At 68.2% G+C, this 57671-nt stretch carries 44 protein-coding genes, 6 tRNA genes, 1 other RNA gene and 1 pseudogene (1 of these 52 running past the window's edge); 31 read left to right on the top strand and 21 right to left on the bottom strand.

Annotation, left to right across the window (positions count from 1 at the left end; translation table 11 throughout):
* A protein-coding gene (locus HUA74_RS38145) for an SDR family oxidoreductase (protein WP_174458532.1) crosses the window boundary here: on the bottom strand, positions 1-782 show its 5' portion. 142 nt of this gene lie to the left of the window's left edge; 782 of the gene's 924 nt are visible here — the first part of the coding sequence; it begins with the start codon at positions 780-782; the stop codon falls past the left edge of the window.
* A 40-nt stretch (positions 783-822) separates the two neighbouring features.
* A complete protein-coding gene (locus HUA74_RS38140) occupies positions 823-1677 on the bottom strand; it encodes a lysophospholipid acyltransferase family protein (protein ID WP_141647253.1) in 855 nt (284 codons plus the stop codon).
* An 89-nt stretch (positions 1678-1766) separates the two neighbouring features.
* Here HUA74_RS38140 and HUA74_RS38135 point away from each other — a divergent pair, with 89 nt between their 5' ends.
* Together HUA74_RS38135 and HUA74_RS38130 are read left to right on the top strand one after the other, a co-directional pair.
* Entirely contained in the window at positions 1767-3080 is a 1314-nt protein-coding gene (locus tag HUA74_RS38135; RefSeq protein ID WP_174458531.1) for a DUF2252 family protein, read from the top strand.
* Between the two features lie 79 nt (positions 3081-3159).
* Positions 3160-3867 carry a triacylglycerol lipase gene (locus tag HUA74_RS38130; protein WP_254625446.1) on the top strand — a complete coding sequence of 236 codons (708 nt, stop codon included), beginning with the start codon at positions 3160-3162 and terminating at the stop codon, positions 3865-3867.
* A gap of 3 nt (positions 3868-3870) precedes the next feature.
* Here the strand turns inward: HUA74_RS38130 and HUA74_RS38125 are convergent, their stop codons facing one another.
* From HUA74_RS38125 to HUA74_RS38115, 3 genes are all read right to left on the bottom strand, one after another.
* Positions 3871-4809, bottom strand: a complete 939-nt coding sequence (locus tag HUA74_RS38125) for a polysaccharide deacetylase family protein (RefSeq protein ID WP_174458530.1) — start codon at positions 4807-4809, stop codon at positions 3871-3873.
* A 19-nt stretch (positions 4810-4828) separates the two neighbouring features.
* Positions 4829-5539: a glycosyltransferase family 2 protein gene (locus HUA74_RS38120; RefSeq protein WP_141647250.1), complete on the bottom strand. Its 711-nt coding sequence runs from the start codon at positions 5537-5539 to the stop codon at positions 4829-4831.
* Positions 5540-5630: 91 nt separating this feature from the next.
* Positions 5631-6944: an NAD(P)/FAD-dependent oxidoreductase gene (locus HUA74_RS38115; RefSeq protein ID WP_174458529.1), complete on the bottom strand. Its 1314-nt coding sequence runs from the start codon at positions 6942-6944 to the stop codon at positions 5631-5633.
* A 196-nt stretch (positions 6945-7140) separates the two neighbouring features.
* On the opposite strand from HUA74_RS38115, the gene HUA74_RS38110 reads away from it, so the two are divergent.
* From HUA74_RS38110 to ffs, 9 genes are all read left to right on the top strand, one after another.
* Complete coding sequence (locus HUA74_RS38110; RefSeq protein ID WP_174458528.1) at positions 7141-11679, top strand: tetratricopeptide repeat protein; 4539 nt, start codon at positions 7141-7143, stop codon at positions 11677-11679.
* Between the two features lie 136 nt (positions 11680-11815).
* Positions 11816-13096, top strand: a complete 1281-nt coding sequence (serS, locus tag HUA74_RS38105; protein WP_141647255.1) for a serine--tRNA ligase — start codon at positions 11816-11818, stop codon at positions 13094-13096.
* Between the two features lie 100 nt (positions 13097-13196).
* A tRNA-Ser gene (locus HUA74_RS38100) sits at positions 13197-13283 on the top strand.
* Positions 13284-13325: 42 nt separating this feature from the next.
* Positions 13326-13415 (top strand) — tRNA-Ser (locus tag HUA74_RS38095).
* Between the two features lie 30 nt (positions 13416-13445).
* Positions 13446-13519: transfer RNA gene (locus HUA74_RS38090), tRNA-Arg, on the top strand.
* 24 nt (positions 13520-13543) lie between these two features.
* On the top strand, positions 13544-14011 hold the full coding sequence (tadA, locus tag HUA74_RS38085) for a tRNA adenosine(34) deaminase TadA (protein WP_174458527.1): 468 nt from the start codon (positions 13544-13546) through the stop codon (positions 14009-14011).
* 6 nt (positions 14012-14017) lie between these two features.
* Positions 14018-14104, top strand: a tRNA-Ser gene (locus HUA74_RS38080).
* Between the two features lie 13 nt (positions 14105-14117).
* Positions 14118-14204, top strand: a tRNA-Ser gene (locus HUA74_RS38075).
* 33 nt (positions 14205-14237) lie between these two features.
* Positions 14238-14330: signal recognition particle sRNA small type (gene ffs / locus HUA74_RS38070), an RNA gene on the top strand.
* 110 nt (positions 14331-14440) lie between these two features.
* On the opposite strand, the gene HUA74_RS38065 is transcribed toward ffs, so the two are convergent.
* On the bottom strand, positions 14441-15895 hold the full coding sequence (locus HUA74_RS38065; protein WP_174458526.1) for a glycosyltransferase family 39 protein: 1455 nt from the start codon (positions 15893-15895) through the stop codon (positions 14441-14443).
* Positions 15896-16002: 107 nt separating this feature from the next.
* Here HUA74_RS38065 and HUA74_RS38060 point away from each other — a divergent pair, with 107 nt between their 5' ends.
* The 5 genes from HUA74_RS38060 to recR all read left to right on the top strand — a co-directional run bounded on the left by HUA74_RS38060 (position 16003) and on the right by recR (position 21391).
* Positions 16003-17541 carry an NAD(P)/FAD-dependent oxidoreductase gene (locus tag HUA74_RS38060; protein ID WP_174458525.1) on the top strand — a complete coding sequence of 513 codons (1539 nt, stop codon included), beginning with the start codon at positions 16003-16005 and terminating at the stop codon, positions 17539-17541.
* 55 nt (positions 17542-17596) lie between these two features.
* Positions 17597-18811 carry a DNA polymerase III subunit gamma/tau gene (dnaX, locus tag HUA74_RS38055; protein WP_141647245.1) on the top strand — a complete coding sequence of 405 codons (1215 nt, stop codon included), beginning with the start codon at positions 17597-17599 and terminating at the stop codon, positions 18809-18811.
* A 436-nt stretch (positions 18812-19247) separates the two neighbouring features.
* Positions 19248-20381 carry a DNA polymerase III subunit gamma/tau gene (locus HUA74_RS38050; RefSeq protein ID WP_371817376.1) on the top strand — a complete coding sequence of 378 codons (1134 nt, stop codon included), beginning with the start codon at positions 19248-19250 and terminating at the stop codon, positions 20379-20381.
* 92 nt (positions 20382-20473) lie between these two features.
* On the top strand, positions 20474-20791 hold the full coding sequence (locus HUA74_RS38045; RefSeq protein ID WP_141649168.1) for a YbaB/EbfC family nucleoid-associated protein: 318 nt from the start codon (positions 20474-20476) through the stop codon (positions 20789-20791).
* Positions 20792-20797: 6 nt separating this feature from the next.
* Positions 20798-21391 (top strand): recombination mediator RecR, encoded by a 594-nt coding sequence (recR, locus tag HUA74_RS38040; protein WP_141649169.1) that lies wholly within the window; start codon positions 20798-20800, stop codon positions 21389-21391.
* Between the two features lie 36 nt (positions 21392-21427).
* Here the strand turns inward: recR and HUA74_RS38035 are convergent, their stop codons facing one another.
* The 3 genes from HUA74_RS38035 to HUA74_RS38025 form a co-directional block, all read right to left on the bottom strand.
* The gene (locus HUA74_RS38035) at positions 21428-23305 is read right to left on the bottom strand and encodes a protein kinase (RefSeq protein WP_174458524.1); all 1878 of its coding nucleotides are present in this window, start codon (positions 23303-23305) and stop codon (positions 21428-21430) included.
* A 2-nt stretch (positions 23306-23307) separates the two neighbouring features.
* Positions 23308-25287 carry a FecR domain-containing protein gene (locus HUA74_RS38030; RefSeq protein ID WP_174458523.1) on the bottom strand — a complete coding sequence of 660 codons (1980 nt, stop codon included), beginning with the start codon at positions 25285-25287 and terminating at the stop codon, positions 23308-23310.
* Between the two features lie 267 nt (positions 25288-25554).
* Positions 25555-27063: a collagen binding domain-containing protein gene (locus tag HUA74_RS38025; RefSeq protein WP_371817377.1), complete on the bottom strand. Its 1509-nt coding sequence runs from the start codon at positions 27061-27063 to the stop codon at positions 25555-25557.
* A 332-nt stretch (positions 27064-27395) separates the two neighbouring features.
* Between HUA74_RS38025 and mglB the strand changes: the two genes are divergently transcribed.
* The 12 genes from mglB to HUA74_RS37965 all read left to right on the top strand — a co-directional run bounded on the left by mglB (position 27396) and on the right by HUA74_RS37965 (position 41582).
* Entirely contained in the window at positions 27396-27875 is a 480-nt protein-coding gene (mglB, locus tag HUA74_RS38020; protein ID WP_002637270.1) for a gliding-motility regulator GTPase-activating protein MglB, read from the top strand.
* Positions 27876-27886: 11 nt separating this feature from the next.
* Positions 27887-28474, top strand: coding sequence for a gliding-motility regulator Ras-like GTPase MglA (gene mglA / locus HUA74_RS38015; protein ID WP_141648177.1), 588 nt, complete (start codon positions 27887-27889; stop codon positions 28472-28474).
* Positions 28475-28589: 115 nt separating this feature from the next.
* Positions 28590-29333: a dihydrolipoamide acetyltransferase gene (locus HUA74_RS38010; protein WP_174458521.1), complete on the top strand. Its 744-nt coding sequence runs from the start codon at positions 28590-28592 to the stop codon at positions 29331-29333.
* A gap of 16 nt (positions 29334-29349) precedes the next feature.
* Positions 29350-31758 carry a tetratricopeptide repeat protein gene (locus tag HUA74_RS38005; RefSeq protein WP_371817375.1) on the top strand — a complete coding sequence of 803 codons (2409 nt, stop codon included), beginning with the start codon at positions 29350-29352 and terminating at the stop codon, positions 31756-31758.
* Positions 31758-35135: a tetratricopeptide repeat protein gene (locus HUA74_RS38000; RefSeq protein ID WP_174458519.1), complete on the top strand. Its 3378-nt coding sequence runs from the start codon at positions 31758-31760 to the stop codon at positions 35133-35135. Before HUA74_RS38005 ends, HUA74_RS38000 begins: the two co-directional genes overlap by 1 nt.
* Positions 35132-36718, top strand: a complete 1587-nt coding sequence (locus HUA74_RS37995; RefSeq protein WP_371817374.1) for a tetratricopeptide repeat protein — start codon at positions 35132-35134, stop codon at positions 36716-36718. The genes HUA74_RS38000 and HUA74_RS37995 overlap by 4 nt, the downstream gene beginning before the upstream one ends.
* A gap of 7 nt (positions 36719-36725) precedes the next feature.
* Entirely contained in the window at positions 36726-37022 is a 297-nt protein-coding gene (locus HUA74_RS37990) for a hypothetical protein (RefSeq protein WP_174458518.1), read from the top strand.
* Between the two features lie 3 nt (positions 37023-37025).
* Positions 37026-38369: an AgmX/PglI C-terminal domain-containing protein gene (locus HUA74_RS37985; RefSeq protein WP_174458517.1), complete on the top strand. Its 1344-nt coding sequence runs from the start codon at positions 37026-37028 to the stop codon at positions 38367-38369.
* A 41-nt stretch (positions 38370-38410) separates the two neighbouring features.
* A complete protein-coding gene (locus tag HUA74_RS37980) occupies positions 38411-38857 on the top strand; it encodes a cyclic nucleotide-binding domain-containing protein (RefSeq protein WP_174458516.1) in 447 nt (148 codons plus the stop codon).
* A gap of 87 nt (positions 38858-38944) precedes the next feature.
* On the top strand, positions 38945-39505 hold the full coding sequence (locus HUA74_RS37975) for a hypothetical protein (RefSeq protein ID WP_174458515.1): 561 nt from the start codon (positions 38945-38947) through the stop codon (positions 39503-39505).
* A gap of 150 nt (positions 39506-39655) precedes the next feature.
* On the top strand, positions 39656-40918 hold the full coding sequence (locus HUA74_RS37970) for a hypothetical protein (protein ID WP_174458514.1): 1263 nt from the start codon (positions 39656-39658) through the stop codon (positions 40916-40918).
* A 49-nt stretch (positions 40919-40967) separates the two neighbouring features.
* Positions 40968-41582: a polysaccharide biosynthesis/export family protein gene (locus HUA74_RS37965; RefSeq protein WP_174458513.1), complete on the top strand. Its 615-nt coding sequence runs from the start codon at positions 40968-40970 to the stop codon at positions 41580-41582.
* On the opposite strand, the gene HUA74_RS37960 is transcribed toward HUA74_RS37965, so the two are convergent.
* The 6 genes from HUA74_RS37960 to HUA74_RS37935 all read right to left on the bottom strand — a co-directional run bounded on the left by HUA74_RS37960 (position 41579) and on the right by HUA74_RS37935 (position 47790).
* A complete protein-coding gene (locus HUA74_RS37960; RefSeq protein ID WP_174458512.1) occupies positions 41579-42406 on the bottom strand; it encodes an inositol monophosphatase family protein in 828 nt (275 codons plus the stop codon). The two genes, HUA74_RS37965 and HUA74_RS37960, sit on opposite strands and share 4 nt — an antisense overlap.
* Before the next feature lie 17 nt (positions 42407-42423).
* Entirely contained in the window at positions 42424-42984 is a 561-nt protein-coding gene (locus HUA74_RS37955) for a TlpA disulfide reductase family protein (RefSeq protein WP_174458511.1), read from the bottom strand.
* 1 nt (position 42985) lies between these two features.
* Positions 42986-44458, bottom strand: a complete 1473-nt coding sequence (gene mpl, locus HUA74_RS37950) for a UDP-N-acetylmuramate:L-alanyl-gamma-D-glutamyl-meso-diaminopimelate ligase (RefSeq protein WP_174458510.1) — start codon at positions 44456-44458, stop codon at positions 42986-42988.
* A complete protein-coding gene (locus tag HUA74_RS37945) occupies positions 44451-45641 on the bottom strand; it encodes a serine hydrolase (RefSeq protein WP_174458509.1) in 1191 nt (396 codons plus the stop codon). The genes mpl and HUA74_RS37945 overlap by 8 nt, the downstream gene beginning before the upstream one ends.
* Complete coding sequence (locus HUA74_RS37940) at positions 45638-46537, bottom strand: LD-carboxypeptidase (RefSeq protein WP_174458508.1); 900 nt, start codon at positions 46535-46537, stop codon at positions 45638-45640. The genes HUA74_RS37945 and HUA74_RS37940 overlap by 4 nt, the downstream gene beginning before the upstream one ends.
* Before the next feature lie 110 nt (positions 46538-46647).
* Positions 46648-47790, bottom strand: a complete 1143-nt coding sequence (locus HUA74_RS37935) for an RsmB/NOP family class I SAM-dependent RNA methyltransferase (protein WP_371817373.1) — start codon at positions 47788-47790, stop codon at positions 46648-46650.
* A 193-nt stretch (positions 47791-47983) separates the two neighbouring features.
* Between HUA74_RS37935 and HUA74_RS37930 the strand changes: the two genes are divergently transcribed.
* Positions 47984-48056, top strand: a tRNA-Asn gene (locus tag HUA74_RS37930).
* A gap of 892 nt (positions 48057-48948) precedes the next feature.
* Here HUA74_RS37930 and HUA74_RS37925 read toward each other — a convergent pair.
* Positions 48949-49605, bottom strand: coding sequence for a hypothetical protein (locus tag HUA74_RS37925; protein ID WP_174458507.1), 657 nt, complete (start codon positions 49603-49605; stop codon positions 48949-48951).
* Between the two features lie 87 nt (positions 49606-49692).
* On the bottom strand, positions 49693-50139 hold the full coding sequence (locus tag HUA74_RS37920) for a hypothetical protein (RefSeq protein ID WP_174458506.1): 447 nt from the start codon (positions 50137-50139) through the stop codon (positions 49693-49695).
* A 91-nt stretch (positions 50140-50230) separates the two neighbouring features.
* Between HUA74_RS37920 and HUA74_RS37915 the strand changes: the two genes are divergently transcribed.
* Positions 50231-51010 (top strand): helix-turn-helix transcriptional regulator, encoded by a 780-nt coding sequence (locus tag HUA74_RS37915; protein WP_174458505.1) that lies wholly within the window; start codon positions 50231-50233, stop codon positions 51008-51010.
* Positions 51011-51346: 336 nt separating this feature from the next.
* Here the strand turns inward: HUA74_RS37915 and HUA74_RS46960 are convergent.
* Together HUA74_RS46960 and HUA74_RS37910 are read right to left on the bottom strand one after the other, a co-directional pair.
* Positions 51347-51528: pseudogene (locus tag HUA74_RS46960) on the bottom strand (hypothetical protein); the annotation flags it as partial.
* A gap of 78 nt (positions 51529-51606) precedes the next feature.
* A complete protein-coding gene (locus HUA74_RS37910) occupies positions 51607-52899 on the bottom strand; it encodes an NACHT domain-containing NTPase (RefSeq protein ID WP_174458504.1) in 1293 nt (430 codons plus the stop codon).
* A gap of 100 nt (positions 52900-52999) precedes the next feature.
* Between HUA74_RS37910 and HUA74_RS37905 the strand changes: the two genes are divergently transcribed.
* Complete coding sequence (locus HUA74_RS37905; protein ID WP_174458503.1) at positions 53000-54337, top strand: IS701 family transposase; 1338 nt, start codon at positions 53000-53002, stop codon at positions 54335-54337.
* A 7-nt stretch (positions 54338-54344) separates the two neighbouring features.
* Here HUA74_RS37905 and HUA74_RS37900 read toward each other — a convergent pair whose 3' ends face one another.
* Positions 54345-54833, bottom strand: coding sequence for an NACHT domain-containing NTPase (locus HUA74_RS37900; RefSeq protein WP_174458502.1), 489 nt, complete (start codon positions 54831-54833; stop codon positions 54345-54347).
* 1122 nt (positions 54834-55955) lie between these two features.
* Complete coding sequence (locus HUA74_RS37895) at positions 55956-57440, bottom strand: hypothetical protein (RefSeq protein ID WP_174458501.1); 1485 nt, start codon at positions 57438-57440, stop codon at positions 55956-55958.
* Between the last annotated feature and the right edge of the window lie 231 nt (positions 57441-57671).

Here is a 57671-nt window from a genome sequence, read left to right as displayed (position 1 = left end):
TACTTGAAGAGCATGCCCAGTAGGGGCCGGGCCAGGGGGTGCGGGACGGGGATGGGGGAGTTGCCCAGCTCGCGCATCACTGCGGACAGGGGCACCTCGCCGGGGCCGACGATGTTGTAGACGCCCTTGGGCTCCGGGCGGAGGGCCGCCACCATGGCGCGCGCGACGTCCTCCACGTGGATGAGCTGCACCATGGGGTCGAAGCCGGCCAGCATCCACGGGTGGCGCAGGCGCAGGTAGTTGGAGGGCGCGTTCTTGATGGTGGGCCCGACGATGTGGACGGGCCGCAGAATCACCGTCTCGATGTGCGGGTGCTTCCAGAAGAAGCCATGCGCGAGCATGTCCACTTCAATCAAGTCCCGCACGCCGGAGAAGCGGCTGGCCGCCATGAGCGGCGCGTCCTCGGTGAGGAAGTTGGAGTTGTCCGGGCTGGGTCCGTAGACGTTCGCCGAGGACAACACGACGACCTTCTTCACGCCGTACTTCGCGCAGTACTCCAACAGGCGCGTGGTGCCCACGACGTTGAAGGAGTGGTGCTCCTCCTCGCTCATCCGCGGGTCATGCATGATGCCCATGTGGATGACGGCGCGGACCTCGTTCTTGCGGAAGACGTCCTCCGCCTTCTTCTTGCGCAGGTCCAGCTCGTACATCTCCACGTCTTTCGGCCGGCCCACGAAGGGACGCCGGTCGATGCCGATGATGCGCTCGTGCTTGTGGAGGAGCTTGGCGAGGGTGCGGCCGAGGTTGCCGCTGATACCCGTGACGACGACGGCCGGTCTCATGGTGCGAGCCTCATAACACCGTCAGCTGGGGTGCGGGCGCTCACCAGAACACCCCGCGACGCTCCTTGAGTCCCTGGTGAAGCATGGACTGGATGGCCGCCTTCACGGTGCGGACCTTCTTGTCCAGCTCGCTGTCCTCGTCGTCCGGGCGTCCCGTGAAGTGCATCGGGTCGCCGTAGTACAGGCGGTACTTGGTGGGCAGCGGGAAGGGCAGGCCCGTGGGGGTGACGGGGAAGGACGGGAAGCCGAGCAGCTTCGCCACGGGCTTGAGGTCCATGAGCGCGGGGGCCTGCTCCTCGGCGCCGACGACGGCCACGGGGACAATGGGCGTGCGCGTCTCCAGCGCCAGGCGCATGAAGCCCAGGCCGAACTCCTGGAGCTGGTAGCGCTGGGGCCACAGCTTGTTGATGCCGCGCAGCCCTTCCGGGAACACGAGGATGGCCTCGTCGGACTCCAGGAGCCGCCGGCAGTTCTCCGGCGTGCCGACAATCTGGCCCATGCGCGCCATGAAGGTGGAGACGTACGGCAGGGACGGCACCCACTTCTCCACCATGCTGCGCATGGCGCGGGGCGGACTGGCCTCCAGCATCAGGGAGACGCCAATCATGGCGCCGTCCAGGGGGAGCTGGCCGGAGTGGTTGGACACCAGCAGCACGCGGCCGGCGGGGACCTTTTCGATGCCGTAGGTCTCCACGCGGAAGTAGTTGCGGTAGAGCCACAGGAAGGGCGCCACCGCCGACAGGCTGAAGTCGAGGTTGTAGCCGAACGGGTCGACCCCGTACTCGTTCTCAGGCCGAACCAGGGCCTGCATCCGCTCTTTCTGCTCGTCGTTGGCCAGGCGGTCGGTCCATTCGCGCAGGCCCTTCTTCACTCGGTCGCCGAGTCGCTCCAGCATATCCCTGGTTCTTTACACCACCGGCCCCCGTACCGGGAGTGGGGAAACCTTGCCGTGCCCATCCGGGATAACGTGAGGAGCCCACGCCCATGCGAATTCCTCCCCGCCCCGCGGCTTCCACCCCGAAGGCCGCAGCTCCCGTCTCGGCGCCCGCCAGCAGCGACAGGGCCTCCGCGTCCACCCTCCGACGCGCGCCCGGGCAGGCGGTGACGTTCAGCCAGGACTTCCATGCGCGGCTGGACCTGCCTCCGGCGCGCCTCGAGGAGAAGCTGGCGTTGATGCGCGAGCGCCCGTCGTCCTTCTTCCGGATGATGCCCGCGCTCTTCCACGCGGACCTGCGAGGCTCCTACTCCGCCGAGTCCCGGCTGGTGGACCGCCCCGCGCCCCGAATCCCGGTGGTGGGTGACGCGCACGTGGGAAACCTCGGCACCTTCCGCGGGCCAGAGGGCAAGCCGATGTGGGGACTCAACGACTTCGACCAGGCCGGGCGCGGCTCGCCGGAGGTGGATCTGACGCGCATGGCGACCAGCGCCGTGCTCACCGCGCGCGAGTCGGGGCTGTCCTCCAAGGAACAAGAGGTCGTCCTCCGGGCCTTCGCGGACGCATACTTCTCGACACTCGAGTCGCTCGCCGGAGGCGCGGAGAACCCCGGGGCATTCCTCACCAAGAAGGAGGCCACCGGCCCGGTGGATGACCTCCTCGGGGACGCGAACGACACCTCGCGAGAGGCCCTGGTGAAGAAACATGCCCGGCTGGAGGGCCCTGACGCCGCGAGCTTCCGGACCTCGGACACGTTGAAGTCGGTCTCCCCCGCGAAGCAGCGGGAGGTGCGGGCCGCCCTGGCGGACTCCCTGGCCGCGCTGACGGGACGGCAGGACATCGCCCTGCCGCCGCGCGTGCTGGACGTGGCCCAGCGGCTGGACGCGGGCGGCAGCAGCTATGGGCTGGAGCGGTACTGGGTGCTGGCGCGCGCTGCGGACCCGAAGGCGCCTCCGGTGCTGCTGGAGCTGAAGGAGCTGCTCGCCCCGAGCGTGGAGTCGCCTCCGCTTCCAGCGGACGGAAGCGCGGTGGTGGACGCGCAGCGCAGGCTCTCCGGCCACGCCAACCCGCTCACCGGTGCCACTCGCATGGGAGGGCGGGCCTTCCTGGTGCGCGAGCTGGAGCCGGAGAAGGCGAAGCTGGGAGACGGGGCGCTGACGGGAAAGAAGGACCTGGTCTCGGTCTTCACCCAGGTGGGCCAGGTCCTGGCTCGGGCCCACGGCGCCACGCCCAAGCAGGCGCGCGAGCTGAGGTCCTGGGTGGGCGACGACGCGGCACAGGCCACGGGCCGGCTGTCGGCCTTCGCGCGGGCCTATGCCGACCAGGTGCGAGCGGATTGGAGTGCACTGCGTGACGGCACCTGAGCCCCGGGCCGCCACGAGTGGACGAATGCCCCCGTGGCCCCATGCCAGCCAGGGGTGACGTCGCCATGTCTCGCCCCGCATGCGCACGATGCTCGTCCTGCTGGGCCTGGCCTGGCTCTTCTCGGGGTGTGCCGTGACGGCCGCCGCGCTCGCCGCGTCGTCTTCACGGCTGGCGCCCGTGGAGCAGCGCGCGCCCGTGCTGCTCGTCCATGGCATTGGCGACGACGCCAGCGCCTTCGACCTGCTGCGCCGCCGGCTGGAGCGCGAGGGCTGGCCCCATGTCCACGCCGTCTCCATGGTCCCCAACAACGGCAGTGAGGGGATTCCCGTGCTGGCCCGGCAGGTGGCCCGTGAGGCCGAGGCCCTGCGTGCACGCACCGGCGCCCGCCGCGTGGACGTGGTGGGCTTCAGCATGGGGGCGCTCGTCACGCGCTACTGGGTGCAGTTGCTCGGAGGGCGTCTGGTGGTGAGGCGCTTCGTCTCCATCTCCGGCCCTCATGCGGGCACGGGACTGGCGTTCCTGGGACGAGGCAAGGGCGTGGCGCAGATGAGGCCCGGCAGCAGGCTCCTGCGGGCACTCCAGCAGGACCCTCGTCCCTGGGGCAGCACGGAGGTGCACAGCTTCTGGACGCCGTGGGATTTGACCATCCTCCCCGCCTCCAGCTCACGGCTTCCGGGGGCCAGCGAGCGCACCTTTCCCGTGCTGCTCCACCCGTGGATGCTCACCGACCCGCGCGTGCTGGACTCGGTGGTGGACGTGCTCGGCTCGCCCGCCGTGGCCAGGTGACGCTCACAGCGTGGCGGACAGCCGCCCGGCCGCGTCGCGCAGCGTGACGATGTCGCATTCGGACTTCAGCCAGCCGAAGATTTCACGCAGCCGCTCGAGCTTCCGCGTCGCGCTGACGCGCAGGTCCCGCTGCTGTCGGACCAGCTCGCCGGGAATCCCGTCCGTTGCGTCCAGCACGTCCACGCCGTGGAGTTCGAAGTTGAAGAACGCGTCGCGGCGGCAGGAGCGCCACGCACCTCGCAGGGTCCGCAGCGGCAGCGTGGTGGCGAAGGTGCCGATGAAGGGGAAGCGCAGCACGGGCGTCACCGCCATGGGCAGCTCCAGCACCGAGCCTGTGCCCCGTCGATAGGGCCGGGCCGGGTCCGGGCGGTACGGCACGCGGGGCGCGAGCAGCACGCGAGGCGTGTCGAGCACCGAGCGAGACGGGCGCCCCATCAGCGACAGTGCGCCCATCACCGCCGCCTTGGCCGCGTAGTACGGCGTGGCGGGAAACGCGGAGGAGCCATACCGGTAGCCCAGCTCGACGGTGGCCGCGTAGAGGTCCGCGTTCAGTGTGTAGCCCGGCGCGCGGAAGCCCTCGGGCCGTACGCCCGTGGCCGCGAGGATGGCCGCATCGGCGCGCCGCAGGTCCTCCAGGATGGCGGCGGGGCCCCGGCGCGTGAGGGCGTAGTCATGCGAGTGGCTGTGGCTGGCCACCTCGATGCCCGCTTCATGGGCCGCGCGCATACCCGAGGAGGCAATGGTGTCCGCCTCCAGGTCCTCGCCGATGGCGAAGAAGGTGCCCGGCGCGCCGAGCGTGTCGAGCAGCTCGCGGAAACGAGGCACCGCCACGGCATGGACGAGGGAGCGGGCACGCGCATCCAGCAGCGACTCCGGCAGGCCGTGGATGCGGCAGTAGTGCGGCAGGGAGTCGAGGTCGACGGAGATGGACGCCAGCCTCACGGTGCGCGCCCTCCCCTGCTCACGTGCCGCGAATGCGGATGACGTAGAACAGCTTGCCCACGTTCTTGAGCACGTTGGGCACGCGCTTGAAGAGGTGGATGGACGGCTGGCGCTTCTCGTGGAGCTGGATGGGAATCTCCATCACCCTCAGCCCCTCGCGCCAGGCGCGGATGACGAACTCGCTGGCGAACACGTCCATGTCCACCACGCACTTCTGGATGACCGGGAGGAGCGCCTCGCGGCGGAAGGCCTTGAGCCCGTGCGTGTCCGTGCCCTGGAAGCCCAGCGTCACCTTCAGGAGCTTGTTGTGCACCCGGGTGGCCGCGCGGCGGATGAGGGGGCGCTGGTCGCTGGCGCCCTTGGCCGCCTTGGAACCCACGACCATGTCCGCCTCGCCCCGCTCCAGGCGCGGCAGCGCCGCGTCGTAGAAGGTGACGTCACAGAGGTCGATTTCGTCACAGATGACGTAGGTGCCCCGGGCCATGCTGATGCCGGCCTTGAGGGCGACGCCGTAGTTGGGGCGCTCCGAATGGAACCAGCGCAGGCGCGGGTGCTTCGCGCACAGCTCGTCGAGGATGCGCGGCGTGGCGTCCCGGGAGCCGTTCTCCGCGAAGATGATTTCGTAGTCGAGTCCACGCGCATCCAACCCCTGGCGGAGCTCGTCCGCCGCCGAGGTGATGATGGACTCCTCGTTGTAGACAGGGATGACGACGGACAGGTGCGGTGCCATGGAATCAGGTCCGGACAGGCTGCGGTCCGGTCCGCCTAGCATGCCCCGCGCCACCCGTCGACAAGATGCGGCGCGGCGCGTCTCGACTTCGTCAGCCGTTCAGCGTCCGGGCACACGCCCGCCCGCCAAGGATGGCGTCCTCCATGGACGAGTACTCCCACTGTCCGTAGCGGCCCGCCGTGAGGATGCCCGCGTGCTCCAGGAAACGGAGGATTTCCGCCTTCGCGGGCCCGTAAGCGTCGTCGTAGAGGACGTAGGCGTGGGGAATCTCCCGGGCCTGGGCGAAGAGGACGTCGTCCGCGGAGTGGATCATCTGCGAGCGCAGCAGGTCCTCCACGGCGTACTTCTCCGCGGCGGCCGGGGACAGCTCGCCGTGGTGGCTGTACTCCACGTAGAACGTCGCGGTGTCCTTGGGGGCCAGCGCGTCGTACACCGCCGAGGGTGAGCCGATGCGGTACGTGTGGAACTCCGGCTCCGGCAGGTAGATCCAATGCCAGGGCTGCCGGTTGGCGCCCTTGGCGGCCACGGCGACGTAGGTGACGGTGGTGGCGCGCAGACGCTTCGCGGCGGCGACAACCTCGTCGGGAACTCCCGAGGCGCCCTGGGCCAGGAGTCGCACCAGGCCGGGCAGCGACACGGTGGACACCAGCCCCGAGTAGGACAGCGTCCGGCCGTCGGACAGCACGACCTTGCGCGCCTTCCAGTCGATGGAGGTGGGCTCGGTGCGGACACTCAGCTCGCCGCCCTTCAAGTCTCGCAGGATGGCGCGGGCCAGGCTCTCGATGCCGCCCTCGCGCGGGTAGACGAAGGACGCGTTGTAGCCCACCGCGTCGCTGCCCGCGCCGAGCGCTCCGTCCACCACTTCCTTGAGAGAGGGCCGGGGCACGAAGCGACCCACCCAGGCGGCGGACAGCTCACGGGGGTGCACCGTCCAGAGCTTCTGGTTGTAGGGCACCATGAAGTTCTTCGCGAAGCCCTCGCCCATGTAGCGGAGGATGAACTCCTCGAAGTCGCGAGGCTCCCGCTCACGCAGCGCTCGGCCCTTCTCGCCGTAGATGGCCTCCACGTACCCGACGAGGTTCTCCGCGACGACGTCCGGCGGCAGCCCGTGGGTGTTCACCTGGTACGGGAAGCGCGTGAAGACGCCGCGCGTGAAGATGCCCGCCTTGCGCTGGATACGGACCATCTGCCCCGGCAGCCAGCGCGTGTTCACCAGTTCCTGGATTTCGGCGTCCCGCAGGTGGAGCCAGTGCCCGGTGGGGTCGAAATAACACCCATCGATGACCTCGGTCTTGATGAGGCCGCCGACCCGGTCTGACTTCTCGATGAGGAGCCAGGGCTTCTGGAGGAAATGGGCGGTGGAGAGACCCGCGAGCCCCGCTCCCAGGATGACGATGGGTTCCATACCGGGTCGGTCCTACCACCTCCTCCGGGTGAGGGGGAGCCGAACGCGCGGTGCCAGGGGCGCGAAATCTCAAGCCCCCTCGGCCGCCCGCCTGGGAGTAAAGGGGGGGACCGCTTCCACTGCGGGCTGGCGCGTTCTTTCCGGGCTGGAAACGCCTCTGGTAGCCTGCGCGCGCCGGTCCCGTCGAAGGAACCCCATGAAAGTCTCCTGCCCGTCTTGCCAGACGAATTACAACATCGATGACAAGCGGATCCCCCCGGGTGGCGCGAAGCTCAAGTGCGCCCGGTGCCAGACCACCTTCCCCATCAGACCCGAGGGAGTGAGCGCAGCGGCCCCTGCCGCGCCTGCTCCGTCGGCCGCCGCCATTCCCCTGCCTGGTGCGTCCGCGCCGAGCGCCGCCGCGATTCCCCTCCCCGGGGCCGCGCCGTCGGGCGCCATCGCGATTCCCCTCCCGGGCGCCGCGCCCTCGGGGGCCATCGCCCTGGGGCACGAGGCCATTCCCCTCCCGGGCGCCGCGCCACAGTCCGATGGCTTCGGCTACGACGCGGGTGCCATTCCGCTGCCCGGCGCCTCCGCTCCGCAAGACGACTTCGGCTACGACACGGGCGCCATTCCGCTGCCCGGTGCCTCCGCTCCGCACGACGACTTCGCCTTCGACGCGGGCGCCATTCCGCTGCCCGGCGCCTCCGCGCCGCAGGATGATTTCGGCTACGACGCGGGCGCCATTCCGCTGCCCGGCGCCTCCGCGCCGCAGGATGACTTCGGCTACGACGCGGGCGCCATTCCACTGCCTGGTGCCTCCGCGCCTTTCGACTCCGGTGCCATCCCGCTGCCGGGTGTCGCGTCTTCGTCTGGCGCCATTCCCCTGCCGGGCGCGGTGGACGCGTTCAGCGAGGGCTTCGACGACGTGGAGCCGCCCGTCCGCCAGGACCGGGACGTGACGCGGGTCGTGGCCATTCCGATGCCCAACGCGGCGTTCCGCGAGCCGCCGCGGCCCGCGGCACCCCCTCCGCCCAAGGCGGGGCGCGAGTTCGACTTCTCGGACGACTCGCTGGCGCCGCCGGTGGACCTGGCCCACGGCTCCGTCGAAATGCCCGACGTGACGGGCACCGCGCGCGACTTCGACTTCTCCGACGACGCGCTTCCCGTGCCCGCGCAGCCTGAAGCGGATCCTTTCGCCTTCGACGTCGAGACCCCGAGCGGCGAAGCCACCGCCTTCGCGCTGCCTCCCACGCCCAACCCCGCACATGCCGGCTACCCGGTCGAGGCGAACCCGTTCGCGCTGCCTCCGCCTCCCGCGTACGCGGAGGCGCCCATGACGGAGGACCCGTTCGCGCTGCCGCCTCCGCCGTTGGAAGCAGACCCCTTCGCGCTGCCTCCGCCTCCCGCGTATGCGCAGGCGCCGATGACGGAGGACCCCTTCGCGCTGCCGCCTCCGCCCTCGGGGGGACCGTCGTTCGACTTCGCCGAGCTGCCCGTGCCCGCGGGGGAGGATCCGTTCTCCGCGTCGCAGCCCACCGCGGGAGCGATGGACTTCTCGGACCTGCCGTCGCCCGCCGCGCCCGGGATGGACTTCTCCGACCTGCCGTCGCCAGCCGCGCAGCCGCAGGACCTGTCGTTCGACTTCGCCTCGCCCCCCTCGCCCGGGTTCAACGCGGATTTCGGTTCCGCGCCCGCGCCGGTGCCGGACTTCAGCCTCGACTTCGCCGAGCCCCCGCCTCCCGCCGCGCCTCCCGCGTCGTTCAACCCCTCGGTGGACTTCGGCGACGTGGACTTCGGGATGCCGCCGACTCCCGCGGCGTCGCCCGGCATCCCGGACTCGCTCGAGTTCGACCCCACCGCGAGGCCCGGTGACGACCTGGAAGCGGACCTCTCCGACCCGCTGCCGCCCCCGCCCAACGCGGGTCCGGCGGACGGCCTGGAGATGCTGTCCTTCATCGACGACGCCGCGAGCCGCGAGACGGGCCAGGCCGGCGCCAAGGTGCGCCGCTTCCACGTCCGCCGTCGCTCCGGCAAGGTGTTCGGCCCGTTCGACGAGGGCGTCGTCGTCAAGATGCTCGAGGACGGGCAGCTGCTCGGCAACGAGGACGTCTCCCTGGACTCGGAGTCGTGGTCGGCCATCGGCACCATCCCCACCTTCGCCTCCGCCATCCAGAGGCTGATGGAGGGCCCGTCCAAGGTCGTGGCCGCCGCGCCCGTCGCCACCGCGTCGGACTCCGAAGCCCCTCGCGCCGACCCGGGTGGAACGCAGGCGAACATGCGTCGCCTGGAACAGCTCTACGAAGGCCGCATGGCCGCGGTCTCCGTCGTGGACCGCAGCGGCGCCGACGCGAAGATCAAGAAGCGCATCCCCCTGTTCGTCGCCGCCGGCGTGGCCGTGTTGATGCTGGGCATCGGCGTGGGCACGGAGTTCGGCACGCGCTACGGCGCCTTCGGTCGCCGGGCCATCTTCCCCGCGCGCGTCTCGGACGGCTCGCCCCAGGCGCAGCTCGTGAGCCAGGCGCGCCAGGCGCTCCTCCAGGACACCTTCGCCAGCTACAAGCAGGCGCACACCCTCTCCGCGCAGGCGCTCCAGGAGAAGGAGTATCCGGCGGTGCGCTCGCTGTGGTGCCAGTCCGTCTACTACCTGCAGCGCAAGTACGCCGCGGCCGACATGGCCGACATGGGCCGCTGCCGCGAGGCGATGGCGGACATCGCGCTGCTGGGCGAGAAGGACGTCGACGTCATCAAGGCGGCCGCGTCGCTCGCGCTCACCTCCCGACAGGCGGACGCGGCGCTGCCCCCGCTGCTGGACGCCTTCAGCCGCGAGGCGAATCAGGCGGACCTGGAGCTGGCCTTCCTCGTGGCCGAGGCCCAGGCGATGAAGCGCGACCAGAACAGCGCCATCGAGACGCTGAAGAAGGTGCTCGCCGCGGACCCCAAGTCCGCCAAGGCCCACCACGCGCTGGGCAACCTGCACCAGGCCGCGGGCCGTGCCGACGAGGCCGCCGCCTCGTACGCCGCCGCGCTCGAGGCCGACCGCAAGCACGCCGCCTCAGCCGTGGAACTCGCGGCCGTGCAGCTGCTGGTGCGCAAGGATGCCGAGAAGGGCACCCAGTCCGTGGACGAGGCTCTCGCCGAGGACGTCCAGTCCGCGCTCGGTCCCGCGGAGCTCGCTCGCGCCCGGGGACTCAAGGGCGTGGCGCTCTTCCACCAGCACAAGCCCAAGGAGGCGGAGGCGGAGCTGAAGTCCGCCCTGGAGAAGGACCCTCAGTCCGACTTCCTCAAGGCGCAGCTGGCCCACGTGATGCGCGCCCAGCGCAACTACGAAGGCGCCCTGCCGCTGTACACGGCGCTGGCCTCAGAAGAGGGCGACAACCTGGAGTACGCCGACGGCCACATCACCTCGCTGGTGATGACCGGGAAGATGCAGGCCGCGCTGGAGGCGGTGCAGAAGGCCAGCGGGAGCTTCCCCAATGAGGCCCGCATCGCCTACCTCTACGGCCGCATCGAGGACGCCCTGGACAAGCTCTCCGAGGCGGAGGGCCACTACAAGCGCGCCATCGCCGCGGACGCCACCCTGGTGGAGGCCAACCTCTACCTGGGCCGCTTCTACCTGCGGCAGCGCCGCAACGCGGAGGCCCGCACCCAGTTGGAACAGGCCGCCACCAAGGCCCCGGACCTCGCGGGCGTGCGCGCCGGTCTGGGTGAACTGGCCCTGGCGGAGAACAACGCGCTGCTCGGCCAGCAGGAGTTCGAGCGCGCCGTGCAGCTCGACCCGAACCTCGCCGACGCCCACCTGGGCCTGTCGCGCGTGGCGCTGCTCAACAACGACCTGGAGAAGGCTCAGACGGAGGCCAACCGCGCCCTGGAGCTGGACCCCCACTTGCTGAAGGACGGCCGGCTGCAGCGCGGCATCGTGCTGTGGCGCCTGGGCAAGCTCGACGAAGCCGTGGCCGAGCTGGAGAAGGCCAAGGCCGAGGACCCTCGCTCCACCACGATTCCCATCACCCTGGGCGCGGTGCTGCTGGAGCGCGGAGACCTGCCCGGCGCGGAGAGCAACCTGGGCCTCGCGCTGAGCAACGAGCCCTCCAACCACGAGGCGCTCTACTACCTGGCGCTCGTGAAGGCGAAGCGGATGGAGTTCACCCAGGCCATGGACGCCATGCGCAAGGCCGTGGAGCGCGCCCCCAAGCGCCCCGACTACCACTACGCCTACGGCGTCATCCTCCGCGACGCGAAGAACCTGCCGGACGCCATGCGCGAGTGGAACACCGCCGTGGACCTGGACCCGGCCAACGCCGACGCGCACGAGGCGCTCGGCCACGCCCACCTGGAGAACGGCGAGTTCGACGAGGCCATCTCCTCCTTCGAGGACAGCCTCAAGTCAGACCCGCGCCGGACCCGGGTGCTCGGCTCCATCGGCGACGCGTACTTCAACGCGGCCCGCTGGAACGACGCCATCAAGCGCTACCAGACGGCCCTCAAGGCGGACGCGAAGCTGACTCACGTCTACTACAAGGTCGCCCGCGCCTTCACCGAGCAGGCCCAGCACGCCAAGGCCATCGACTGGTACCGCAAGGCCTCCAGCGTCGAGCCGGAAAACCCGATGACCTACTACTACCTGGGCTTCGCCTATAAGGAGAAGAACAAGCGCCGGGAAGCCGTGCAGGCCTTCAAGGACTACCTCGTGAAGAAGCCGGACGCGACGGACAAGAAGGACATCGAGGAAGAGATCTACGACCTGCAGAACTAGCCGGCAGCCGACAGCCGGCCGTCCTTCCAGGGATGGCCGGCGTCAGGCCCCCGGCGGTCGGGGCGTCCGCCCTTGAGCACCCCGGGCGCGAGGAGTCTTGCTGACGCCCACCGAGGGTGACTACAAGGCGTCCCACATGCTGGACCTCCGGAACGTTGCGCAGAACTTCGATGCGGTCGTCGCTCGCCTGAAGACGCGGGGCGGCAACCTGGACCTCGGCCCCTTCCAGGCGCTGTTCTCCGAGCGCGGGAAGCTGTTCGCCTCCATGGAGGCGCTGGCCGCGCGCCGCAACGCCGCCAACGAGGAGATGAAGCAGAAGGCGAAGGAGGACCCCAAGGCGCTGGACGCGCTGCGCGGCGACCTTCGCGCCGTCTCCCAGGACATCAAGGACAAGCAGAACCGCCTCAAGGAGGTGGAGGAGGAAATCGACCGCATCCTCCTGCTCATCCCCAACTTGCCGCACGAGTCCGTGCCCGTGGGAGCCAGCGCGGACGAGAACGTCCAGGTGAAGAGCTGGGGTGAGAAGCCGAACCTGCCCTTCACGCCGAAGCAGCACTTCGAGCTGGGGGAGAAGCTGGGCATGCTCGACTTCGAGCGCGCCGCGAAGGTCTCCGGCAGCCGCTTCACCTTCTACAAGGGCGCCCTGGCGAGGCTTGAGCGCGCGCTCGTCACGTTCATGATCGATGTGCACACCCAGAAGGGCTACACGGAGCTGCTTCCGCCCTACCTGGTGCTGCGCGAGACGATGATGGGCACGGGCCAGCTGCCCAAGTTCGAGGACGACGCCTTCAAGACGCTGGGCGACCCCGAGCGCTTCCTCATCCCCACCGCGGAAGTGCCCGTCACCAACTACCACGCGGACGAAATCCTCGAGGGCGAGTCGATGCCCATCCGCTACTGCGCCTTCAGCCCGTGCTTCCGCGCGGAGGCGGGCGCCGCCGGCAAGGACACCCGCGGCCTCATCCGCCAGCACCAGTTCCACAAGGTGGAGATGGTGAAGTTCGCCCAGCCCGACAAGAGCCTGGAAGAGCTGGAGTCGATGACGGACGACGCGTGCGACATCCTGCGCCGCCTGGGCCTGCACCACCGGGTGATGCTGCTGTGCACCGGAGACATGGGCTTCTCCGCCCGCAAGACGTACGACATCGAGGTCTGGCTGCCGGGGCAGAACGCGTACCGGGAGATTTCGTCCTGCTCGGACTGCGGCGACTTCCAGTCCCGCCGGGCGAAGATTCGCTTCCGGGCCCAGAAGGGGGACAAGCCGCAGCTCGTCCATACCCTGAACGGCAGCGGGCTCGCGGTGGGCCGCACTTCCATCGCCATCCTGGAGAACTACCAGCGGGACGACGGCACCGTCGCCATCCCGGAAGTGCTCTGGCCCTACATGGGCGGCATCAAGGAACTGAAGCCGCTCTAGAACTGTGATCATCCGCTTGCAACGGGCGCGGAATGAGGTAGAAGGGCGGCCCCACGGTCGACGTCGGTCCGAGGGACACCGCCGGCTGAAGTTGTTGTATGGAGGCGTGGCCGAGCGGTTGAAGGCAGCGGTCTTGAAAACCGCAGAGGGTGCAAGCTCTCCGTAGGTTCGAATCCTACCGCCTCCGAATTTGTGCTTGAATTTTGCGGTTCTTTGACAGAGAAGAGTTGGAGAGATGGCCGAGAGGCTGAAGGCACAGGTTTGCTAAACCTGCATACTCGAAAGGGTATCGAGGGTTCGAATCCCTCTCTCTCCGCCACCTGTTGTTGTAGCAGTGCGTGAAGATTTTGCTCCCTTAGCTCAGCTGGATAGAGCGTCGGACTACGAATCCGAAGGCCGGAGGTTCGAATCCTCCAGGGAGCGCTCCCTTCTTTTCACGCCGTCTCCATGAGTGACGACGAAGCTTTCATGCAGCAGGCGCTCGCGCTCGCGCGGGAAGCCGCGACACTCGGAGAGGTCCCCGTCGGTGCGGTAGCGGTCCATGATGGAAACATCATTGGAACGGGTTTCAACCGTCGCGAAGTGGACCGCAATCCCCTTGCCCATGCGGAAGTCCTCGCACTGGATGCCGCTCGCAGGCATCTGGGGGTCTGGAGGATGACGGGCGTCACGCTTTATGTGACGTTGGAACCGTGCGCGATGTGCGCCGGTGCGCTGGTGCAGTCCCGGGTGACGCGCCTCGTCTTTGGCGCCATGGACCCGAAGGCAGGTGCAGTCGGCTCTCTCTACAATCTGGCCGAAGAGCCTCGTCACAACCACCGGCTCCAGGTCACGAGTGGTATCCTGGCGGAAGACAGCCGGATTCTTCTAAAGTCGTTCTTCGAGCGCTTGCGCGCGAAACGACGCGACAATTGAATACTTGGAGAGCTGGCCGAGTGGTCGAAGGCACCTGACTCGAAATCAGGCATACCGGGAACGGTATCGTAGGTTCGAATCCTACGCTCTCCGCTCCAGACTTCTTGGAGAGGTGGCCGAGCGGTTGAAGGCGCACGCCTGGAACGCGTGTATATCTGAAAGGGTATCGTGGGTTCGAATCCCACCCTCTCCGTAGTTGTTGTTTCAGCAGTCGATGTCTACATCCTTTGTGGTCGGGACAACGTGGGGGCGCGAACCCCGCCAGGTCCGGAAGGAAGCAACGGTAGCGATCTACCGCGTGTGTCCCGGCCGTTCTGAAGAGCCAGTCTCCCGTTTCGGGGGTCTGGCTCTTCGCCTTTGCGGGCAAGAACACGAGGGGACGCCAGGCGCCTTGCTCACGCCCTCCCCTACCGAGCTTCTGACTCGGCTTCAGTCGCGGACGAGCAGCGTCTCTCGGCCAATGCGCTTCGCGATTCGGAAGCCCGCCGCCTGGATTTCAGGCAGGGCCCGGTCCTCGAAGGTGACAACGCGATTGAAGCGCCGCTCGCGCATGCCCTGCTGGAAGGCGCCGTCCCGGGGCCAGTCGCAGGTGAGCCAGGGAATCTCCTGGCCCAGGTAGAAGAAGCCGCCGGAGCCCCACAGCCCCTCGTTGACGATGACCAGCCCTGTCGCGCCTCCCATCCGGGTCGCCGCGACGATGGCGCGGAACTGGTCCGCGCGGAGATCATTGGGCGGGAAGAAGAACGCGGAAGCGAGCCCCGAGGCCAGCGCCACCGTGGCCAGCCCCCAGCGCACTGCCCCGTGGGCCCGCGAGGTGATGAAGGCGGCGATAACGGGGGCCGCGGCGAGGAGTCCCAGCACCAGGGCCGGGTAGAGGAAGCGCTCCTCCTTGTGCGCGGTGGCCAGCAGCACCGCCAGGTAGATGCCCGCACACGTGAGCGGCAGGGACACGCCGGCCTTGCGCTTCAGGGCCCAGAGGCCCAGCGGCACGGCGGCCCAGCCCCAGAGGGGGACCGCCATCAACAGGGGCATCGCGTAGAAGCCCGGGGTCGCCGAGCCGAAACGGGCCGCCGCTTCTCCGGACAGGACGTTGAAGCGGACGTACTTGAAGAACGAATGGAAGGGGCTGCCCCAGGTGACGTGGTCCAGCAGGCCCAGCCCCGCGGCCACCACGAGTCCCCCCAGGCAGGTGAAGGCCAGGAGCTTCCAGCGTCGGGCGGCCATCAACCAGAGCAGCGCCGCGACGACACAGATGGCGGACGGGTAGCGCGTGACCACGGCGAACCCCAGGGCCGCGCCACCGACGAGGCCCGCCCTGCCCTCGCGCTCGCGCCGGTCCAACGCCTCCATGGCCACCACGAGGAAGGACGTGGAGAACGACTCGGCCAGCGTGCGTCCGGCGAAGACGAGCACCGGCCCATAGAGGCCCAGCAGCAGGACGGCCAGCCAGCCTCCCACGGGGCCGGCTCGACGGGCGGAGAAGCGGTATGCGGCCCACAGGCTCCACGCATGCAGCGCGAGCTGAGGGAGGGCCACCACCGCGCGATAGCCCTGGGGGTCGGTGATGCCGAGCATCCGCGCCAGCTTGAGGAAGGCCGCCAGCACCCCAGGCACAGCCCAGTTGCGGATGCCATCGCGCCACTCCCATGCCAGCACCCCGTAGCCGTGGACGCGCCAGTAGGCGGGTTCCAGGGCCTGATACACCTCGTCGGGATGGATGCGGCCCAGCTGCGTCACGGCGACGATGGCGGGCAGGAGCGCCACACCCGCGAGCGACAACCAGGTGAGGAGTGTGTGCTTCCGAGGCTCGGGACGATGAGCATCGGCCGGCGGGTTCTCGAGCGACACGGGGGCGGTGGGTGCGTCGGGCAGGGGTGCGGACACGGGCGGTGGGGACTCTCCCCGGCCCCGCGCCCGGGTGCAAGCCAGGTGACGTTTGTCCGGCAGGCCCTCGCTCGGGTAGGAACGCGGTTCCCTGAGGAGGAAGACACATGCCGGACGTCATCGTGGTGGGAGCGGGACATAACGGGCTCGTGACAGCGGCGATGCTCGCGCGCCGGGGCCTGTCAGTCACTGTCCTGGAGGACAAGGACGTCATTGGCGGAGCGTGCCGCACGGAGTACCCGTTCAAGAGCGCGCCGGGGCTTGGCGTGTCCACGGGCGCGTACCTCCTGGGCCTGATGCCGCCGGAGCTGTTGCGCGAGCTGGAGCTGGACCTGCCCCTCAAGCGGAGGGACCCGCACTACTTCCTGCCCACCACGGGCAAGCGATATCTGCTGTTCGGCTCGGACGAGCGCGAGCTGAAGCGCCAGTTCCTGGAGTTCTTTTCCCAGGAGGACTGGGAGGCCAACCAGGCGATGAACACGGAGCTGGGCGCGCTGCGCGACGACCTGGCCCCCTCGTGGCTTTTGCCCCCGCTCTCCATCGAGGAGACCGCCGAGCGCTACATCCGTCCCGCGCTGCGGCAGAACTTCATCCAGCTGTGTCGGGGCTCGGCGCGCCAGTACCTGGAGCGCTTCCGCTTCAAGTCCGACTTCGTGAAGGCGATGTACGCGGTGACGGACGCGTTCTCCGGGCTGGACGGCGGCTATGACACGCCGGGGACAGGGATGAACCTGCTCGTCCACAACATGTGCCGACTGCCCGGCAGCGGCGGCACGTGGATGATTGTCGGCGGCGGCATGGGCACCGTCACCCAGGCCATCGCCAACGTCGCGCGCAAGTACGGCGCCACCATCCGCACGGGCGCGAAGGTGACCTCGGTTCGCGTGGACGCGGGCGTGGTGAAGGGCGTGGTGCTGGAGAATGGCGAGGAATTGAGCGCCAACGTCGTCATCTCCAACGGGGACCCGTTCCGCACGCTGAAGCTGGTGGACTCGGCGGCGCTGCCAGCGGACTACCGCGCGAAGGTGAACGCGATGGCGGTGCCGGGCACCACGCTCAAGGTGAACCTGTGCCTGAAGGACCTGCCCAGGTTCACCTGTCTGCCCGAGGACAAGGGCCAGTTCGGTCCCACCATCCACCTGCTGCCGCAGGAGGACGACGTGCTCGGGGCGCTGGAGCGCTCGTACCGCGAGACGCAGGCGGGCAAGCTGTCGGAGTTCCCCTCCATCGAGTGGTACATCCACACCACCGTGGACCCCACGCTGCGCGACGCCGACGGGCACCACAACTCCGCCCTCTTCGTGGAGTGGGTGCCCTACAAGCTGGAGGGCACCACGTGGGAGAAGGAGGAGTCGCGGTACGTGCAACATCTGCTCTCCATCTGCGACCGCTTCGCCCCGGGGACCAGTGACAAGGTGCAGGAGTACTTCGCCCTCACGCCCCCGAAAATCGAGAGCCACTTCGGAATCACGGGGGGCCACATCCACCATGTGGACAACAAGCGGGGCTTCACCGACCGGCTGCCCTACGAGACGCCGGTGCAGGGGCTCTATTTCTGCAGCGCGGGCTGTCACCCCGCCGGCAGCGTCATCGGCGCGGCCGGCCACAACGCCGCGGGCGTGGTCCTCAAGGCCCTGGGACGCTGAGTCCCAGCGCCTGGAGATGGATCCTCCGCGCCATCGTGTTTAGATGAAGGCCCCCATGAGCTACCTCGTCCTCGCGCGTAAATGGCGCCCGCAGAAGTTCGATGACATGACCGGACAGGAGCACGTCGTCCGGACCATCGCGAACGCCATCAAGATGGACCGGGTCGCTCATGCGTACCTGTTCTGCGGCCCTCGTGGTGTCGGCAAGACGACGGCCGCTCGACTGCTCGCCAAGGCCCTCAACTGTGAGAAGGGCCCCACGGCGACTCCGTGCGGCGAGTGCCGGGCGTGCATCGAAATCGCCAACGGCACCAGCGTGGACGTGGCGGAGATCGACGGTGCGTCCAACAACGGCGTCGAGAACGTCCGAGAGATTCGCGAGAACGCGAAGTACCTGCCGCAGCGAGACCGGCACAAGATCTACATCATCGACGAGGTCCACATGCTGTCCGGAGCGGCGTTCAACGCGCTGCTCAAGACGCTGGAAGAGCCGCCCGGTCACGTGAAGTTCATCTTCGCGACGACGGAGGCGCACAAGCTCCCGGACACGATTCTCTCGCGCTGCCAGCGTCACAACTTCCGCCGCATCTCCGCGGCGCGGATGCTCCAGCGGCTCCAGGAGATCTGCAAGGCGGAAGGCGCGGGCATCTCCGACCGTTCGCTGTCGCTCGTCGTGCGCCAGTCCGAGGGCGGCATGCGCGACGCGCTGAGCCTCCTGGACCAGGTGCTCGCCTCGTGTGGCGCCAGTCCGACGGATGAAGAAGTCGCCGAGGCCCTGGGCGCCATCGACCGGACGATGGTGCAGGACTTCGCCGAGGCGCTGGTGCGCAAGGACGCCAAGCGCATACTCGAGCGCGTGGAGGAGGTCTTCAACCGCGGGCTCGACTTGAAGCGGCTCGCGGAGGAGCTGGCGCTCCAGTTGCGCCACCTCTTCGTCACGAAGACGCTGGGCGAGGCGCCCGCCGAACTGGCTGAGTCCGAGCAGAAGGCGCTCATCGCGCTGGCGAAGGAAGCGGAGAGCGCGCAGCTCACCCGCCTGTTCGACGTGGTGCACGGCAGCGTCTGGGATGTGTCCCGTGCGGCGCAGCCAAGGCTCGCGTTGGAGATGGCGCTCCTGAAGGCCATCCAGTTGTCGCCGGGTGGATCCATTCCGGAGCTGCTGGCGCGGGTAGACCGGCTCGCCGCCGGACTTCCCCAGGGTGAGGGTGCCAACAAGACCAATGCTGGAGCGCCAGGAGGTCGCTCCAGCTCCACGAACTTTCGCGCCTGAGCCCCGCCAGGATCCTCGTCCGGAAGTCTCCGCCCCGCCTCCCCCCACCTGGGAGGCTCGCGGTACAGCCTTTGATTCCGCTGCTTCGATAGCGCGTGCCCCTTCGGTACCGGCGCCCGCTGGAAGCGCGTCCGGGCCTCTCTCCGATGTCGATACTCGGATAGGGGGGGATGCGCCGTGGTCGACCCAGGGAGCACCTCGCGACACGGGCGCGGCTCGAGTCAGCGAGCACACCCAGGTTCCTCAAGCACCGCTCGGTGCAGGGCCCGCTCGATTCACCGAGTCGACGCAAGAGGGCCAGACGCCGCACTCGGACGGGATTCCTCCCGACGCCAACACCGCTCGCTACGCCGAGTCCGCACAAGGCCCGCAGGCCCCAAACGTCCAGGCTGCGCCGCGTGACTTCGGAGCCTCGCGCTACGACGAGTCGGACTACGTGGCCGAGCCTCCGGATGACATCGAGCTGCCTCAGCACTCTGGCGGCACATCAGACTCAGGACCCTCGGGTGCGTGGAGCCCACCTCCGACCCCCACCGTCGCGCCTCCCGTCGCCGCCACCGGCCCGGTGATCGCCGGCCTGCCGCCCTCCGCCGCGCGTCCCCTGTCCTTCCTGCGCAATGCCACGGGCGGGCAAACCAGCACGGAAGCCCCTCCTCGCCCCGGCGGCTTCGCCGTCGAGACTCCCCTGCCCTCGGGCCCCGTGCTGGACGGACTGCCCCCCTCGGCCGCGCGTCCCCTGTCCTTCCTGCGCCAGGGCACCGCCACCCCACCCTCCGTCGGGACCGCCCCCTCCGCGCCCGTGGGCTCGCCCGGACCTCACGCCGGAGCCACCCCGCTCTCTCGCACCACCGAGCCCGCGCCCAGTGTCCGCGTCATCAACGTCCGCAAGCCGGAAGCCCCACCGGGCCCGCCCGAGTCCGTGGCCGTCGACGACGAGGACTCGCGCTTCTACCCGGAGGAAGCCTCCCCGGGCGGCTGTGCCTCCGGCGAGTGCATCCCCGAACCCGAGCTTCCCGCCGCCGAGCCGGAGCCGGAGCCGCCTCCCGTGCTCGCCACCTCGCCCGCACCCGCGGGGGCACGAGGCCGCGACAACCCGAACCTCCCGCTGATTGAGCGCTGGCGGGCCGCGGTGGAGAGCGTCAAGGCCTCCTCCCTCCGGCACGGCACCGCGCTCGCCAACGGCCGACTCGTGTCAATGAAGGCCGGGGAAATCATCCTCGGCTTCCTGCCCTCCGCCGGCCTGCACCGGATGACGGTGTCCGCCGCGGCGGGGAAGACCATCATCGACAAGCTCCTCGCCGAGCACTTCGGCCGAGCGGTGAAGCTGTCCTTCCAGGACGTGTCCGCAGACGACACGCGGGCCTCGCTCAGCATCGCCGAGCGTGACGCACAGAGCCGGGCCACCCACGAGAAGAACACCGAGAGCAAGGTGCGCAACCACGCCTCGGTCCGCGCCGTGCTCCTGAGGCTGGGTGGAGAAATCGAGCACATCCAGATCTACGAGCCCGAGCGCCCCGCCGCCGCCTCGCCCGCCGACGCTCCAATCGAAGCTCCCGACGACAGCGCCTGACTTTGTCCCCGCGCAACGGTAGGGTGCGCGCCACACTCCACGCCCGAGCGGACCCATGAAGGGTGCCGCTCCCCCGAGTACCGAGGAAGCACATGCCTGGCGTCGACCTGAACTACTTCATCCGGCAGGCGAACAAGCTGACGGAGAAGATTGAAGAGCGGAAGCAGCAGCTGGCCGAGGAGACCGTCGAGGCCACGGCTGGCGATGGCCGCGTCACCGTCGTGGCCAACGGCATCCAGGAGATCCGCAGCATCAAGATCAACAAGGAAGTCATCGACCCGAACGACACGTCGATGCTCGAGGACCTCATCATCGCCGCCGTGAATGGCGCCCTGGCGAGCAGCCGTCAGCACATGCAGCGCGAGCTGGCCAAAATCTCCGGCGGCATCAAGATCCCCGGCGTTACCTGATACCGGATGACGCCCGATCCGCTGAACCGCCTCGTCGCCCAGCTCGCGAAGCTGCCGGGCATTGGCGAAAAGACCGCCCAGCGCCTCGCGTTCCACATTCTGCGTGCTCCCGGTGAGTACGCCGCGGACCTGTCGCAGGCCATCCGAGAGGTGAAGGAGAAGGTGCACCTGTGCGTGCGCTGCTTCTCCCTCACCGACACGGAGACCTGTGGCTTCTGCCGCGACCACCGCCGTGACGACCGCGTGCTGTGCGTCGTGGAGACCTTCGCCGACCTGATGGCGCTGGAGCGCACCCGGGAGTTCAAGGGTCGCTACCACGTCCTGCACGGCGTGCTGTCTCCGCTCGAAGGCGTGGGCCCCGAGCAGCTTCGCATCAAGGAACTGCTGGAGCGCCTCAACGACAGCCGGGTGGAGGAGCTCATCCTCGCCACCAACCCGGACGTCGAGGGCGAGGCCACCGCGCTGTACCTGACGCGACTGCTCAAGCCCATGGGTCTGCGTGTCACCCGCATCGCCCAGGGCCTGCCCATGGGTGGTGATTTGGAGTTCGCCGACCAGGCCACACTGGCGAAGGCACTGTCCGCCCGCCGCGACCTCTGAGGCACCCCGCGGCGCCAAACACCGGCGCCGCGCTTCCTACCGGGTCAGCCGCCAGGCGAACGGCACCAGTACGTTGACCTCCTCGTCGCGATGCGCCGGGAAGCGCAGCCGCTGCGCCTGGGACTGGAGGCAGCGGCCCACCGCCGTCTCGGCCAGCGGTCCGCGCACGCCCGCACGCACGGCACCCGACGAGACGATGGAGAACTCCACCTGCACCTGCCCTTCGCTCGTCGGCAGGTCCGCGCGGTTCTTCTCGAAGCACGCGGTGATGCGCGAGCGCCCCTTCTCCACCACGCGGGTGATGTCCCCCACGCCCAGCGTCATGCGCTTCTTGGCCGGTGGCGCCTTCAGCGGCTTCTCGGCCACCTCGTCGTCGCCCTTGCCCGGCAGCGCCGCCTGGGCTCCCACGGCCGCTGGCGGATTACCTTCAGGGGTGGTCGGGACAGCCTCCGGCCCCTGCACGGTCGTCCCCACGGGCGCGGCCACCACCTCTGGCGGAGTGGGCACGGGGACCGGCTCAGGCTTCTGGACCTTCATGCTCACGTCATTCGCGGGAGCCGTGGGCACGTGAGCCGCCACCTCGCCACCCGACGACGCGGGCGCGACGAGCTGCCGGTATCCCACGAGCCCCACGCTCGCGAGCAGCAAGCCTCCCGCGAGGCCGACGACGAGCGGACGCCAGCCTCGGGAACGCGGGGCCTCGACGGGTGGAACGGAGGTCTCGGTGGCCGGCGTCTTCGTCGCGGCGGGCACCAGTCCCGATGACGACGCGGGGGAACGGGCCCCCCAGGCGCGCGCGGTGGCGACATCGGTGCTTCCGCCCACGGAGACCGGAGCGCCCACCACGTTCGTCCCCGTCTCCATCAACCCGGTGGCCTGCGTCACGACCCCCAGGGCCGCGGAGAGCGAGGCCAGCGTGGGGATGCGGGTGCGCTCCGTGAAGCGCTCCTCGCCGAAATGGGAGCGGAGGAACGCGCTGAGCTGCGGCGTGCCGGCGGCGCTCAGGTGCTCGCCGAGGAAGGCCTCCAGGTCCTCGGCGAACGCCTCCGCCGTGGGGTGACGGTCTTCCGGAAACGGAGACATCGCCTTCAGGACGATGGCCTCCAGTTCGACGGGCAGGTCGGGCCGCAGCTCGCGCGGGCGCTTGAACTCGTTGTGCAAGAGCGCGTTGAGCACCGCGAGGTCGTTCTCTCGCGAGAAGGGCCGCACGTGCGTGAGTGCCTCGAACAGGCTGACGCCGAGCGCGAAGATGTCCGCGCGACGGTCCACCTCCCCGCCCTTCGCCTGCTCCGGCGCCATGTACATGTACTTGCCCTTCACGACGCCGGTGCGCGTGTTGGCGAGCCGCGACTCGGCCTTGGCGATGCCGAAATCCAGCACCTTCACCTGCCCCTGATACGTCAGGTACAGGTTCGACGGAGAGACGTCGCGGTGGACCACGTTCTGCGGCTGCCCCATGTCATTCGTGAACTCGTGCGCGTAGTGCAGCCCTCGCGCCGAATCGATGAGCACCCGCAGCACAATCGGGAACGGCAGATACTGCCGCCGACGACCGGCCAGCCGCAGCGTCGTGGAGAAGTCCTCGCCCGCGAGGTACTCCATGCAGATGTAGTAGCAGCCCTCGGTGAAGCCCAACTCCTGAATCTGGACGATGTTGGGGTGCGTGAGCTTCGCGGCCAGCCGCGCCTCGTCCCGGAACATCTCCACGAAGTCAGGGATGCTCGACAGGTGCGGCAGCATCCGCTTGATGACGACGTTGCGCTCGAAGCCGTCCGCGCCCAGCAGCTTGGCGAGGAAGATCTCCGCCATGCCGCCCTCGGCCAGCTTCCGAACCAGCACGTAGGGCCCATACGGGCGCAACAGCGGCGGCGGCGCGTCCTCGGAGCCAGGATGTGTCGTCTGGGTGGGTGACATCCTCAAGGCCCTCGCTGTCTCAGGGTGCGGACCGTATGAACATCCGGAGCACCGGGACGGGTCATCTTAAACACCAGCAACGGGGGCGCGCCCACTGGCTCCACCCAGGTATCGAAGCGGTGCTTGCCATCCAGGGAGACGGGACGTCCATTGATGGACAGGCGCGCATTCACGGGCGCCACGCCCGTGGTCCTCACCTTCGACGCGGCCCGCTGGCCGTTGCGCGGCTGCGACACCAGGAGCATCGGTACTGAGTTGTCGTACACCAGCTCGAGCTTGTTCATCCGTCCCCCCTTCAGTTGCTCGCCCGTCGCGGACAGCGGCGTGACGGACCAGAGGTAGCTGCCCTCTCCCAGCGCGCCCGCGTCCAGCGCCGCGCGAGCCTCCGTCACCGTGCGCTCGGCCACTGGCTTCTCCAGCGCGCCCACCCGATACACCGCCACCTTGTACCGCGCCGCCGACGCCTCCTCCGCATAGGTGAACGTCACCGACGGCGGCTTGTCTTGATAGAAGATGGTCGTTTTCTCCAGCCCCTCCGGCACCACGTTGCGCACGCGGTCCAGGTCTCCGCCGAGCCGCTCCGGGGCGAACGTCGCGCTGCCCTTCACGAGCTCCTTGCCGTCCTTGCCACGCACCCGCCAGTACAGCAGGCCGCGCGCGGGAGCCGGGACGTTGACGAAGGACTGGTACACCGTGCCGGACAGCAGGGGCCGCGTGAAGGCCTCGTCCGAGGCCACCTCCACCGTCACCTCCCCCTCCTTCTCCCAGCCAATGGCCACCTCGGGCATCCCCTGGTGGTAGACCTCCGTGCCGTCTCCCTCGCCGAGCAGCAGGGGCGCCGGTCCGAGCGCCTCGATGCGCGCCTCGCCCGTCTCGCCTGTCACCGTCGCTCGCTCTCCGGCACGCAGCGGCTGGCGCACGTCCCCGCGCACCAGCGTCACCCGCCCCGTGTGCGCATCGACCAGATAGCCCGTCGAGGTGCGCCGCACCGCCAGTCGCGACGCGCCGTCACCCTCCAGCGTGAGCCCGGGCAGCACCACACGACTCTCGCGTCCCTGCGCGAGCTGGACACCGAGCCCACCCTGGCGCAGGTCCATCCGGGCCTCGTCCCGCGTGCCCCCCTGCCCCGCGCCCTCCAGCACCATCTCCGCCGAGGGCCCCAGCGAGAGCTGCGAGGACGAGCCCTGCAGCATCAACTCCGCCGTGCCACTGCCGCGCGTGCGCACGCCATCTCCCGGCGCCAGCACGTCGCCATCCGTGCGCACCGGACGCCAACGCTTCGCGCCCTTGCCGCGCATCTCCGCGCGCCCCGAGCCCAGCCGCACCGTCACCGGAATGGGTGAGAGTTCCACGAGCCGCGAGCCGCGCAGCAGCAGTTCCGCTCGACCCGCCGACACCTCCACCGAGTCACCCTCCGACGCGCGCAGCTGCTGGCCATCCTTGGACACGAACTCGATGGCGCCCAGCTTCACTTCCACGCGGCCGGAGTCCTTCGTCACCTGCACGCTCACCTCGCTGGGCTCGGAGCCCACGCGCGTGAGGCCGAAGGGCGTCAGCAGTGTCAGCGACACCTTCTTGCCACTCGAGGGAGCGCCGGCCGGGCGCGCGGGGACTCGCGACAGCACGATGCCGCGCTCCACGGTCAGCACCACGCTCCCGGCCTCTTCGCCCACGCCGACGCGTGCGTCGGAGCCCACCTCCACCGAGCGCCCGTCCGCGAAGCGCATCGTCGCCGCGCCCGTCGCGCCCGTCTCCAGCGCGTCACCCGAGTACAGCGGGCCTTCCCGCGCGGGGACCTTCTTGCCACCGCGCTCCACCAGCACCTCGCCGGACAGGCCCTCCAGGCGAGCCAGCTCCACGGAGGGTCCCGCGTCGGGCGAGGCAGGAGCCTCAGCGACGGGGCTGGACGGAGTGGTCGCCTCTTCGTCGCAGGCCGTCGCGACGAGCAGGAGGACCAGGAGCCAGGGACGCGCGTTACTCACCGTTGAGGCCTCGGGATGAAATCGACATGGAAGAGGGCTGCTCGCCTTCCCTCAGCGAGGCAACGAGCCAGGGAGGCGGGTCATTCACCGCCGCCGCTGCCTCGGGAAGAGGTCGACGTTGAGGCGGGCCTGCGCGACTTCCTTCAGCGAGACGACCGAGCGAGGACCGCGTGCGGCGCACAATTTCGGCCTCCGCGGGAGACCGATATCGCAGAGGACCTGCCCGCCCTCCCTCCGCGAGGACAGCGAGCCTGGGAAGCGTGTCACTCACCGCCGCTGCCTCGGGAAGAGGTCGACGTTGAAGATGGCCTGCTCTCCATCCTTCAAGGTGACGAGCTTGGATTGCGACAGGTAGCCGCGCGCGGAAATGGTGATGCGGTAGGTGCCACCGCGCACCTTGAAGGTGAACGCACCCTTCGCATCCGTGCGCGCCTTCACCTTCGCCTGCGGGATGAGCAGCGTGGCCGCGATGGGCTTTCCGCCCCGAGCACTGCGCACCTGGCCCGTGAGCGTCGCGGGCTCGCCCTTGCGCTCCGAGGCGAGCGGCACGGACAGCGCCGTCTCCTGCCCCGCGATGATGATGGCCGCCTCTTCCGCCACCCGATAGCCCGGCGACTTCGCCACCACGGCCACGGGCCCTGGCGGCAGCGACTTCACCCACGCCTCGCCCCTCATGTCCGTGCGCACCTCCACGGCCCCCACCGTCAGCCGCACCCCCGGCAACGGTACCCCGTTGCCCGCGCTCACCACCGTCACCTTCAGGCCCCCCGTGGGAGGCGGCAGCTTGCGCGCGCGCACCGACAGCGCCACCCGCCCACCGTCCTCCACGGTGACTCGACCCTCCGCGGGCTCGTAGCCATCCACGCTCACCCGAGCCACGACGTCACCTGGCGGCAGCTCCACGTTCTCCAGCGAGCCCTGCGCATCCGCCTCGCGCGGCGCGCTCTCCACGCCTGCCGACACCAGCACCACCCGCGCTCCCGCCAGCGGCGCGCCCGACTCCGCGTCCAGCACCTGGAGCGACAGGCCTCCCGCCGGCACCCGCTCAGGAGGCAGCGGCTCCGATGCCCGGAACTCGGGCGCATCATTCCAGGTCAGCTCCAGCGCCGCGCCCACCCGACGCATGCGCTGCTCGGACCGAGTCCCATCCGCGAGCGTCACCGTGTCCTGCACGTGCTGGAAGTCCACGAGCAGCGTGCCGGACCAGCGCTGCGTGCCCGTCAGCGGGAACAGGAGCGCGCCACCCGCGGCAAAACCCTTCGCCTCCGCCTTCGCCCCAGCCGAGTCACGAACCGCCAACGACACCGGCACCTCGCCCCGCGCCTCCACCTCCAACCGGGTGAACAGCGGCAGCCGCAGGCTCCCGCTCACCAGCGCCGCGTGCCGCACCCCTCGCGACAGCACCGGCTCCGAGGACGCACCGAAGTGCGGCAACTGCGCATATCCATAGCCCGCGCCCACCTCCGCCCGCACCGGCCCCAACCAGGTGCGCACCTTGGGACCCACCGACGCCCGCAAAAGGCTGCCCCCGGTGATCCGCAAGGAGCCCTCCTTCAAGTCGAAGCCCTCGCGCTGCACCGCTGCCCACCCACCCAGCCAGGAACCCGCCCAGACCGAGCCCACCGCCGCCAGATCATTCGGGGTGAAGCCGTCGTAGGTGAGCCCAGGCCCTACATCCGCCTGGGCACCATTGCGGAGGGCCACGCCGTAGCGCAGGCGCAGCGAGGCTCGCTCGCGCACCTCCTCCGCCCGGACGGACGGGGAGCTGACCAGCACCAACAGCAAGGGCGCCAGACGCGCCAGGATGGGGGCAAGGGGGCGTGGGGGCGTCAAAGCCCGGCGGAGTATAGAGAAAGCCGCGAACACTCCCAAACCGGCGTCATCCGGGGACCCAGAAAGACGCTTGACGAGGACCCCCTGGGTGGCGGGGGCAGCGGACGAGCCGCGTTCTCACCGGGAGGAACGGATGGCTTCTTGCTGGAGTGGAGGGGCTTTGCTAAGCATCCTCACGGTCGGTAGCGCCTCGTCTAACCTCCGGGATTCACTCCAGAAACAATCGGGGTGTTGCCGTGAGACGGGCGAGCGAACGCTGAGGAGCGCATACGCCCATGGGCACGCAACTGGTGATGTACGAAGAGGAGTTCACCAAGATCAACGCCGTTTGCGACCGGCTCACCAAGGACGCGAACGCGAAGGTGGTGTTCCTCGTCGACAAGAACGGGCAACTCATCTCCTCGGCCGGGCAGACGCAGAACATCGACACCACGTCCCTGGCCTCGCTGACGGCCGGCAACGTGGCGGCGATGGGCGGACTCGCCAAGCTGATCGGTGAGAACGAGTTCCCCAACCAGTTCCATGAGGGGGCGAAGGACTCGCTCTACATGACCATCGTCGGCAGCCGGGTCGTGCTGGTCGTCATCTTCGACAACCGCACCAGCCTCGGCCTCGTCCGCCTGCGCATCAAGAAGGCCAGCGACGAGCTGACGAAGATCTTCGAGAGTCTGGTGAAGAAGACGGACAGCCCGGGTGCCGGGTCGCCGTTCGCCGAGATCTCCGACGACGATATCGACAACCTCTTCAGCGAGTAACCCGGGAAGCCATGTCCTTCATCAACTACTCATCCCGCGAAATCAACTGCAAGATTGTCTATTACGGGCCGGGTCTCTGCGGGAAGACGACCAACCTCCAGTACATCTACAACAAGACGGCGGCCGAGACGAAGGGCAAGCTCATCTCCCTCTCCACCGAGACGGACCGCACGCTCTTCTTCGACTTCCTGCCGCTGTCGCTCGGTGAGATCCGCGGCTTCAAGACGCGCTTCCACCTCTACACGGTGCCCGGCCAGGTGTTCTACGACGCCAGCCGCAAGCTCATCCTCAAGGGCGTGGACGGCGTCGTGTTCGTGGCCGACAGTCAGATCGAGCGCATGGAGGCGAACATGGAGTCGATTGAAAACCTCCGTGTGAACCTGGCCGAGCAGGGCTACGACCTGAACAAGATTCCGTACGTCCTCCAGTACAACAAGCGCGACCTGCCCAACGCGGTGACGCCGGAGGAGATGCGCAAGGCCATCAACCCGCGCAACATCCCCGAGTATCAGGCCGTGGCGCCCACGGGCGTGGGTGTGTTCGACACGCTCAAGGCCGTGGCGAAGCTGGTGCTCACGGAGCTGAAGAAAGGCGGCTGAGCCGGGAGCAGCCGGGCAGTCAACTCCCGTACCGCGGGTGAGAAGACGCCTCGCGGCCAAGGGTGTTACAACCTGCTGCCGACGGGCCGGGCCGTCCGCCTCCTGAGGTCGCACAGTGCGTGTCGCAGCCGCCACCCTCCGCCTCCTCGCGCTCGTGAGCGCCACCCTCTGTGGGGCGGCGCTCGCGCAGGAGCCGCGCCCCACGGCGCCCGCCGCCGCCTCGAGCACCGAGGCGCCTCCCGTGGCCCCTTCCGAAGGCGACAGCACCGCGGATGAAGCCTTCAACACGCGGGTGAAGACGCTGGAGGAGCAGGTCGTCGACCTGAAGGAGAAGATCTACCGCTCCAAGGCCCGACTCCTGTTGCTCCAGGAGACGGTGCTGGGCGGAGACGTCACCACCGGTGCTCGCGCGCTCATCGTCCACAAGAACGAGATGGGCAGCTCCTTCATCCTGGAGTCGGTGACGTACGCGCTGGATGGCGCGCCCATCTTCACGCAGGTCGACATCCAGGGCGAAGAGCTGAGCAAGCGCGAGCAGTTCGAGGTCTTCAACGGGCGCATCGTCCCGGGGCAGCACCAGCTCGCGGTGCGGCTCGTCTATCGGGGCGGCGGCTTCGGCGTGTTCAGCTATCTGGAGGGCTACAAGTTCAAGGTGCAATCCAGCTACACCTTCAACGCGGAGCCAGGAAAGGTGTCCACGGTGCGCGTGGTGGGCTACGAGCAGGGCGGCCTCACGCTGGACATGAAGGACCGGCCCGCGGTGCGCTACGACATCGAGCTGTCGCGCGACACGGCGCCCCGCATCGACGGCGAAGCGGGCGGAAGCCCTCCCGCCGCCACCTCCACTGAAGCGCGGTAGGGGTCCGCCGGTGAACGTGTCGCTTCGCGCTCTCGCCCTCGCGCTCAGCCTCGTGGGGGGCGCCTCCGCCTTTGCCGCCGAGCCTCCCCCGCCACCTCCGACTCCCCAGGAGCTGGAGCAGCGCCTGTCCTCCGTGGAGCAGCAGCTCCAGGTCGCCGAGGAGAGCCTGCGCTTCGTCGAGACACAGTACAGCCAGCGCCCGGAGCCCGATGAAGAGCAGGCCCGCTCGCGGCGCTACTCCGACGCGGAAATCCAGTACCTGCTCGGCGACTGGAGCGCGGCCTCCGTCCACTTCTACGACCTGGTGAGCGACCCGGCGTTCCGCAGCCACCCGCGCTACGCGGACGCGCTCTTCTTCCTCGCGGATGCGCTTTACCAGCAGAAGAACGACATCGGCGCGCGGCTCTACCTGCGCGAGCTGTTGTCGCAGCCCACGCCTACCGCGCGCCACCGTGACGCGCTCACGCGCTACCTGGCCATCTCCGGACGGTTGAACCTGTTCGACGACGTCGAGACCTACGTCGAGCAGGCGCGCACGTTGTTCGGCGGCCAGCTTCCTCCCGACGTGCAGTACGTCCAGGCGAAGTGGCTCTTCCGCCGCAGCGACCTGCCTGCCTCCGAGAGAATCGCCCGCGCACGCTCGGCCTTCTCGCCGCTGGCCCAGGCCCATGGCGGCCCGTATCAGCTCCAGGCCGGCTACCACATGGCGGTGCTGTCGATGCAGGCCGGCGAGCTGCCCCTGGCCATCCTACAGTTCCAGCAGCTCCTCACGCCCCTGTCGAACGAGGGAGGCTCCGCGCCCACCGCGACGCCGGGCAAGCCCGTCACCCGCTCGACGGCGGACACGGACACGCGGCGCATCCGCGAGCTGTCGCTGATGTCGTTGGGACGGCTCCTGTACGAAGCAGGCCGCTTCGACGAGGCGTTGGACCGCTACGGCCAGGTGTCGCAGGACAGCGAGTCCTTTCCGGAGTCGCTCTACGAAATCGCGTGGACGCAGGTGCGCAAGGGCAACCACCAGGAGGCGAAGAACGCCGTCGACATCCTGTTGCTCGTCGCCCCCGACTCGCGGCTCGCGCCCGACGCGAAGCTCCTCCAGGGACACCTGCTCCAGAAGCTCAAGCGGTACGACGAGGCCATCGCGTCCTACGACGAACTCATCGGAACCTTCCGCCCCGTGCGCGAGAAGGTGGACGCCCTCTTGAACGCCAACCGGGACCCCGTCGCGTACTTCGAGCGGCTCCTGGCGCGCACGGACACCGTCCCGGACGTGCGCACGCTGTTGCCGCCCCTGGCCCTGAAGTACGCCTCCACCGAGCGCGAGGTGAGCCGCGCGGTGAAGATGGTGGGCGACATCGACACCGGGAAGAAGGGCGCCGTCGACGCACGCGAGCTGGCGGCCCGCATCCTTCGCGCGCTGGACTCGCGGAAGCTTGAGACCTTCCCGGAGCTGCAAGAGGGCTTCACGCGCGCGGACGCGGTGGAGACGGCCATTACGCACGCCGAGTCGACGCTGGTGGAAGTGGAGGGACTCGCGCTGGAGCCGTCGCTCACCTCGCAGGAGCGGGACCGACTCGCGCCCCTGCGCCGCGAGCGCGATGCGCTGGCCGCCCGCTTCGCCACGCTTCCCACCACGCAGAAGGGGCTGGAGGAGCGGCTGCGCCGCATGCAGACCCGGGTGGACGCGGTGGACCGCGAGGCCTTCCGGCTGGGCACGGAGATTCAGGGACTGCATGCCATCGCCTCGGCGGTGCGCAAGTGGGTGGATGACACGCGGCTGCTTCGCCAGACGCCACCCGACGAGGAACAAGAGTTCCTGGTGCAGCTCCAGGCCGAGGTCCAGACGCTGAATGATCTCCAACTGGAGCTGGACCGGACGCGCGGTCGGCTCGCGGATGAGCGCAACAGCGCGGCGGCGTCCCTCTCCGGGGAACAGGCCATTCGTGGCCGCTACGCGGCGGCGCTGCGCTCCGAGCACGAGGTGCTCAGTGAAGCGGAGCGTCGACAGTCTCCCACTGCGGTGCTGACGCACTCGCATCAGGTGCGGGAGCGAGGCGAGGCGCTGCGCAAGCGCGTGGCGGAGGCCCAGGCCGCGCTGCGGACCCAGGTGGACCAGCGAGGACAGCGCATCCGCGCGAAGGTGCTGGCCGAGCAGCACTTGCTGGAGCGCTACGAGGCCGAGGTCGCCGCGGTGTCCGGCAACGCGAAGCAGTTGGTGGGCCGCATCGCCTACGACAGCATCCGGCGCGTGCGTCGGCAGTTCTACGACCTGGTGCTCAAGGCGGACGTGGGCGTGGTGGACGTGGCCTTCACCGAGAAGCAGGACAAGACGACGAACATCCAGAAGGTGTCCGCGCAGAAGGCCGAGGCGCTGCGCGCGCTGGACGCCGACTTCCGTGACGTGCTGTCGGAGGAGGGACGGTGATGCGGCGCGTGCTCGCGGTGCTGCTCTCCGTGGCCTCGCTGCCCGCCGCCGCCCAGGCGCCGGACACCGCCGCGCAAGCCCCCTCCCCCGCCCAGGCGGAGAGTCCCTCCGGGACACCGGCCGCGGGCTACCTGACGGGCCTGGGCCGCACGCCCGAGGAAGAGGCGCTGCTCCAGGACGTCAGCCGCGCCCTGCGCACGTATGACGAGGAGTCTCGCGAGTTCAGCCGCGAGGTGCAGCTCCTGATGGAGCGCAAGTACGAGCAGAAGCGCGACTCGCTCGCGTCCTCGTACGAGAAGGTCATCCGGGACTTCGAGGCCCAGGAGCGCAAGGAGCGGATGGAGGCCATCGTCCGCTTCGAGGAGTTCCTCCGCCGCTACCCGCAGGAGCCGCGCTACACGCCGGACGTGATGTTCCGGCTGGCGGAGCTCTATTACGAGCGCTCGCAGGACGAGCATCAGCTGGCGATGAAGGAGTACCGAGACCGGCTGGAGGCCCACGACAAGAACCCCGACTCGGCCTTCCCCGTGGAGCCGAAGAAGGACTACGGGGACTCCATCGCGCTGTACCGCCGGCTCTTGAAGGACTACCCCACCTACCGCCTCAACGACGGCGCCTGGTACCTGTTGGGCTACTGCCTGGAAGAGCAGGAACAGGTCGACGAGAGCTTCCGCACCTACCAGCAGCTCATCGCCCGCTATCCGCGAAGCCGCTTCGCCACCGAGGCGTGGGTCCGCATCGGCGAGTACTGGTTCGACAACTACAAGGACCCGCAGGCCCTGCCCCGCTCCGCGCAGGCCTTCGAGGCCGCCGCCCGCGACACGCTGCATCCGCTCTACGACAAGGCCCTCTACAAGCTGGGCTGGACGTACTACCGGATGGACCGCTTCGACGAAGCGGTGGAGTCCTTCCTCACGCTGGTGGACTTCTACGAAGCCCAGCGCGTCGCGAAGGGCGAGGCCGAGGCTGGCGGAGACCTGCGCGACGAGGCCCTCCAGTACGTGGCCATCTCGCTGGCGGACGAGACGTGGGGCGGACTGCCTCGCGCCCAGGCCCTCTTCGCGAAGCGCGGCCCCAAGCCCTACGAGGCGGACGTCTACCGCCGGCTGGGCAACGTCTACTTCGACCAGACGAACCACCCCGCCGCCATCGCGGCGTATCAGCGCGTGCTCCAGCAGGAACCCATGGCGCCGGACGCGCCGGAACTCCAGCAGCGCATCGTCCTGGCCTACGAGCGGGACCGGCTGCTCGCGGAGTCCTTCACGGAGTCGGAGCGGCTCGCCAGCCTCTATCAACCCGGCACGGCCTGGTACGCGAAGAACCAGGGAGACCCCGACGCGCTCTCGCGAGCCAACACGCTCGTCGAGAAGAGCCTCTATACGAGCGCCACCTTCCACCACCAGCAGGCGCTGGTGTTCAAGAAGGAGGGCAAGTTCGAGCAGGCCAGCACGGGCTTCGCCACCGCCGCGCGCGCCTACGGCACGTACCTGGAGCGCTTCCCGCGCAGCAAGAGCGCGGGCGAGATGCGCTTCTATTACGCGGAGTGCCTCTACTTCTCCTTCCAGTTCGCCGAGGCCGCGAAGAGCTACGAGTTGGTGCGCGACACCGGCGTGAGCGAGAAGCACCGCGACGAGGCGGCGCACAGCGCGGTGCTCGCGTGGCAGCAGCTGCTCGCGAAGGACATCCAGTCCGGCAAGACGCCGGAACTCAAGCCGCTGCGCTCCACCGAGCGGCCCGAGGGCTCGGCGGTGAAGCCCGTGCCGCTGACGCCCACCGAGCAGAAGCTGGTGTCGGCCTCCGACAAGTACGTGGCGCTCCTGCCGCGCGACGCGAAGGCCGCGGGCATCGCCTACAAGGCCGCGGAGCTGTACTACGCGCACGACGACTTCCCCGAGGCCCGCAAGCGCTTCGAGCGCATCATCCAGACGTGGCCCAAGAGCGAGGTGGCCCGCTACGCCACCAACCTCACCGTCGAGACGTTCCTCATCGACAAGGACTGGCGCAGCGTGGAGGAGGTCAGCGCGAGGCTGGCCAGCAACACGCAGGTCATCGACCCGACCAGCGACCTCCACAAGCAACTGGTGAAGTTCAAGCTCGCGGGCCGCTTCAAGCTCGCGGACCAGCTCCTGGCCGAGGGCAATCACGAGGAGGCCGCGCGCAAGTACATCCAGCTCGTCGACGAGGAGCCCCGGCACGAGTTCGCGGACAAGGCCCTCAACAACGCCGCCGTCGCGCACGAGAACACCCGGCGCTTCGACTCCGCGATGAAGCTCTACGAGCGCATCTATCGCGAGTACCCGTCCTCCCCCCTCGCGGACGCGGCGCTGTTCCGCGTGGCGGTGAACGCGGAGAAGTCCTACGACTTCGACAAGGCCGTCGTCAGCTACCAGAAGCTGGTGAAGGACTACCCCGCATCGAAGGACCGGGAGGCGGCGCTCTTCAACACCGCTCGACTGCTCGAAGGCCAGCAGCGCTACGCGGAGTCCGCGGCCACGTTCCTGCGCTACGCGGAGCTGTTCCCCGCCGCCGAGGACGCGCCGAAGAACCAGTACCGCGCGGCCATCCTGTTGGAGAAGCAGGGCGACCCTCGCGGAGAGGTCCGCGCGCTCCAGGAGTTCGTGCGCAAGTTCGCCAACAAGCCCGGCCAGGTGGAGCTCGTGGTGGACGCGCACCGACGCATGGGTGACGCGCACCAGAAGCTCGGCGACGAGAAGGAAGCCCAGCGCGCGTACACCCAGGCGGCGAGCGAGTTCGACCGACGCAAGCTCAAGCCGGACACCCATCCCCTCGCGGCGAACGCGGCGGCGTATGGACGCTTCCAGTTGGCGGAGGCGGAGCTGCAGAGGTTCGACAAGCTGAAGATTGGAGGCTGGGGCAAGGCCCTGGTGCGCAGCTTCGCGGTGAAGCGCGCGGCGGTGAAGACGGTGAAGGACGCGTACTCGCGCGTCTATCCGTACAAGCAGCTCGAGTGGTCCCTCGCGGCGGCCTACCGCTCCGGCTACGCGCTGGAGCGCTTCGCCAACACCATCATCGAAACGCCCGTGCCGCCCGACGTGAAGCGGCTGGGCGAGGACGCGGTGGTGACGTACCAGGACCTGCTCGCGCAGAACACGGCGGAGCTGGAGGACGCGGCGGTGGAGAGCTACGCCGTCGCCCTGGCGGAGGCTCGCAAGAATCGCGTCTCCAACGAGTGGACGCGGCGCACGCTGGAGTCCCTCAACCGCTTCCGGCCCAAGGAGTACCCGGTGCTCAAGGAGCCCAAGCAGGCGCTCGCGTCCGACGCCGCCTATCCGGATGGGCTCATCGGCAGCGTGAGCGGGCCCGCCCGCCCCGCGTCGGCGGACGAGAGCCGCATCACCGGGGGAGCCAAGCCGTGAGCTTCTCGCCACGCATGCCGGGGGCCTCGGCCCTCACCGCGCTGTTCCTGTCCTCGGGCCTGTGGCTGTCCGCGTGTGCCTCCAGCCCGGAGACGCGCCCCACGGCCGAGGCGCCCGTCGAGGCAACGGCCGATGCGGACTCCAAGGCCGCGCCCGTCCCCACCGTCGTCGCGCCTCCGCCCCGCAGCGCGGCGCAGGACTTCGAGCAGGCCGTGGCGATTGCGCGGGCCGGAGAGCTGACGGCGGCGGAGACGGCGCTGCGCGCGCTGGTGACGCAGAACCCGCAGCTCGACTACGCGTGGACGAACCTCGGCATCGTCCAGGAGCGGCTGGGGCGGCACGAGGACGCGGAGCGCTCGTATCGTCAGGCGCTCGCGGTGGCTCCCGAGCAGGAGTCCGCGTGGGACTGCCTGGCGCGCCTGTACGGACGCACGGGCCGCTCCGCGGCGCTGGAGACGGAGCTGCGCGGGTTGGTGGAGACGAAGCAGGACTCGCCGCCACTGCACACGGCGCTGGCCATCACCCTGCTTCAGCAGAAGAAGCTGGGGCCCGCGGCCACCGAGGCGAAGCAGGCCCTCAAGTTCGATGAGCGCCACACTCGCGCCATGCAGGTGCTCGCGCAGGTGTACTACCGCGAGGGCAAACACGAGCTGGCGCGCATGGTGCTGGAGAACGCGCGGGACATCGCGCCCGGCGACGCGGCCACTCGCAATGCGCTGGGGCTGGTGTACCTGGCGCTGAAGGTGGGCCCGCAGGCCCTGGAGGAGTTCAAGGAGGCCGCGAAGCTCCGGCCCGACTTCGCCGAGGCACGCAACAACTTCGGCGCGCTGCTCAACGAGGCCCAGGACTACCCGGCCGCCGTCACCGAGTTCGAAGCAGCGGTGCGAGCCGCTCCCGACTTCGCCGCCGCGCGCCTCAACCTGGGCAATGCCTACCGGGGACAGGGGGAGTTCGAGCGCGCCAAGGCCGAGTACGAGCAGGTGCTCGTGCTGCTCCCCGGTCAGCCCGACCCGTTCTTCAACCTCGCCATCCTGTTCCTCGACGTGGAGCCCCCGGGGGTGGACCCCATCCAGCGGTACAAGACGGCCCTCACCTACTTCGAGCGCTACGAAGCCCAGGGTGGTCGCGACAACCGCATCCCTCAGTACACGAAGGACGCGCGCAAGAGCATCGAGCGCGAGGAGCGCCGCCTGGAGCGCGAACGCAAGGACCAGCTCCGCAAGGCCGCCGAGCAGGAGAAGGCCCAGCGCGAGCAGGCGAAACAGGCCACCGAGAACAACGCGCCGACCACCGCCCCACCCGCGCAGGCCGCCCCCGCGGACAAGGGAACGGCCTCCACTTCGACGCCGCCCGTGCAGGGCGCATCCGCTCCGGCCAGCCCACCCGAGCAGACCGCTCCATCAGGCTCCGAGAACCCCGGCGCGGTGCCCACTCCGCCGGCCCCCACCCCAGCACCTTCCGCGCACGTCGGAGCACCCTCGGAGGGAACTCGCCCCCCCGCGCCGGTGTCCCAGCCCAAGCCCGCTTCCGGCACCGCGCCCTCGAAGAGCGGCTCGGGTAAGCTGGCCACCGACAAGAACTAGGACCGCCATGCGCGCCACCTTCGCCCTCTTCGTGCTCCTCACCGCCGCGCCCGTGCTCGCGCAGGACGCTGGCAAGTCCGCCGCGCCCGGCACTGGCGGAGCCACGTCGAGCAGCGAAGCGGCGCCCGCGAAGAAGGCGCCTCGCAAGGTCATCCGCCTGGACGCGCTCACCGTCGAGGGCCGCATCCAGAAGCCCCAGGCTTTCTACATCCTCCCCCGCTCCAACCTGAGCTTCGACGACCTCAACCGCACGGAGAGCTTCGTGCCCAAGGTCGAGAAGAGCGTCGAGCAGGAGCCCTTCTAGGCCATGGCCGCCCCGTCATCTTCCAAGCTGCTCCGCGTCGGCCTCATCCAGAACGGCCAGATTGTCGAAGAGCACCACGTCCGGCGCGAGAGCGTCACCATCGGCCATGACGCGCGCAACACCATCGTCCTGCCCGCCTCGGACGACAGGCCCGCGCGCTTCAGCGTGTTCGAGAACCAGGGCCACCAGTTCCTGCTCGTCATCAACGAGTTCATGAAGGGTCGCGTCAACCTCGGCTCCTCCGACGTGGACTTCGACGCCCTGCGCTCCCAGGGGCTCGCCTCGCGCCGGGGCGACCTCTACGTCCTCCCCCTCCAGGAGACCGCTCGCGGCAAGGTGGAGCTGGGCGACGCCACCCTCTTCTTCCAGTTCGTCGCGCCCAAGGCCGAGGAAGCACGTCCGCTGATGCCCTCGGACATCCGCGTCAGCCGCTGGAAGACGATGGACCGCGTCTTCTTCGGCATCCTCGCCGCCTCGCTGCTCGTCCACTTCTCCGGCGCCGCCATCATCCTCTCCGCGGAGGCACCCAAGGAGCAGGAGCTGGCGTTGGATCAGCTCGATGACCGCTTCGTGCGCGCCATCATCCCCCAGCGCCCCATCGAGACCGCGAAGCCCGCCACGCCGGGCCCCGCAGAGACGCCGAAGGAAGACGTCAAGCCCCCCGAGCCGAAGGACGGCGCGGACAAGCCCGCGTCGGAGAAGCCCGCGGCCGCCGCCGCCGAGCGCCACGCGGAGATGGTGAAGAAGGTCTCCGACAAGGGCCTGTTGAAGATGCTCGGCTCCAAGGGCTCCGGCACCGGCGCGTTCCAGGACGTGCTGGGCAGCGCCAGCGGTGGCAGCGACATCGTCGCCGCGCTCCAGGGCGCTGGCGGCGTGGGCGTGGCCAACGAGGCCTCCGTCGGCAAGGGCAACGGCCCGCGCGGCGGTGGCACCGGCACCGTGACGGGCATCGGCGAGCTGGGCACCCAGGGCGGCGGCAAGGTGGACCTGGGCACGAAGAAGGAAGTCGAAGTGAAGGGCCGCGTGCAGGACGCGACGCCGGACGTCGACAGCTCCGACGTGGACCGCGACGCGCTCGCCCGCTACGTCCGCGCGCGCAAGGGCGCCATCCAGAGCTGCTACGAGAAGGAGCTCAAGCGAAACCCCAACCTCAAGGGCAAGGTGGTGGTGCGCTTCTCCATCACCCCGTCCGGCCGAGTGGGGGACTTCGAAATCGACGAGAACACCCTCGGCAGCGAGGCGGTGGCCAGTTGCATCCGCGCCGCCATCCGCGGCTGGGTGTTCCCGTTCAAACCCGAGTCCGCCGCCACCGTTTCCTACCCCTTCGTCTTCTCGCCGACGGGGTAGGCTCCGGCGCCGGTGTACCCAGCGCGGGCTCCGAGGGGACCATGGAGAAGCTGGCCGTCATCGCCGCCTCACCGCTGTTCGAGATGCTCTCTCCCGTGGAGCTGGACCGTCTGGCGGAGCTGGCCCGGACGCGCCACTGCGTCCCCGGCGAGGTCATCTTCCATGAAGGGGATTTGGGCGACAGCCTCTTCCTCGTCGTCGAAGGCCAGGTGGAAGTGGCCCGGAACGGCACGGATGGGTTGCCGCGCACCCTGGCCGTGCTGTCACCTCCCGAGTTCTTCGGGGAGATGGGCCTCATCGACAAGGACTACCGCTCCGCCACCGTGCGCGCGCGAACGCAGGCCCACCTGCTCCAGCTCACCGCAGGGGACCTGCGCGCCTTCCGCAACGAGTACGCCGACGGCTTCACCTTCGTCGTCGTCAATATCGCCCGAAGCCTGGCTGCTCGACTGCGTGAGGCCAATGCCCGCCTCTCCAGTAACCACTGAATAACTGGGGGTTCGTCGCGTTGACACCCCACCCCCCGCCTTCTACGCTTTGTTGCAATGGGAAGGGCCGGGAGAGCCGAGAGGCGTATGCGCACTGTCGGAATGGTCGCTGTGATCGTCGCCACGGGCGTGGCCGTCGCGCAGGGACCGGTGCCCTCGCCCCGGTCACCCGCCGCCACCACCACGCTGGAGAAGGCGAGTGAAGTGCCTGACTCGCAGAAGCTGGAGCGCAGCACCCAGGCCTTGAGTGTCATGCGAGACGTGCTTCGCCAGGTGCTCGGCAAGGTGGAAGAAGCGCGCCGCACCAAGGACGTGGTGAAGCTCAACTGCGCCAACGAGAAGCTCACGCAAATCAAGGGCCTGTTGCGCATCTCCGAGCAGGCGGACGTGTCGCTCCAGGAGTCCCTCACCCGGCGCGAGGTCTCCACCAGCGAGCACGAATACACCAAGGTGATGATCGCCCGGCAGAAGGTCGGCCAGCTGCGCTCGGAGGCCGAGGAGTGCATCGGTCAGCTCGCCTTCCGCACCGACGAGAACCTCTTCATCGAGGTGGAGGAGCCGGAGAACCTGCCTGGCGGTGACCCCACGCGCCCGCCTCCTCCCGACGACATCCTCGTGCGCCCGCCTCCCGCGAGCCCCATCAACTAGTCCCGTGCGCCCTCCGGCCCTCCGGGCGAGTCCAAGTCCCGTGTCGAACAATTCTTCGGCCCCTGAAATCGCGCGTGCTATGACGCCCCAGGCCGTCCGCATGAAAGGTGGGAGTGAGTACGCCCTCTCCCTGGGAAGCCACTGCGAGCCATGACGCTGAGAGGGACATTCTGGGGCACGGTCTGCGGGCTGGCGCTGATGGCGCCTGTCACCGTGGCCATGGCTCAGGACGGCATCTCCGCGCCGCCCACGGGTGGCAACGGCTTCAAGGTCGGCAACGGCCGGCTGCATCCGTACTTCGAGTTGGAGACGCGCCTGGACAGCGGCGTGGGCTACTTCGGCCGCGAGGGCCAGGAGTTCCCCGGTGGCGTGTCGCCGGACCTGTCGGGTGAGCTGGCGATGCACTTCCGGCCGGGCTTCCGGCTGGACATCCCCTCTCCCCGGCTGGCGTTCAACCTCAACGCCAACCTGGACTACGTGCTCTTCACGGGCCTGATGACGCAGGGCTCGAACGCGGCCTCGCACATGGAGGGCGCCGCGGACCTGCTGGCGCGCATCAACCCGGAGGCGCCGCTGTCGCTGGAGCTGTCGGACCAGTTCACGCGCTCGGACCGGACGCGCACGGCGGCCATCGGCGCGGGCATCCTCAGCCTCTACAACGAGGCCAAGGTGAAGGCTCCGTGGCGGCCGGGTGGTGGCGCGGTGGAGGTGACTCCGGGCGTGGCCTACGCGGTGGAGTTCTTCGAGCCGCTGGGCGCTTCGGCGCCGGCGGACTGCGGCGAAGGCGTGTGCGACCCCGTCGGCGCGGACCGCTTCAACTACGGCAACCTGCACCTGGGCCTGGAGAGCCGCTGGCGCTTCCTGCCGAAGACGGCGCTGGTGCTCGACACCGGCGTGGACGTGCGCCGCTACTTCAACGACGGGGGCCCCAACGCCACGCTGCTGCGCGCGTTGATCGGCGTGGCGGGCCTCGTGTCGCCCAAGGTCGCGGTGACAGCGAAGGTGGGCTGGGGGCAGAACTTCGGCGAGGCGGGCGGCGGGACGGTGCTCGGCCAGTTGGACGGCACGTACCTGTTCAGCCCCACGCTGACGTTCAAGGGCGGCTACCTGCGAATGCTGGAGCCGGTGGCTGCCTACGGCATGTTCCGGGACGACCGGGTCTCCGCCGAGGCGCGCGCGTTGCTGGGCGGCAAGCTGACCTTGCGCGCGATGGGCATGGTCGACTTCCTGAGCTTCTCCGGCAACCGTGGCGACACGGTGGTGACGGTGGACGCGGGGCCCGAGTACCAGTTCCGTCCGTGGCTCACCGGCGCCGCGGGCTACATGCTGAGCAACCGCTCGTCCTCCGTGGATGGCGGCGGCCTGAACTACACGCGCCACGAGGGGTATGCTCGCCTCTCGGTGACGTACTGAGCCCCCGCAGCGCCGGGGAAGCTTCCCCGCCCACGAGGTCTCCTCCCGGATGAGAACGCTCCGCCTCTGTCTCGCCCTGCTCCTGTCGGGAGCGCTGTCCGCGTGCTTCGGCTCGGCGCAGCGTCCTCCGCCCCCCACGCCCACGCCAGCGGCCGAGGCGGGTGAGGCCCGCTCCGGCGGAGGCACGCTAGGGCCCGGAGACGTGGTGGAGGTGCGCGTCTTCCAGGAGCCCGAGCACTCCGGGACGTGGCGCCTGTCGCCCGAGGGCACCATCGACTACCCGCTGTGCGGCAAGGTGCCGCTGCGCGGGACGACCCCCAGCACCGCGGCGGACACGCTGCGCGAGTGCCTTGCGCGCTACGTGCGCCGGCCGCAGGTGTCGGTGCTGATCCGCGAGTACAACTCGCACAAGGTCTTCGTCTTCGGCGAAGTGCAGAAGCCCGGCACCTTCCCGGTGGATGGAGAGATGTCCATCGTCCAGGCGATTACGCTCGCGGGCGGCTTCACCAAGCTGGCGGCGAAGAACAACACGCTGGTGACGCGCGTGGTGGACGGCCTGGAGCGCAAGATTCGCGTGCCCGTCGAGGACATCGGCGTGGGGCGCGAGAAGAACTTCATGCTTCAGCCCGGCGACATCGTCTTCGTGCCGGAGAGCTTCTTCTAGGGGCGCGGTGTCCAGCCCAGCTCGTCGATGAAGTGCCTGGCCTCGGCGAGCAGCACCGGGGCCAGCGCGGGCGCGGAGGCGATGACGTCACCGCGCATCACGCTGAACGGTGCGCCCGTGACATGGCGGATGACGCCTCCGGCCTCCTCCACGAGCAGCGAGCCCGCGGCGATATCCCAGGGCTTGAGGCCGAACTCGAAGAAGCCATCGAAGCGGCCCGCGGCCACATAGGCCAGGTCCATGGCCGCGCTGCCCGTGCGACGCATGCCCTGAGCGCGCAGGACGAAGCGGGTGAAGAGGCCCACCGGCCCCTCCGGCTTCTCGCGGACGTCGTAGGGAAAGCCCGTGCACAACAGCGCCCTGTCCAGCCTGTCCACGGTGCTGGCGCGCAGCGGGCGGCCATTGAGCGTGGCGCCCTCCCCTCGCGCGGCGGAGAACAGCTCATCCAGCATCGGGTCATACACGGCGCCGGCCAGCACGCCGCCAGGGCCCTCCACGGCGACGCTGACGCAGAAGTGCGGCACGCGGTGGGCGTAGTTGGTGGTGCCATCGAGCGGGTCCACCAGCCAGCGCAGGCCATCCGTGCCCGCCGTCGCGCCGCTCTCCTCCGCGAGGATGGCGTGGGTGGGGTGGCGCTCACGCAGGAAGGCGAGCAGCGCCTCCTCCGACGCGCGGTCCGCGTCCGTCACCAGGTCGATGCCACCCTTGAGCTCGATGATGCGCTCGCCCGGGAAACGGTCGGCGAGGATGCGGCCCGCGAGCCGAGCCCCCTCCTCCGCGGTGCGGCGCAGCTCGGCGGGAGTCTCCGGGGCGGTGTCAGCCATGACGTCTCCTGGGCGGGCTACGGTGCGGGCTCGGCCAGCAGCGCTTCGATTTCAGACTGGTACTTGGTGAGGAACTCCTCGTTGAAGCCCTCATGGACGTGGCGCACCACGCCGCGCTTGTCGATGAAGTACGTCGTGGGCATGCCGCGCACCTTCAGCGTGCGCTCGGCCACGCGGGCGTTCTCGTCAACGAGGACGGGCAGGCCCACCTTCACTTCCTTCAGGAACGGCTCAATCGCGCGCGCGTCCTCGTCCACGTTGAGCGCGTAGACCTTGAGGCCCTTGGCGCCGTACTCGCGCACGAGGTTCTCGTAGAAGGGCAGCGCGTCCCGACAGGGCTCGCACCAGGTGGCCCACACGTCGACCAGCACCACGCTGCCCCTGTCACTCACCAGGTCATACAGCTCGCCACCGGGGTAGCGCTTCACCTGGAAGACGAGCGGCTGCGTGGCGGAGACCTGCGTGCCCTGCTCCTCGGGGCCCCCGGGCACGGCGGGCGTGAGGGGCGGCATCGTGCTGCTGCGAGCACAGCCCGTGACGGACAGGACACCCAGGAGGACGGTGAGCGGGAGGCGCATGTCAGGCAGTCTCCCCCGAGCGGGCCTTCAAGGCCACGAGCAGCTTCTCGATGAACCCACCGAAGGCGCCGTTGCTCATCACGAGCAGCACGTCACCGGGGCGGGACTCGCGCGCCACCAGGTCCACCATGGCCTGCACGTCGGTGGAGCCCTCGGCGGTGATGCCCTGCGCCTGGAGGTCGGCCACCAGCTTGCGCACGTCGAGCTCCTCGCCGACGGGCACCTTGTCGTGCCGCTCCGGCACCTTGAGGCTGGCGCGGGCCGCGCCGGTGAAGGCGTGGGCGTAGTCCTCCTGGTGGATGTTGCGGCGGCTGGTGTTGGAGCGGGGCTCGAAGATGGCCCACAACCGACGCTCGGGGTATCGGTGGTGGATGGCGTCGATGGTCTCCCGCACGGCCGTCGGGTGGTGCGCGAAGTCGTCCACCACGAGGATTCCATTCGGCTCGCCGCGAGGCTCCTGCCGCCGCTTCACGCCCCGGAACGTGGACAGGCCCTTGGCGATTTCGTCGAAGGACAGGCCCAACCCGCGCGCGGCGGCGATGACGCTCAGCGCGTTCTCCACGTTGTGCAGGCCGCCCATGGGCAGCTCCACCGTGCCGAGCACCTGGCCGCGCTCCACCACCTGGAAGCGCGCGCCGTTGGCACCGAAGGAGACCCCGCGAGGGACGTAGTCCGCGTCCGCGCCCTCCTTCGCGACGTAGGTGACGACGCGGCCCTGGCAGCCATCGCGCGCGAGCTTCACGGCGTTCGGGTACGCGGCGCAGACGACGAGCTGCCCGTCCGCGGGGATGAGCCGGACGAACTTCTCGAACGTCGCCTCGTAGTGGGGCAAGTCGCGGAAGATGTCCGCGTGGTCGAACTCCACGCTGGTGAGGATGGCGGTGCGCGGACGGTAGTGGAGAAACTTGGAGCCCTTGTCCCAGTAGGCGGTGTCGTACTCGTCGCCCTCGACGACGAAGTGCGGCCCTTTGCCGACGCGGTAGTTGCCCGAGTAGTTCTGGGTGACGCCGCCCACGAGGAAGGACGGGTCCTTGCCCGCCTCGACGAGGACGTGGGCCATCATGGAGGACGTTGTCGTCTTGCCGTGGGTGCCGGCGACGACGACCGAGTGCGAGCGAGCGAGGAAGAGCGAGCCCAGGGCGGCGGGGAAGCTCATCTGCTTGAGGCCGCGCTCGCGGACGGCGGTGGCCTCGGGATTCACGCGGCGGATGACGTTGCCGATGATGACGAGGTCCGGCTTCGCGTCGTCCAGGTTCTCCGGACGGTAGGGCGAGGCGGCGGGGATGCCCCACGCCTTGAGCATGTCGCTCATGGGTGGGTAGACATTCTCGTCGCTGCCGGTGACTTCGTAGCCGGCGGCCTTGAGCATTCCAGCGAAGGAGCCCATGCCGGTGCCCGCCACGCCCACCAGGTGGACGCGGCGGACGCTGCCGGGCTCGAGGGTGTCGAGGACGTTACCGTTGTCGTCAGCCATGCGTTCCCTGCGAGATGGCGGTGAGGCCGAGCGCCTCCACGACGAAGTCATGGAAGACGGGTCGGAAGTCGCGGATGCGCAGCTCCTGGCGGCCGAGCGCCACGCGGTTGGTGACGAGCGCCACCACCAGCGAGCGACGCAGGTCCACCCAGAGACTCGTTCCGGTGAAGCCCAGGTGCCCGACGGCGCCCGGAGGTGAGTCGCCCACGAAGCGGCCCGCACTGGAGCCAACCTGGGACGGTGAGTCGAAGCCCATCGAGCGCGTGCTGCCTTGCACGAGCGCATCCGTGGCGAGCGAGCGGTGCCAGAGCGGGGCTGGCGCAATCACGGGGCTCGTCCCCGCGCAGCCATCGAGCACGGCCTGACCGAAGCGGGCCACGTCCACGGCGGTGCCGAAGAGGCCCGCGTGTCCGGCGACGCCGTCCATCACCCAGGCGTTGTCGTCGTCCACTTCACCCGGGCGCGTGGGCTGGGTGGGCACGTCCTTCCACAGCGTCTCCTGACCGGGCGCGGGCTCGCGGGGGCGCGTGGCTCCGGTGGGCGCGGGCACGGCGCCGGCGGGGAAGTCGGTGAGGCGGTGGAAGCGGGCGGAGAGGCCGAGCGGCTCGGCGACGTGGCGGGAGAAGAGCGTGTCGAGCGGGGCGCTGGCGGCGCGGGAGAGAATCTCGCCGAGGAGGATGAAGCCCACGTCGCTGTACGCGGTGCGCGTGCGAGGCGCGGCGGCGAGCGGCGTGGAGGCGGCGGCCTGGAGGACCTCGTCGCGGACGCGGGAGCGCGTGGCGGAGGGACAGGTGGCGTCGAGCAGCTCGGGGTGGGCGGTGAGTGCCTGGGCGAAGAACGGGACGAAGGGAGGCAGGCCGGAGCGGTGGTAGAGCAGGTCCGCGACGGTGGCGCCCGCGTCGCCCACGGGCGAGCCGGGGAAGTAGCGGGACACGAGGGTCTCGGGCCCCACCTTGCCTTCGGTCCACATGCGGAGGAACAGGGCGGTGGTGCTGATGACCTTCGTGAGCGAGGCGAGGTCGAAGCGCGTGTCGCCGGAGACTTTTCCCGCGACGCCGCCGAAGACCTGGACGCCCCGGTGGAGGACGACGGCCTGGGCGGCGGGGAAGACGCCGATGCCCACGGCCTCGTCGAGCAGCGTCTGGAGGACGGCGATGGGGTGTTGCTCAGGAGGGGCGCTCATGCGCGCACGGCTCCTTCGAGGAATGTGAGCCGGGCCGAGTCCGCGTCCAGGCGGACCTGCGTGCCGAGGGCCACGGGGTAGTTGAGGGCACCGTGGCCGATGGGGAAGCCCGCCGCGCAGGGGACGCCCGATTCACGCGCGAGGTCTCGGAGGACGTCGCCGCTGGTGTAGTCGGTGCCCCGCTCCTCGCAGGCGGTGAAGTCGCCGAGGACGATGCCGCGCACGCGGGAGAAGACACCGGCGAGGCGAAGCTGGGTCCACATGCGGTCGAGGCGGTAGGGGCGCTCGGTGACGTCCTCGAGGAGGAGCACGGCGCCGTCGAGCGGCGGCAGGTACGGGGTGCCCAGGAGGGTAGCGAAGACGGAGAGGTTGCCGCCGACGAGGTGGCCCTCGGCGGTGCCGGGGACGTAGGTGGCGGTGCCTGTCAGGGGGGGCGGAGCCTCGGGGGACTCGAGGAGGCGGAAGAAGTAGTCGCGGACCTCGGGAGGCTGCTTGCCGAGCTGGGTGAGGACGGGCCCGTGGATGGAGACGCGGCCGAGGACCTGGAGGGCGGCGTGGACGGAGGTGAGGTCGGAGAAGCCGGTGAAGAGGCTCGGCGCGGCATCGGCGAGGGGAAGGCGCGGGAGGAGCCGGGCGCTGCCGTAGCCACCGCGGGCGCAGAAGATGGCGCGAGCGGAGGAGTCGAGGAGGGCGTGGGAGAGCTCTTCGGCGCGGCGCGAGTCGTCACCGGCGAGGTAGCGCCAGGCGGAGCCGAGGTCGGGGCGGAGGACCGGGGAGTAGCGCTCGGCGATGACGGCGAGGCCGACGTCGAAGAGGGGGCGGTCGAAGGGCCCGGAGGGAGCGACGACGTGGACGGTGTCGCGGGGGCGGAGCGGGAGGGGCTTGAGCCAACGCACGGGCGCTTCATAGCACCGGGGGGACGGCGGGCATCCGGATTCGAGCCGGGAGCGTTGAGTACTCCCGGACGTCGGAACACGGACACTGCGGTCGCTCGAAGCCCCCTCCCCTACCCGGCCGAGCGCTCCAGGACGGCCGCGAAGAACGCGTCGGTGCCGTGACTGTGGGGGGCGACGAAGAGGAAGCCGTCGCGAAGGCAGGCGTCGGAGAGCCACCCCACGCCGGGACGGAGGAGGCGGTAGTCGGGCCGTGCCGCGAGGAAGGCGGAGACGACGTCCTCGTTCTCGGCGCGGTTCACGGTGCAGGTGGCGTAGACGAGCCGTCCGCCCGGGCGCACCAGGTCCGCGCCGCGCTGGAGGATGTCGAGCTGGAGCGGTGGGAAGTGGGCAAGGGCGTCGGGGGTGATGCGGAAGCGCTGGTCGGGGCCGCGGCGGAGGGAGCCCAGCTCCGAGCAGGGAGCGTCCACGAGGACGCGGTCGGCGCCGAGGCCCGTGGTGGGAGGGGTGCGGAGGACCTGGACGCGGGTGAGGCCGGCGCGGGAGGAGCGCTGGAGGAGTCGGTCGAGCCGCTCCGGGTCGGGGTCATGGGCGAAGAGGCGGCCGGAGTCGCGCATCGCAGCGCCGAGTTGGAGCGTCTTGCCCCCAGCGCCCGCGCACAGGTCGACCACGGTTTCACCGGGGAGGGCCTCCAGGAGGAGGCCGAGGAGCTGGCTGCCCTCGTCCTGGACCTCGAAGCGGCCTTCCTGGAGGGAGGGCAGCGCGTAGAGGTTGGGCCGGGGCCCGTCGATGTGGAGGGCGAGCGGGCTCCAAGGGCCCGGGTGGGTGGAGACGCCCTCGGAGCGGAGGCGCTCGGCGAGTTCCTCGCGGGAGGAGCGGAGCGGATTGACCCGGAGGGTGATGGGGCCGGGGACGTTGAGGTGGGCGCAGAAGGCATCGGCGTCGGGGCCGAGCTCGCGGGAAAAGTGGTCGGCGAGCCAGTCCGGGAGGGAGTAGCGGAGGGCGAGCGAGGGGGGCGGCGAGGGGTTCAGGGTGGGGACGCCCTCCCCTACCCCGGCGAGCGAGGCGGCCTCGGGAGCGGGGACGTGGGCGAGGCCATGGAGGAAGGCGAAGAGGAGGAGCGGGGGTGGAGCGTCGTCCTGGTCGAGGAGGAAGGCGAGGCGGCGGCGCCAGAGGCCGACGTTGAAGATGGCTTCCTTGAGGGCCTGGCGCTGGTCGCGGGAGAGGGAGCGATGAGCACGGAGGGTGCGATCCACGACGCGCTCAGCGGGGGAGCCGGCGAGCACGAGGGAGATGGCCTCGGATGAAACGGAGGCGAGCCCATCGAGGGCGGACCAGGGTGGCCCCTGGAGCCGGGAGAGCGGATCAAACGGGACAGTTGACAGAGGGGGCTCCGTTCTCTAGAAAGCGCGTCATCGCTGCGGCGCCGTTACCACAGCGAGGACATATTCCCCGATAGCTCAGCCGGTAGAGCGGGTGACTGTTAATCACTAGGTCCGAGGTTCGAGTCCTCGTCGGGGAGCTACTTGAAAGGCCCTACCAGCTGGTAGGGCCTTTTTTGTTTAACAAGGGCCTCGCGATGACATCGCGGGGCCTTCGTGCTTAAGCCGCTGAATCCCAAGGGATTTTGGCTCGCGGTGCTGAAGAGGGCGCTCTCGGCTCTCCACCCCGCAGAGCGAGATGCCCCGTCTCCTCCGCCGCCGATTGGGCTCTCTGGACCGCTCTTTCACCCGTTTGGGGGAGAGAGAGGCCGAGAGTGGTTAACAGTTTTGTTAACCACCACGGGCAGCCGATTCTGACAATCCAGGGCTTTCGATGTCGCACCTTCCAGGGTTGCGTCATTTCCCCTTTTCAGAATGACAATCGGGCCATCTGTTAAGCAAGAGAGCGCAGCGCGGCTAGCATTTACCGGGTACTCACGACTTCGTCGCGCGGCGCAGATTCTCCAAGACAGCCATCAGACTGTCTCGGCGGCGCTTCTCGACTGGCACAGCCCTGTCCCCGCCCTGCGCCCCTCCAAGCGGGGCGCGTGCCCTCAAATGGGATGATTCCGGACCGAGAAAGACAGCCCGGAGGCACGCCCGCGATTTGCCGCCCCCTGTGCTGAGCCGTCCAGGGGCCCACGGAGAACTCTTCCGTGACCGACCCACGGCGGCTCCACGGCTCTGCCGAGTCGGGACTGCGGTGCCGCCCGCGCGGGGTGGCGCGTGAACTAGCACCGGCCGCGTGGGCTGTACCCATCACCTTCGGCTACGCCGGCCGGCATGGGACTGCTGCCACCAGGACGGAATGCGCGAGCACGCTTCGTGGACTCGAACTCGAAACCCAGCGCCAGGCGGCGCTGCCAGCCCGCCTCATTGGGCGGCGAATTGCGGCCATCATTGTGGGCGGCGGAGAGGGCGTCCACAGTCCCTTCAGGGCGACAGATTCACTCCATCCCGTGCGAGGTAGGCCACCGCCTCGATTTCTCCTAGCCGCCCCGGAGTGCCCGTGAGCACTGCCATGAACGGCCCAGCCCACGTGGTCGCGTCATCAATCAGGCCGTCACGAACGAATCTCTGGAAGGCGTCCTGGGTCGGATGGGACATCTGGAGTCGGCACATAGAGCTGCGGCACTCGAGGGACACGACGCGTGCGCCCCGAGGCAGTAGTGCGCCGAGCCTCTCCGCGCGCTGCGTGGCGTCGCGGCTCCATGCAGGGTCCACTTCTTCACTGAAGAAGCGCGCTTCCATCCGTGCGACAACCTCGTCCTGTGTCGGCTCCGGCAGGACCGCTGCCGTGCCCTCCGAGGAGAATCCTGCGTCGGGCGGACTCATGGCCACGGAATTCCCGTCCAGTGCTGTGGGCGTGTCCACGCGCGGCCCCACAGCCCGAGCCGCAACCTGAACCTCATGCGCCAGCCGCTCGGAGCGGGCGACTGAAGCCTCAAGCTCTCGAACCTGCGTCTTCAATTGCTGCAGCTCTGTGGTGTCGCGCGCACCGACCTCCATTGTCTTCACGTCGCCCGCGCCAGTGAGCCAGTACACGCCGTAGGAAAGCAGCCCCGCAAACAGGACTGCGCAGACCCGCACCCAATTTCTTACCATACCACATGAACCAGGGTGCCCACGAGTACGCGAACACCCCGCCCCGAGAGTTAATAAAGCATCCGGTTTCTGCTAGGCATTGTGGTCAACAACGTTGACTTGGCCACCCGGGTCGAGGTGACAGTTGACGAACAGGTATCCATAGCCAGGCACATAGGCGTCGGTCAGCGTGATGACCTGCGCCGAGCCGAAGGCGGGGAGCCACCTGCGGGCGCCGCCCCAGAAGACGGTTGCCTCACGATTCACCCCAACCGCCATGCAGCCTACGTTTTTCGAGGGTGTGGCGCCAATGGCGGTGACGAACACCGTCTTGCGGTTGGCGCTGTCGGACGTCAGGGGAATCTCGAAGCTCCTCCGGGTCGAACAGCCGTTGGACATGGTGCTCCCGTTCATAAGGAAACACGAACTGTCGCTCCAGAAGACGGCCTTGCCGCTGCTCGCTGGAGTGGAGCGGGCCATCACCGCGAATGGAAGGATGACAATCATCATGAGGGCAACCTGCTTGAGCTGACGTTTCATGCGCTTCTCTCCTTGGGAGTGGGACATCGCGTGAAAATAATCGTCAGGGTACTTATGGATCACAACTCGCTGAAATTAGGGAGGCGGTCCGATGAGCGACGGAGTCCTTCGAAGCCCGCAGGTTCGAGCCTTGGTTCGTCTGGTCAACGAAGCGCATGAACTGCCCCGCCAGCAGGATGCGCGCTCCCGGCATCTACTCTCCGGCATGTGTCGCATTCTTGGCGCGGACACGGGGACCTGTGTCCTGGAGCATGACTTCAGGCCGGATGGGCGCGGTGGTTTCACTCCCATCGCCCTGGAGGGCTGGGGCGGCAGTGCGCGGTCGGCGCTCGAAGGGATGCAGGAATTAGGGAGCGCAAGCAATCCGGCCATCCGTTGGCTGATGGATCACCCCGCCGTGCCAGGGGGCATCATCACGGCGATGCGACAGGAGCTCGTCGACGATAATGTTTGGTATTGCGCACCCTATGTCGAGCAATATCTGCGTCCGACGGACCTCGATGACTTGGTGCTCTCGTGTCGGTGGTCCGAGCTACCGGGGGTGGTGCAAGGCATTTGCCTTCATCGTGGGCGGGGGGGACGCCCCTTCGACGCCGCGGACCGAGAGCTGCTGCACCTGTTCCATGCCGAGTGTGGGCCCCTGCTGGGGCTGGCACCCAGGGCGGCAGCGATCCGGGACGTCAGGCTCGCACCGCGCGAACGACAGACACTGGAGTTGCTCCTCCGGGGACTGGGTGACAAAGAGATCGCGGCCGAACTGGGTATCAGCCGGTTCACCGTGAATCAGTACACGAAGGCTATCTACCGGCGCTTCGGTGTTCGCTCCCGGACCGCGCTCATCGCGGGGATGCTTGGCGGCGGAAGGGGATGAACTGCAGCGCCTCGGTCGCCAACTCTCGACTCTGAAAGACAGGGACACCATCCTCGGTCCCAGGCATCCAGAACATACCGGCACGCTCCCCGGCAGCAGTCTGCGCCTCGATGACGTGGTACTCGTAGCCCTCCGGAGGAAGGACGTCTGGCACGCGCAGCAACCGGTCCGCGATCAGCTTCACAGCTACTTCGTCCGGCTCTACCCCAGATATGGCGTCTCCAACTCACTGGATGCGTCGGGATGAAACGTACCGATTGCGAAGCCGCAGATAGCGTCCCGACGGCAACAGACCATGGATCGTTCACTTCTGCGCAAGTGCACCCGTGCAGCTTCTCAGGGCCGGTACCGCTCCGCCTCATGGAAGAGCTGCGTAAGCGAGTACTCCAGCAGCGACTGGCGGGACTACATGTACCGGCGGGCCCGGAGGAAGGGCAGCCAGACGCGCTTGTCCACCCGCACCTGGAACTCTTCCATCTTCTGCCGCGCACCGACGCCCCATCCAACCGCCGCACCATCCCCGAGAGCGGTATCTATCGCACGGTGGAATTCTCGTAACGAGTCGTCAACGCATAGAGGCGCTTCAACTCTACACGTCATTTCCGGGGTCGCCTATCCGAAGAAGTAGTCGTCACTAGGCGCTGAGGAGCAATGAGCAGCCTGCCACAAATCTCATCCCACGACGCCCGACTTAGGCTTGCGGCAGAATCCCGACACTCCAGAATCAACCTGCAAACATAAAAATACTCATCAAGCCCGGACTGTTCCCCAGACCATTCTCGCAGCTCCCCAGGAATCTCAAGCACATCAGCATAAACATCCCGAAAAGAACCCCAAACCATCAAGGCATCTGAAGGACTAGCAATCGCCAAGGCCTTAGCTTTGAGCATACGAAGCTCTGAAGCCGCCCATCCCCATTTCCCACACAACACGCCGCCTTGCCCCTGAGCATTAAAAAAGGCCAGCATCCTGTCGACATAACCAGGCAGCCTCAAACTATCCACGACATCACCAAAACCCTTCTCGCCCGCCACAATACAACCAACAAATGAATCAGTATCGAGGAGTTCCTGAAGCCCCCCATCCAGGCCAAAAACAAGCGAACGCGCACGCAAGCGATCGTACAGGCGTTCGCGATCCACGATACGCATCAAGCTGCGGGCCCGATCCACAACAGTCTCCCTCTCGAGAGCATCCACAACGGCCGAAAGTGCAGCATAGTCGCGAAGCACAACAATCGCGTATGCACGGCGAGCCGCAGTCCGCATCTCATCATCCACTCCTACAGCCCGTCCGCTCGCCCAACGAATTATCCGACCCAATGCAGGTTCGGCAACAATTCGCTCGGCTCCTTTCGCCATTTGATTCAACAAAGAATCAGCCTTACCCACCAAACCAGCCAACAGCACAAATACTTCACGCCAACGCTCGTCCTTCAAGCCTTGCCCGACAAGCACATCAATCTTGCCATTCTGCTCAAACCACACCGCAGTAAGATACTCCTGCAACGTAAGATGAGAGAACGAAAATCTGTCGTGGGCGCGTTGAACAATCAACCCCTGCTGCACTTCGATCGCGTCCAAGACCTGATCTCCGCTCAACATTCGCGGAGCTTTCATTTCCTCTTGAAGGAATTTCGCGACCACCTCAGCCAACTCCTGGCGGCTAAAGAAATACCGTCCCTCGCGAAATGCCGGAGCTGCGATCTCCGCAAGCATCGCAATTTCGAGCCGAAAATGAAGATCTCGATAAACCGGCGCATCATGAACGCGCTTCTGAGCAGCCCATCTATATAGCAATATCTCTAAGGCCTGCCTGAACAACTCGCTGCGATTCGGCGGGAGCCGGGCCGAGTCATCAAATGCAAGACAAAGAAACGTCAACAACAAGGGAGTGCTAGCCAATTCATGTGCCGACCTATTTGCAGGCTGATTAATGCGACCTGGTCACTTCAAGAATGCGTGAGGGTGGGCGAAGTGTTCCCCCTGCATGACGCCGAAGCAGTTGAAGCGACTGGAGGGAGAGCTGGCGAGCTTCCTTGAGTCGATGTTCTCGGGCCTGGGCCGGGTAGAACGGCGACGGGCGATGGACTGGTATGTGAAGGGCCTTCTGCTTGAGGGCGAGCGCAAGAGCATCGACCCGATGGCAGGTCGGCTGGTGGAGGAGGCTGGCGATAAGGAGGCCATGCGCCAGCGCCTCCAACAATGCGTCAGTGGCAGCGCCTGGGCGGACGAGGAGGTCAGACGCCGACTGGCACTGAAGCTGGAGGCGGACCTGCCTGGAATTGAAGCCCTTGTACTGGATGACACGGGCTTTCCGAAAAAGGGCAAGCACTCCGTGGGCGTGGCCCGGCAGTACTCAGGCACGTTGGGCCGCACCGACAACTGCCAGGTCGCAGTCAGCTTGCATCTGGCGGGTGAGAAGGGCAGCGGCTGTCTCGGAATGCAGCTGTACCTGCCGGCGGAATGGACTTCCGACACCCCGCGCATGCGGAAGGCGGGTGTGCCAGAGGACGTGGCATTCAAGACGAAGCACGACATCGCCCTGGAGCTGATTGGGCGTGCGTTGGACTGGGGAGTGAAGCCGCGGTTGTTCCTCGCGGACTGCGGATATGGAAACGACGTCAAGTTCCGCGAGGAACTCACGCGACGGGGACTGCCGTACATCGTCGGCATTCGAGGAGACTCGGTGGTCTGGCCTCCCGGATTCGAGCCTCCACCCATTCCCCCGAAGCCCGCGGGAATGAGCGGGCCTGTGCGCTCACGCTACCGTTATGGAGAAGCGAAGCCGGTGGCTGTCGAGAAACTTGCCGCAGGGCTGCCCAAAGCCTCCTGGAAGCATGTCAACTGGCGCGAAGGCGCCAAGGGAATGCAGCGCTCCCGCTTCGCAGCCCTGCGCATCCGCATTGCCCATGGACACTCGGTGGGGCTGGCCCCGGGCGATGAGCAGTGGCTGATTAGCGAATGGCTCAGCCATGAGAAGAGCCCCACCAAATTCCATCTCTCCACGTTGCCGGCCGCCACCCCTCTCAAGCAGTTGGTGCGCCTCACCAAGCTGCGCTGGCGCGTCGAGCGTGACTATCAGGAACTGAAGGGAGAAGTCGGCCTTGACCACTTCGAAGGGCGCACGTGGCGTGGCTTCCATCACCACACCACTCTCTGTGCCGTGGCCCACGGCTTCCTCGCGCTCCGTCGGGCGCTTTTCCCCCCGGAGCCGAGTGCACTGGACGCTGCCAATGGTGAGGCGCGTGATTCAGCCTCTGCTGCTCCAGCAGATTGGCACCTGCCCGCTCTGCAACAGGGCCATCAACCCCAGAGCGCCGCCTGAGCAGCCCTCACGGATGTGACCAAGTCGTATTAAGATTCCTCAGCATTTCACCAGCCGTATCTTGCTTACGGTCTTTCGCGGAGCGAAACCAGCCTCGCACAAAAGCAGATATCTGATCATCGTCAAATTCCGCAAGAAGGACATCGGAAAATCGGTGCAGGTAATTCTTATAAAACGCAGTACGACACGACAATACAAACCGATTCCGGGCATATCGATCGACGAAGTCCTTAATATGCGCTATCGCCGCGTCCAACCTATCTCCTGGTATCTCGTCCACTCCATCCAAGAGAACAAGCAAACTGCCCTTCCTAAGGAGGGCCTCAACTAATGCCTCCGTTCCCGGCAAACCACATATATCGAACTCATTTCGAATCTGACGAACAAGATCAATCTCCTCGCTCCGAAATCGCCTCAGTTCGATCAGCACTGGCAACTGCTCGTGCGCATACTCACTATAGTCGGAACTTGCCAATCCTGCCTTCAGCCCAAGCATCCTCCGCGTCTCGTCACCCCAAGTTTTTCGCGGAAGCAAGGCTTCGAGACCTAGTCGACGAAGGAACGTAGATTTGCCTGCCCCAGGGGCACCTAGCACGTTCAGAAACTGCTCTTCATTGGCGAGTTCCAGACAGCCTCGCCTTGGATTTCCCACCCCCCCTGAGCAAGACGTTTCCTTCCGCCGGTTTGGAATTGCCGCTGAAGCTCCTCTATTGATCGGAAACTATGAATCACGCTGGGCGACACGACCTGAGCGGATACATATATCTCCCGAAGAGGAATTGGCTCGGGCATACTCAGGACCTTCATCTCCCCGTACCGCTCAACGAACTGCCGGGCATACTCCCGCATTCCCCGCTGAACAGTATTTTGATCAACAAGCAAGCTTCCGATGCTCTTCACAGCTCCACTTACAAGCTGAAAGGCCGTGACGGCCCCTAGTTCAAGAAATTGGTCCTCGACAGCTCCATTCATAACACCACCAATTCAGTCGCCATTTGGCGCCAAGTTGCCGAACTTTTCTCACACCATCCCAAGAAGGCCCGAACAATCTAGCACTCCTGACTTCCTCCGGAGTACTCGTGTGCCTACCCAAGATTCAGTCGCTGCGTCATGGGAGCGTCAAGGCTGCGTCAGGCAGCACGTCAAGGCGAGTGAGCGACACGCCAGTGCGCCCACCACCATGAGGTGGACAGTTGAGTGGATACCAGCAGGGGCAGAACTCAGCCCCCAGGCGGGCTGACGCTGAGAGAGAGTCTACCGTACGCGCCGCAGCTGAGCGCCAGCCGACACCTGTGCCTACCCAAAATTCAGTCGCTGCGTCATGAGTGCGTCAAGGCTGCGTCAAAACGCGAGTCATGACGTGAGCGATGCGCATGACGAGCCGCTGGGTCCTCCCTTCCGTTTGATAGAGGCCGGGAATACGCCGGGCTCAGACGCCTCAACACCTCTCTGCCTGCGTGTGGACACTCCTGTGCCTACCCAAAACTCGGTCGATGCAGCATGAGTGCGTCAAGACCCCGTCAAGCAGCGCGTCAAGGCGAGCGAGCGAGTCGCGCGCCGTCATCGTTTTTCCTGGGTCGGCAATGCGCGAGGCGGGCTCGTGGCACTCGACTGCGGCTCAGTGAACCAGGTGCTGGCCGGTTCCCGAGTGGAGTAGGACCCGCGCCATTGCCGCGGCGACCAGGTTTCCCCCAGGCGCCATGGCCTCGTGGAGCATCCTGTCCCGGTCCGCCGAAGGCGCGGCATCGGCCGCGGACTCGATCAGCAGACGCGAGCGGATGTCTGACTCCTCCGCCTGCGCCAACCCCACCTCGAGCGCCGCCCGTGCCTCGTCCTTCCGGTCGAGCGCCGTGAGCTGCCGGCTCAGTTGCAGTTGAAGCTCGGGCACTCCCGGTGCCTCGCCGATGGCCTGGCGCGTGAGTCGCAACCGGTCCTCCGCGCCCAGGTTCGGAAGCTCGAGCGTACGCATCACGGTGAAGGCCAGGTACGGAATTCTTCCGGCGGCAATTCCAGCGGCCAGCCAGCGCTCGGCGCGACACCGGTACCAGCCCGGCGCAAGCGCCTCCACCTCGTCGTACCAGGACACGGCCTCGCTCGCGCGATGGAGGAGGAGGAGCGTGACGGCCCCTTCGTAGCGGGGCTCAGGCGAGTAGGCGTCGATACGCCGTGCCTCCTCGAAGAGCGCAAGCGCCTCCTCGTAGCGGCCCTGCCCGCCCAGCTCACGGCCTCGCTCGACCAGGGCCGTGGTGCGCGCGAGGTCGAGTCGATTGCGGCAGAAGATGAATTGCAGCTTCCCCTCAATGAGCGCGGGCAGCTCGTCCAGTTCGAGGGTGACGCTGTCGAGTTCTGCCACCACCCGATTGAGCGGCTCACCGGCCCGGACGATTTCGGCAACCTTCCGGATGCGGCGGGCCCGCGAATCCTGGCCCACCCGCTCCAGCGCCACCGCGAGTTCCATGGCCACGCCTGCAGCATCCACTCCCTGTCCCAGGTAGCGGTGCGCCTCGAAGCTGTTTTCCAGGTAGGCGACGACGCCCTCGTCGTCACCGGCCCTCCGGCACAGGTCAATCGCCTGCCGGAAGAGCGGAAGCGAGGTCTCCGCCCGGCCCTCCTGGAAATGACACGCAGCCATCTGCCCGAAGGTCATGGCCTTCATGGTCTCGGCGCTTCCTCCCGACAGGCCCTGGATTCGCTCCGCCTCGGGAGTGAGCAGAGATAGCGCACCTTCGAAGTCCAGCCCGCGCATGAGCGTGTTGGCGCGCTCCCGTGTCTCCTGCCAGCGCACGATGGGGTTATCGGCGGGAGTCCCCATCATCCGCTGGAACATTTCGGGCCGGTTCCGAGTCTCCGCGAGGCACTGAGCGATGCCGATGAGCCCCTGGCCATAGCGCTGGAGGTGTGTCGGCTCCTTGCGGACGCTCTCGGGAACCGTCAACCAGGCAGGGTAGTGCTCGAGGAGCAGGGCTTCGTGCTCGGCACAGAGCCGGATGAGCGCGGCGTCATTCTGTGATTGCACAGCATCGAAGAGCAGCTCGCGCACAGCCTCGGGCGAGGTGGGTGCCGGCCTGCCCGCGCGACCGAAGAGACGATTGAAAAGGCCCATGAAGCAAGGATACGCGAGCGAGACCGTTTCACGACACTCCGATGCACTTCTTTCCTACCCGTGCCGACCCAACCTCGGCCGCTGCGTCCTGAGCGCGTCACGGCGGTCGTGTCCCTATAAGTGTGTAGTCGGCGAGCAGGGATGAGCGTGAAAGAGGGAAGCTCCTCGGTGAAACCAACCGAGACGGTCTCCCCCTGGCAGGGGAGCCGAGGAGTTCCCGCCGTGGACGAT

This window comes from Myxococcus sp. CA051A, from assembly GCF_013336705.1.
GTDB classification, from domain to species: domain Bacteria; phylum Myxococcota; class Myxococcia; order Myxococcales; family Myxococcaceae; genus Myxococcus; species Myxococcus llanfairpwllgwyngyllgogerychwyrndrobwllllantysiliogogogochensis.
This window is presented reverse-complemented; position numbering and strand designations above follow the sequence as displayed.

What these genes read in the sequence shown, in the direction of transcription:
- HUA74_RS37900 (WP_174458502.1), bottom strand. Translation starts at nt 54,833, where the DNA reads ATGCTTGGGCTGAAGGCAGGATTGGCAAGTTCCGACTATAGTGAGTAT.
- HUA74_RS38060 (WP_174458525.1), top strand. Translation starts at nt 16,003, where the DNA reads ATGCCGGACGTCATCGTGGTGGGAGCGGGACATAACGGGCTCGTGACA.
- HUA74_RS38035 (WP_174458524.1), bottom strand. Translation starts at nt 23,305, where the DNA reads ATGTCACCCACCCAGACGACACATCCTGGCTCCGAGGACGCGCCGCCG.
- recR (WP_141649169.1), top strand. Translation starts at nt 20,798, where the DNA reads ATGACGCCCGATCCGCTGAACCGCCTCGTCGCCCAGCTCGCGAAGCTG.
- HUA74_RS38110 (WP_174458528.1), top strand. Translation starts at nt 7,141, where the DNA reads ATGAAAGTCTCCTGCCCGTCTTGCCAGACGAATTACAACATCGATGAC.
- HUA74_RS37965 (WP_174458513.1), top strand. Translation starts at nt 40,968, where the DNA reads ATGAGAACGCTCCGCCTCTGTCTCGCCCTGCTCCTGTCGGGAGCGCTG.
- dnaX (WP_141647245.1), top strand. Translation starts at nt 17,597, where the DNA reads ATGAGCTACCTCGTCCTCGCGCGTAAATGGCGCCCGCAGAAGTTCGAT.
- serS (WP_141647255.1), top strand. Translation starts at nt 11,816, where the DNA reads ATGCTGGACCTCCGGAACGTTGCGCAGAACTTCGATGCGGTCGTCGCT.
- HUA74_RS37960 (WP_174458512.1), bottom strand. Translation starts at nt 42,406, where the DNA reads ATGGCTGACACCGCCCCGGAGACTCCCGCCGAGCTGCGCCGCACCGCG.
- HUA74_RS37975 (WP_174458515.1), top strand. Translation starts at nt 38,945, where the DNA reads ATGCGCACTGTCGGAATGGTCGCTGTGATCGTCGCCACGGGCGTGGCC.
- HUA74_RS37920 (WP_174458506.1), bottom strand. Translation starts at nt 50,139, where the DNA reads ATGAAACGTCAGCTCAAGCAGGTTGCCCTCATGATGATTGTCATCCTT.
- HUA74_RS38140 (WP_141647253.1), bottom strand. Translation starts at nt 1,677, where the DNA reads ATGCTGGAGCGACTCGGCGACCGAGTGAAGAAGGGCCTGCGCGAATGG.
- HUA74_RS38130 (WP_254625446.1), top strand. Translation starts at nt 3,160, where the DNA reads ATGCGCACGATGCTCGTCCTGCTGGGCCTGGCCTGGCTCTTCTCGGGG.
- mglB (WP_002637270.1), top strand. Translation starts at nt 27,396, where the DNA reads ATGGGCACGCAACTGGTGATGTACGAAGAGGAGTTCACCAAGATCAAC.
- HUA74_RS37970 (WP_174458514.1), top strand. Translation starts at nt 39,656, where the DNA reads ATGACGCTGAGAGGGACATTCTGGGGCACGGTCTGCGGGCTGGCGCTG.
- HUA74_RS37915 (WP_174458505.1), top strand. Translation starts at nt 50,231, where the DNA reads ATGAGCGACGGAGTCCTTCGAAGCCCGCAGGTTCGAGCCTTGGTTCGT.
- HUA74_RS37985 (WP_174458517.1), top strand. Translation starts at nt 37,026, where the DNA reads ATGGCCGCCCCGTCATCTTCCAAGCTGCTCCGCGTCGGCCTCATCCAG.
- mglA (WP_141648177.1), top strand. Translation starts at nt 27,887, where the DNA reads ATGTCCTTCATCAACTACTCATCCCGCGAAATCAACTGCAAGATTGTC.
- HUA74_RS38115 (WP_174458529.1), bottom strand. Translation starts at nt 6,944, where the DNA reads ATGGAACCCATCGTCATCCTGGGAGCGGGGCTCGCGGGTCTCTCCACC.
- HUA74_RS38135 (WP_174458531.1), top strand. Translation starts at nt 1,767, where the DNA reads ATGCGAATTCCTCCCCGCCCCGCGGCTTCCACCCCGAAGGCCGCAGCT.
- HUA74_RS37905 (WP_174458503.1), top strand. Translation starts at nt 53,000, where the DNA reads ATGACGCCGAAGCAGTTGAAGCGACTGGAGGGAGAGCTGGCGAGCTTC.
- tadA (WP_174458527.1), top strand. Translation starts at nt 13,544, where the DNA reads ATGAGTGACGACGAAGCTTTCATGCAGCAGGCGCTCGCGCTCGCGCGG.
- HUA74_RS38120 (WP_141647250.1), bottom strand. Translation starts at nt 5,539, where the DNA reads ATGGCACCGCACCTGTCCGTCGTCATCCCTGTCTACAACGAGGAGTCC.
- HUA74_RS37945 (WP_174458509.1), bottom strand. Translation starts at nt 45,641, where the DNA reads ATGAGCGCCCCTCCTGAGCAACACCCCATCGCCGTCCTCCAGACGCTG.
- HUA74_RS37895 (WP_174458501.1), bottom strand. Translation starts at nt 57,440, where the DNA reads ATGGGCCTTTTCAATCGTCTCTTCGGTCGCGCGGGCAGGCCGGCACCC.
- mpl (WP_174458510.1), bottom strand. Translation starts at nt 44,458, where the DNA reads ATGGCTGACGACAACGGTAACGTCCTCGACACCCTCGAGCCCGGCAGC.
- HUA74_RS37955 (WP_174458511.1), bottom strand. Translation starts at nt 42,984, where the DNA reads ATGCGCCTCCCGCTCACCGTCCTCCTGGGTGTCCTGTCCGTCACGGGC.
- HUA74_RS37990 (WP_174458518.1), top strand. Translation starts at nt 36,726, where the DNA reads ATGCGCGCCACCTTCGCCCTCTTCGTGCTCCTCACCGCCGCGCCCGTG.
- HUA74_RS37980 (WP_174458516.1), top strand. Translation starts at nt 38,411, where the DNA reads ATGGAGAAGCTGGCCGTCATCGCCGCCTCACCGCTGTTCGAGATGCTC.
- HUA74_RS38045 (WP_141649168.1), top strand. Translation starts at nt 20,474, where the DNA reads ATGCCTGGCGTCGACCTGAACTACTTCATCCGGCAGGCGAACAAGCTG.
- HUA74_RS38000 (WP_174458519.1), top strand. Translation starts at nt 31,758, where the DNA reads ATGCGGCGCGTGCTCGCGGTGCTGCTCTCCGTGGCCTCGCTGCCCGCC.